Raw genomic sequence first — 53,496 nt, forward strand, 5'->3', positions numbered from 1 at the left:
CGCGCAGCAGGGCGTCGCGCTCACGGGTGAGCGACGCGAGCGCCGCCGCTATCTCGCCTTGCGCGGCGAGATAGCGGTCGAAATAGGCGGCGGGGTCGGGTTTGGCGGCAAACAGACCGAAGCGCTTGCCGCCCCCCGCAAGATTGCCGTCCCGCAGCGGTTCGAGCGCATCGGCAATGCCGCGCAGCGCTGCGGTGGCCTGCGCGATGGCCCCGGTGGGCGGCGGGGCGACATGGGCAAGGCTCCCGGCATGGCGCGCCGAGACCTGTGCGATGGTGTCGCGCCCCAGCGCCTCGATGCTTTCGAGCTTGTGGTCGAAGGCCGGGCTCAGCGGCTCGATCAGCAGCAGCTCGGCGACGAATTTCATCGCCTGTCCGGCGAGTTCGGCGTGGCGGCGTTTGGTGATCGCGGTCATGCGCCGAAGCGTCAGGCGACCCGCGTCGGCGCCTGCGGGCGGCGCGGGGCGGCAGGTCGCGGCGCATGGACCCGCGCACGGTCGAGCACGCCCTGCGCCCAGCGCGCATGGGTGGTGGGCTCGAGCATCGAGCCGCCATGCCCGAACACCGCCCGCGCCTCGGCGGCGAGGATCGCGCGGGCTTCCTCGACCTCGGCGGGGCCGGGGCGCAGGACGTCGTGGATGATCGGCACCTGCGAGGGGTGGATCGCGGTCTTGGTAAGGAGGCCATGCTCGATATCGCGCGCGACTTCCTCGCGCAGCACATCGGTCAGGGCATAGTGCTCGAACACCGGAGCCGAAAGCGCGAGGCCCTCGGGCAGGAAGACGCTCGCCATAGTGCTGATCGCAAGGCCCAGGGGGGTGTCATAGGCGGTCCGCTCGCGCGAGCGGCGCACGCCGAGCGTATTGAGGATGTCGTTCCCCCCGATCCGCACCGCGTGGACCCGCTCGCCCAAGGGCGCGAGGGCGCGCGCCATCTGCACCATCGCCGCACGGTCGAAAGCCTCGGTGCTCTCGATCGTGGGCATGATGCCGTGCGCGGGACTATCGAGCCGCGCGAGCCAGTCGGCGAGGTTCGCGGTGGTGATCTTAGGGAGCACGAAGCCTGCCAGCCGCTCGATCCCCGGCTGCGCGAGCATCCATTCGAGCATCTGCGGCCCGCGCGGGCGGGCATAGGCGATCAGCTTCGGCGGCGCGGCTTCGAGGGCGCGCAGCGTGGCGCAGAACACCTCCTGCGCGAGGCCGACCTCGGTCTCGTGCAGCGAATCCTCGAGGCAGATCACCACCGAGCGCAGATCGGGATTGGCTCCGGCCAGCACCTCGGCCAGCCGGGGGTGCTGCACGGGAATGTAGAGCGTTGCGCCAAGCTCCACCGCTTTCGTCATTCAGCGTCTCCTGCCTTCGCAATCAGTGTTACGGCGCGGTAGTTGCCAAGTTCCCGCTGCTCGACGGGAACGCGCGATTGTGCGGCGAGATGCAGCAAATGGGCCACTTCCGCGTCGCCCCGGTCGCGCACGAAGACCGCCTCAGGCAGGCGGCGCAGCACGGCGCGGGTCGCCTCGGCGATGCCGGGCTTGATGCGGTTGACGTTGTTGACGGCGCGTTCGGCCATCAGGCTTTCGACCAGCGTGCGGCTCGCGGCGCGGCTGGCGGCGGCGGCTTGCGGGCTCCAGCCGGGGTGGCCTGTTTGCGGCGCGGCGGCCTCGATCGCGGCGATGAAGGCGCGGGTCCGGTCGTGGGGGGCGTGTTCGGTGAGATGGCGGCAGGCGTGGAAATCGCCCTCTCCCACCAGCGCCTCGCTCAGCACCGAGCGGCTGATGAGCCCCGAGGCGATCGCGCCGAGGATGCCGGAGGGGATGAGGTAGTCCTCGGACGTCGCGGCAAGGCTGGCGCAGCCCGCGGGGTCGGCGACCACGGCGAGGAAGGGGGCAAAGCCGGTGCTGCCGTCGGCAAGGCTCGCCTCGAGCTCCTGCGTGATCGCACCCTTGCCGGTCCAGCCGTCGACGAAGACCGCGTCCTGCGTCCCGCGCGCGGCGGCGATATGGGCGAGCGCGATCCGGTCGATCCCCCGGCCCCGGATGATGCTGACCGAGTAGTGCGCGACGTCCACGCCCCTTGTCGCCAGCGCCCGCCGGAGCAGCACCCCGATGGGCGTGCCCGCGCGGGCGAGCGAGACGATGGTGCAGCTTTTTGCCGTTTCGGGACGGGCGGAGATCGCCTCGGCCAGCGCCGCGATATCGACCTTGAGCCGCCCCGCATTGCGCCCCAGCGCCGCCTCGTAGAGCGCGAGGTAGCGCGCGTCGGGCAGGCGTTCTTCGGAGAGCATCTCCGAATAGTGCCGCGCGCCCGACTGGATCAGCGCCTCCTTCTCCGCCACGTCGGTCAGCGCGACTTGGGCGGGCTTGAGGAGGAAGGTCACATCCTCGGGGGCGTAGGAGCCGTGGAACGTCATGCGTCGATCCACTCGTGCCCGTGCGCAATGTGTTGCCACAGCTGCGCTTGCGTCGGGATCATCGCCATGTCGCAAAGGTCGAGGAAGCCCGCGTCCGACCATGAGTCGCCGATGCCGAGAACCAGCCGCCCGGGGGTCTCGGCGCGCACCTGTTCCAGCATATAACGCACCGCCGCGCGCTTGCTCAGCCAGGGCGGCAGGAAGGCGAGGTTGTTGCCGTTGGCGTGGATGCGCCAGCCTTGGGGGAGCCTATCGCGCAGGGCCTCGGCGAGAGCGGTCAGCGCGGGGACATCGCCAGTGTTGCTCTTGATGACGAGGTAGAGGTCGAGCCCGTCCTCGCTCACCATCCAGTGGCGATATTCCGGGCCGAGGCCGTGGGTCAGTGCGGGATAGAGCGCAGCGGGCGCCTCGGACGCTTGCGCCTCGGCGGCGAGGCGGGCGTGCCAGACCGGATCGGGGGTGCCGTCCGCCAGCAGGATGCAGCCCCCATTGGCGCAGATCGCCGGGGCCTGCGCGATGTCGACCCGGGCGAGGACGTCGCGCGCGCGGGCGGTCACCGGCACCAGTTCGCCATGCGCCAGCCAGCCGAGCAGCGCCTGCTGCGGCGGGGTGGCGTAGCCGCTGGGGGTGCCATCGGCGAGGCGGCTCATGAGGCGCAGGTCGGCTTCGGGCCAGTCGCCGCATTTGGGGGCGGTCTGGAACAGGCTGTCGTCGAGGTCGGCGAGAATGAGTGGGCGGGTCATGCGCCCTCGCCATAGCGGCACAGCAGCGTCTCCACCATGACAGGCGCGCCCGCTTGGGCGAGCCGTTCGCGCAGTTCGTCGGCCTGCCGGCCTGCAATCTCGGCGGCGATCACGATGCGCTCGGGGCGGTGGGCGAGGAGGTTGTAGACATGACAGGTCGCGCCCGAACCATAGGCGTCCGCCAGCGTGGTGACGGACTGCATGGCATGGCCGAGCATCGCGGGGGTGCGGGTGATCGACTGGATGGCGGCGATGCCCCCTTGCGCGGCGATCTCCTCGGCGATGCGCAGGGCTTCGTAGGCGTGCTCGCCATCGCCGAGCACCAGCACCCGCTCGCCCGGCGCGGCGGTGACGGGGGCGCGGGTGGCGGCCTCGGGGGCGAGGAGGCCGGTGCGGCTGCGCATGCCTGTGGCGGGCGCGGTGCCGTGGCGGTTGGCGGTGGGGGCGAGGCTGGCGGCGGCCTGGCCTGCGCCGGGCGTCCAGTGGAGTGTCCCCGCGATCAGCGAATGGGCGCTGGCGGGGCGCGGCATGCGGGGGAGGAAGGCCCCCGCGCTCCAGTCGGTCAGGCTGGCGACCGCGATCCGCTCGATCTGTGGCAGGGCGGCGACCAGCGCCTCGGCGGCCTCCACAAAAGTGCTGCCGGTGCTGCATTCGTCGTCGATGATGACGAGGCTGCGCGCTTGCGGGAGCAGCGCCTCGACCTCGCCCGCCACCTGCACCATGTGGCTCGCGGCGTGGCTGTGGCCTTCCTCGAAGCGGCACAGCACCCACGCGTCCGCCACGGTCTGGCGGCTCGACTGGACATAGGCGCTCGCAGCCCCCGGATGCCGCGCGCGCCATGCTGCCCAGACGCTCTGGGCGAGGCCGGTGGCGGTCTCGGCCATGCCGCAGAACAGGACGGGCTCAGGAAAGGCGGGGATCTGGGCTGCGAGCGCATCGGCGGCATGGCGCAGCGCCTCGAACGGGGTGGGCAGGTGCCGCCCGAGCACCTTCGAGACGATCAGGAAGCCGCGCTTCGGGTTCGCCCGCGCGGCAAAATCGCACAGCGCGGCGACCCGCACGGGATCGACGCCTTCGAGCACCAGCGTGCCGGTCGGCAGTTCGACCGTGACCCTGTGCTGCTGCGTCCCCGCAGCGGCTTCGCGTTCAGGCATGGATGATGATGCTGACCACCGCGCTGCGCGCCCGCGCGACCACGTTGCGGCGCACATTGTCGGTCGAGATCGCCAGCGGCGGCAGCTCGGCCCCGGCGGCGGCGGCCATCTCGTAGACCAGCGCGGCGCGGATGCCGAAATTGACGTTCTCCGAGATCGAGCCGCGGTTGCGCATGTTGTCATGCGCGAGGCTGGCGGAGGTGATGCCCACCAGATTGCCGAACTCGTCGATGATCGCGCCGCCCGACGATCCCGAGCCGATAGGGGCGGAGAACTGGAAGCGCGCGATGTCGCCCCCGCCTCCGGTCAGCCCCGAGACATTGCCGGTCGTCACCTTGAGATCGGCCCCCAGCACGTCGATCAGCGGGAAGCCCGCGGCCATGATGTCTTCGCCCAGAAACAGCGGCGAGCCGATGCGCAAGGGCAGCGGCGCGCCGTGGGTGCGGCAGCGCAGCAGCGCGAGGTCGTGCCCGGCATCGACCGCGATGACGGTGCCCGCATCGCGTGCCGGGCCGACTTCGAACTTCTGCCCGTCCTCGACCACATGGGCGTTGGTGACGATCAGGTCGGGCGCGATCAGCACCCCGCTGCCCGTGCCGAGCATCTGCCCCGGCACCGGCACCGGACGGCTGTGCCCGCGCCCGTCGGGGTGGGGGATCGGACCATTGCCGGGCAGCGGCACGCCGGGAGAATTGCGATAGGGCACCTCGATCCCGCCCATGTTGCGCGCGCGCACATAGGCGTCGATCCCGAAGGTGAAGCCCTCGTTCGAAAGCTTCATCCGGCGCTCGCCGTTCTTGGTGTAGACCTCGGCGAGGATCACCGCGGCGAGCTGTTCGGTCGGCTGCGGCATCTGCCAGACGGTGCCGTCGACCTCGAATTCGAGCGGGTAGGCGTGGTTGGTGAAGCCGCCGTGGCGGTCGTCCATGACATAGGCGACGATCTCGAAGTCGCCCTCAAGCTCGGCCATGCCTTGCATGAACCACTGCGCCGGATCGATCCGGTCGAAGGCGAGCACGCGGCCGTGCTGGCTCGCGTCGCGGCCGATGGCGGCGACGGCAATCCGCGCCGCCTCTTGCCCACGCAAGAAGATGCGGCAATCGGCCTTGGGGCTGATCTTGACCCGCTGACCGGGCTGGGCGGGCTGCATCGCCGTCGCGCCTTAGATGTTGACGCCCATTGCGGACGCAAGGCCCGCAAGGCCGCTGCGCCAGCCTTCGCCGATCGCCTTGACCTTGATGTCGTCCGCCGGGCCGCGATAGAGTTCGACGAAGATCATCGCGACATTCATCGAGGCGTCTTCGGAGAGGTCATAGCGCGCCAGCTCCTTGCCGTCGGCCTGGTTGACCACGCGCGCGAAGGCGTTGGAGACCGAGCCGAAGTTCTGGCCGTTGATCTCGCCCTCGTGAATGGTGACCGCGATCACCACCTTCTTGGCCGCCGGGGTGAGCTTGCCGAAATCGATCAGGATCGTCTCGTCATCGCCCGCGCCCTCGCCGGTGCGGTTGTCGCCGCTGTAGACCACCGCACCATCGGGCGAGGTCTTGTTGTTGTAGAACACGAAATTGGCGTCCGAGAGGACCTTGTCGTTCTCCCCCAGCACGAAGGCCGAGGCGTCGAGATCGAAGGCCGCGCCGTCGGTCTTGCGCACGTCCCAGCCGAGCCCGACAATCACTGCATTGAGGCCCGGGGCCTCCTTCGAGAGCGACACATTGCCGCCCTTGCTGAGCGAAACCGCCATTATCCGTATTCCCTGCTAGCGGAAGTGCGCGACCGGCGGGCATGCCCCCCGGCCGCGCCCCCTCCCGATTAACCGACGTTGACGCCGAAGTGCCCGGCGAGCGGGCCGAGGCCGCCCTTGAAGCCCTGGCCGACCGCGCGGAACTTCCATTCCGCCCCGTGGCGATAGACTTCGCCGAGGATCATCGCGGTCTCGACCGAGGCGTCTTCCGACAGGTCGTAGCGCACGACCTCGGCGTTGGTGTTGGCATCGACAAGGCGGATGAAGGCGTTCGAGACCTGGCCGAAGGTCTGGCCCTTGCTGTCGCCTTCGTGGATGGTCACGACCACCGCGACCTTGTCGACATCGGCGGGCAGCTTCGAGAGGGTGATCTCGATCTGCTCGTCATCGCCGTCACCCTCGCCGGTGCGGTTGTCGCCCTGGTGGATGACCGCGCCGCCGGCGACGTTCTTGTTGTTGTAGAAGCAGAAGTCCATGTCGCTGCGGACCTTGCTGCCCGCACCGCACACGAAGGCCGACGCGTCGAGGTCGAAGTCCTGACCATCGGTCGCGCGCACGTCCCAGCCGAGGCCGACCATGATGCGGTCAAGCCCGGGGGCTTCCTTCGAGAGGCTGAGATTACCACCCTTCGACAGTGAAATAGCCATAATTCGTCTCCTTTACCCAAGTCTGGCGGCGCGGGGTGGCCGCCGGTGTTGCAAGCTTACGCCAGCGCATCCTCCGGCTCGCCGTCGGGGTTCGCCTTGTTCCAGCGGACCGACGACCAGAAGGCGAGCCCGATCAGCACCGCGCCGATCAGGCCGGTGATGACTTCGGAGATGTGCATGAAGGTGTTGAGGTACATGATCACCGCCAGCGCGAGGATGGCGTAAAACGCCCCGTGCTCGAGATAGCGGTACTCGCTCAGCGTGCCCGCGCGGACGAGGTAGATCGTCATCGAGCGCACGAACATCGCGCCGATGCCGAGGCCGATGGCGATGATGATGAGGTTGTTCGTCAGTGCGAAGGCGCCGATCACACCGTCGAAGCTGAAGCTCGCGTCGAGCACTTCGAGGTAGAGGAACGCACCGAAGCCCGCCTTGGCGACGTCACCGGTCGAGGGCGTCGGGGGTTCGAGCACGTGGTTGATCACTTCGACGCCGAGATAGGTCAGCAGCCCTGCGATCGCTGCGGTGATGAAGGTCAGCGCTTCCTCGCCCGGCAGCACGGTCGACACCGCCCAGGTGCCCGCGAGCACGAGGCCGATCGAGACCGCCTCGATATCCGCCACCTTGGCGAGCGGGCGCTCGATCGCGGCGATCCAGTCGACTTCCTTGTCGCTGTCGAAGAAGTAGTTGAGGCCGACCATCCCGAGGAAGGCGCCGCCGAAGCCCATCAGACCGACATGCGCGCCCTCGACGATTTCCTGATATTCGGCCGGCTTGGTCAGCGCGAGGTTGACCGCCTCGAAGGGGCCGATCTGCGCGGCGACCATCACGATCACCAGCGGGAACACGATGCGCATCCCGAACACCGCGATCGCGATACCCCAGGTCAAGAAGCGCTGCTGCCAGACCGGGTCCATGTCCTTGAGCACGCTCGCGTTGACCGCGGCGTTGTCGAACGACAGCGAGACTTCCAGCACCGCGAGCACGGCGCAGATCCACACCATCGACAGCACGCCGTCCATGGTGCCGGTCAGCGCCCAGCCGTAATAGCCGCCGAGCGCAAGGCCGACGACCGTGAACAGCAGCGAGCCGCCAAAATGTTTGAACATCGAATGTGATCCCCTTGAGCCGCGTGATACGGCGGTATGCTTGATTAGTCCTTACTGCCGCGCTGCCATTGCAGATAGACGCCAATGTCCTCGGCGAAGGGCTTCTGGCTCTGGTAGAAGCGCATCAGGCGGCTCATCTTGAGCTCGCCGCCGACATTGTCGATCACCGCGATCCCGCACAGGCGCTCGCGGCTGTTGACCTCGTCCATCCTGACCTCGATCTCGGGCTGGCCCGGGATGTTGAGGCGCACGACGCCATCGGTCGAAGCCCAGTCGGGCGCACCCTCATAGATCAGCGCGAAGACGCCGATGCGGCGGATGTAGTCGAAATACTGGCCGTTGACGCGGATCGTCTCTCCGGCCGCAACCGCGCCGGTGCGGTCGTCGCCCGACAGCTCGATGAAGGGCGGCTGGTGGTAGGAACCGAAGCTCCTACCCAGCGCCTGGATGCAGCCTGCACCCATGCCGTCGGCCATCTCGAAGATGACGCCCAAGTCGAGGTCGAGCTGCTGGGTGCCGCCGAAGAAGCCCTTCTTCTGGGTGCGCGCGGTCCAGTTGAGGTTGAGCACGATCTCGCCGAAGGAATTGCCCTGCTTCTTCAGGCTGACCGAGGAATTGCCCTTGTCGAGGCTGATCTTCTTGAGGCTGATCGGCGCAGCTGGCGGCGGGGGCGGAGGCGGAGGCGGCGGCGGGGGTGCCGGCGGCGGAGGCGGGGGCGGCGGTGCGGGCGCAGGGGCGGGTTCTTCCACCTCGCCGCCGAAATGCCCGATCAGCGCGGCGAGCCCGCCCGCAAAGCCTGCGGCAATCGTGCCGATCTTCCAGCCCGACGAATGGCGATAGATTTCCGCCAGCATCACCGCCTTTTCATTGGTGAGCGCGGCCGCGGCATCGAAGCTCGCCTTGCCGCCGTCGATCGTCACCATCAGCGGACGGCTCTCGCCGACGCTGCGGCTGTCATGCGTCGCGGTGAAGACGATGCGGTCGATATTCGCGGGCAGGCGGTCGAGCTCGAGCGTGAAGGTGGCGGTGTTGCCCGCGCTCGCCATGCGCACCTCGCCGGCCGGGGTCGCGGGGTTGGAGAACAGCACGACGTAGCGATCGTCGCCGATCTTCTGCCCCGGCTCGAGGCCGAAGGCGGCAATGTCGATGCCATCGAGGCCGAATTCGACCTTCACCTCGCAATTGCTGGCGACGCCGAGGTCGGACAGCGAGCGCTTTTCCCCACGTTGCAGCTGCATGCGAATATGCTCCAGGTCTTGAATGGCGGGCGCGTCTCTCGCGCGCGGGCCGGGACAGGTTGAGGTTACAGGATGGCGCGCGCGGGCGCGGTGAGATCGTGGACGGTGCGCCCCGAGGTGCGCTCGCCGATCGCCTTGAAGTCCCACTGGCCGCCCGCGCGCGAAAGCCGCGCGAGGATCAGCCCGGTGTGCGGGCCCGAATCCGAGATGTCGAAGCGCGCGAGCTCGCGCCCGCTCTTCTTGTCGACCACCCGGCCGAAGGCATTGGCGACCTTGTCGAAGGTCTGCCCGCGGAAGCTGTTCACGGTGAGGACGATGTGCTCGACCCGCGCATCGAGGCGGTCGAGTTCGATGGCGATACTCTCGTCATCGCCGTCACCTTCGCCGGTGAGGTTGTCGCCGCTGTGACGGATCGTGCCCGCCGCATTGGCGAGCTTGCCGAACCACACCTGTTCGAGCACGGCCTTGTCGCCATCGAAGGTGATGCACGAGGCATCGAGGTCGATATCCCCGCCGCCGCCGAACATGCCGCCGAACAGGCCTTTCTTGGCGACGTCCCAGCCCACCCCGAGGCTGATCTGGGACAGCCCGTGCGGGGCCTCCTTGGCGAGGCTGACCGACTGGCTCTTCTGGAGCGAAATTCCCACTGATCCCCCGTGACGCTGCGAACTGTCCCGAACCGGGACAGGGTATCCCCGAAGGCCCGAGGGGTGTCAACCCTGCGCCCGTGGGGATTGCTTGGGGGTTAGTGTTGTTATCCTTACGTTTTCATTAAGATGGCGAAGCGAAAATCGGGTTATCCGATAGACTTTACGCGGCGGCCCGCGTGGTTCTCGATCACCGCGATGGCATCGCGCATTGCGCGCACCTTGCCGATCTGGGTGTCGCTGCCCCAGACCGAGCCCTTGTAGACCCAGATCCAGCCGCTGCTTTCGGAGACATTGTAGAGGTTTTCACCCCCGCCCTCGACGATCACCTTCTTCTTCGCCATGCGCCCGCGCCCCCGGTTGGCCGATCAGATCCCGAAGCTGCCCTTCAGCCCGTCGATCACATATTGCGCCGCCAGCGCGGCCAGCAGCACGCCGAGGAGGCGGGTGATGACCGCCTCGACCTTGTCGCCCAGCAGCCGGATCAGCGGCCCGGCGGCGACCAGCGCGGCGGCGGTGATGACCAGAACGGCGGCGAGCGCGGCGAGGATCTGGCCCTGTTCGGGCAGGTTCCCGTCCGCCTCGTTCATCAGCAGCATCACCGCCGCGATCGCGCCGGGGCCCGCCAGCATCGGCATCGCCATCGGGAAGACCGAGACGTCCTCGATCTCGGGCGTGGCGGCGATCTTCTCGGCGCGTTCCTCGCGGCGCTGGGTGCGCTTTTCGAACACCATGTCGAAGGCGATGAAGAACAGCATCAACCCGCCCGCGATGCGGAAGGAATTGAGTTCGATGTGGAGCGCGCCCAGCAGTTCCTGCCCGAACAGCGCGAAGATCAGCAGGATGATGCTCGCGATCCCGGTCGCCCGCAGCGCCATGTTGCGCGCCTGCGCGGGGCTCGCGCCCTTGGTCAGCCCGGCATAGATCGGCGCGCAGCCGGGCGGGTCGATCACCACGAACAGGGTGACGAAGGCGGAAAGGAAGGTCTCGGTCAGCACGGGCTGGCCCCTCCCATCAATCGCCGGTCGGCACAAGGCTTTGTTCGATGCCCGTCAGCCAGCGGCCCTGATAGAAATATTCGGCGAGGATATAGCGCGTGCCGTCCGCACGGTGCTCCCAGCGCCAGCGCAGCGTGGTGTCGCGCGAGAGATGCGCCTCGGTCTTGCCGTCCTCGCCGAGCGAGATGGCGGGCGGCGGCGGGACCGGCGCGCCGGGGCGCGGGCAGGTGGCGACAAGGCCCTGGATCGCGTCGATCTCGGTCACGACGATGTCGCCCGGCTGCACGTCCACAGGGGGCTTCGGCGGCGGGGGCTGCGGCACATCCGGCCCCCCGACATCGAAGACATAGCGGTATTCGCCGTCGGGCTGCCGCTCCCACACGGTGACGAAATTGCCGACCGTGCCGTCAGGCTCGCGCAGGCGCCCCTGGCTGACCGCGACCTCGCCGTCGCAGCTAATGACGACGGTGCGGGCCTTCCACTGGACGGCCTGCGGGGGATTGCTCTGGGTCGCGAGCCACGGGGCGATCGGGAAGGGCCCCTTGCTGCCGTGGAGCATCGCGCCGGGCGCGGCATATTTGGCGAAGGCGGTCCACTGGCCCAGCTCCTGCGCGTCGCGCGCAAAGGCGATCTCGGCGGCGACGATGGTGCTCGGCTGCGCGGCCCCGGGAGCGCCGGTCAGCGCACGGTCGATGATCGCCAGCTGCCGCTTGGTCGGCTTGGGCGCGCCGCCGCCGGCACAGGCGGCAAGGCTGGCGCACAGGGCGGCGGCGAGCAGCAGGCGGGCGCGGGTCACAGCCCCTCCGGCGCGGGCAGCCCCGCGTGGGCGTGCGCGGCGACCAGCGTGTTCCTGAGCAGCACCGCAATCGTCATCGGCCCGACCCCGCCCGGCACCGGCGTGATCGCACCCGCGACCTCCGCCGCTTCGCCAAAGGCCACATCGCCCACCAGCCGACCCTTGGGCTTGTCGTCGGTGGGCGGCAGGCGGTTGATGCCGACGTCGATCACCGTCGCGCCCGGCTTGATCCAGTCCCCGCGCACCATCTCGGGCCGCCCCACAGCGGCGACCACGATATCGGCGCGGCGCACCACTTCGGGCAAGTTCTTCGTGCGGCTGTGTGCGATGGTGACCGTCGCGTTGGCATCGGTCAGCAGCTGCGCCATCGGCTTGCCGACGATGTTCGAGCGCCCGATCACCACCGCCTCCTGCCCCGAGAGGTCGCCCAAGTGATCCTTGAGCAGCATCAGGCACCCCAGCGGCGTGCAGGGGACGAAGCCCGTCTGCCCCACCGCGAGCCGCCCGGCGTTGATCACGTGGAACCCGTCGACGTCCTTGTCGGGGTCGATCGCGGCGATCACCGCCTGCTCGTCGAGCCCCTGCGGCAGGGGCAGCTGGACGAGGATGCCGTCGACCTCGGGATCGCGGTTCAGCCGCTCGACCAGCGTGAGCAATTCGGCCGAGGAGGTGGTGGCGGGCAGGCGGTGCTCGAAGCTGGCGATCCCCGCTTCCTCGCAGGCCTTGGCCTTGGCGCCGACATAGACCTGGCTCGCGGCATCGTCGCCCACCAGCACCACCGCCAGACCCGGACGGCGCGCGGTCTGCTGAAGAAACGCCGCCGCCGCCACGCCGATCCGGGCGCGCAGGCCATCGGCAAAGGCCTTGCCGTCGATCCGCACCGCTTGCGCCATCAGTAGGCCGCGTATTGCAGCATCCGCGAGACCGCGGCGAGCAGGATCATGAACACCATCGGCGAGAAGTCGATCGCGCCGGTATCGGGCATGATGCGCCGGATCGGGCGCAGCACCGGCTCGAACAGGCGCGACAGGGCGTCGTGCACCGCGAAGGCGAACTGGTTGCTCGGGCTCACCACGTTGAAGGCGAAGAGCAGCCCGATCACGAACCAGATGATCAGCAGCATGTTGGCGGTGCTGATCACCATGCCGAGAATATCCACGAGAGCTTGCGTCATTGCTTGTCGTTTCCGTTGCGAGGGTGCCGCGCCGCATCTGGCGAGCCGCAGCACCCGTTCAAGTCCCTTGGAAGGCGTATTAGCTTGTTAATACGCCTCGCGCCAGTCCCGGTTCCTTCCGGATCAGGCGCGCACCAGCGTGCCCGCGCCGCGGGCGGTGAAGAATTCGAGCAGCATCGCGTGGCCCACCCGGCCATCGAGCACCACCGCCGCCTCGCAGCCCGATTGCACCGCGGCGACGCAGGTCTCGAGCTTGGGCACCATCCCGCCGCGGATCACGCCGTCCTCGCGAAGCTGCGCGATGTCGGCGGGGGTGAGGTCGGTGAGCAGCTCGCCATCCGCGCCCAGCACACCCGGCACGTCGGTCAGCAGGAACAGCCGCGCTGCGCCCAGCGCCGCCGCGATCGCGCCCGCCATGGTGTCGGCGTTGATGTTGTAGGTGTGCCCGTCCTCGCCCGGGCCGATCGGGGCGATGACCGGGATCATGCCCGCGGCGACCATCGTATCGATCACCGTGGTATCGACCGCAGCGGGTTCTCCGACGAAGCCCAGGTCGACCACCTGCTCGATATTGCTGTCAGGATCGCGGGTGGTGCGGCTGACTTTGGTCGCGGTGACCAGCCCGCCGTCCTTGCCCGAGATGCCGATCGCCTTGCCGCCTGCCGCCGCGATCCAGCCGACCAGTTCCTTGTTGATCGCGCCCGAGAGCACCATCTCGGCAACCTTGGCGGTCGCCTCGTCGGTGACGCGCAACCCGTCGACGAAGGTGCTCTCCACCCCGAGCCGCTTCAGCATCTGCCCGATCTGCGGGCCGCCACCGTGAACCACCACGGGGTTGATGCCGACCGCCTTCAGCAGCACGATGTCCTCGGCAAAGTCGCGCGCGGCCTCGGGGTCGCCCATCGCGTGGCCGCCATACTTCACCACGAAGGTTCGGCCCGCATAGCGCTGGAAGTAGGGCAGCGCCTCGATCAGCACTTCGGCCTTGAACAGGTCGGGCGTTTCGGCCTGCGGATGGTTTGGCTTGTCAGTCACCGGCATCGTTCCCAGCGCGCGTCTCGCGCATTCCGGGCCGCGCCCTAGCGCCTTGCGGGCGCGGGGCCAAGCGGTTGGTGGGGGCGTGGTTGACTTGTCTGGGAATTTCCTGAAGTTGATGCTACATTAACGATAAGTCGCAAACCAGTCACAGCAACGCCGCTCCGCGCCCAGGCGGGACGGCGACGGGGGAGAGTGAGCATGAGCGACGATACCGACCAAGGCCCCGATCACGATCCCTCGGGCGGAGGCCGCCGTCAGGGGGACCGCCGCAAGGCGCAGCTCCCCTTCGAGGGCCCCGACCGCCGCAAGGGTGACCGCCGCTCGGGCACCGACCGCCGCAACAACCCGCGCGGCGACGCCGAGGGCTGAGGGGCGCCAAGCGGGTTGCAGGCGGGACATCGCCTCATGCCCCGCCTGCATAATCACTTCATTCTGCCGGCACCTCCTCCAGGATCGCCGCGATCTGGTCGAGCAGGCCCAGCCGCTCCTTCTTGAGCGCCTCGAGCCGCTCGTCGCCCGCCGCCTCGGCGCCGCATTCGATGCGGTGGATCTCCCGGTTCACAGTGTGGTGCCGCGCCGCGAGGCGGGCGAAGTGCGCGTCGCTCGCCTTGAGGCGGCGCAGCGCCTCGGCATCGCGCGGAAAGGCATCGGCAAGTTCGTGCGGCGTATGGGCGGACATCGGTTTCTCCCTCGTTGGACACCCCTCCCTAGCGCGGGGCAACCCTTACGCGTTTGACCGGTGTCAAAATCGCTGGAACCGCCTCCATTTCCGGCTATTCTCAGTGCCGGGATACTTGCATGACACTGTCGAAGCCTCTGGCGCGCCGCGTGGCGGCGTTTGCGCTCGTGCCGCTCGCCGCGGCGGCCGCCCTCGCCTTGTGGCCGCAGGCGGGCGAGGCGCAGGGCGTCCGCGAGGAGCAAGCCGAACAGCATCGGGCGCTCTTCCCCGTCTGCAAGGGCCCGGTGCGCGTCACCTGCGTGGTCGACGGCGACACCTTCTGGCTGCGCGGCACCAAGATCCGCATCGCCGACATCGACACCCCCGAGGTCAGCCAGCCCCGCTGCCCCGAGGAGCGCGCGCTCGGCCTCGCCGCGACCGAGCGGATGCGCGAGCTGCTCAACGCGGGCCGCTTCGGCCTCGCCGTGCCTTCCGACGGCCGCACCCGCGACCGGTATGGCCGCGAGCTCAGGATCGTCACCCGCGGCGGCCAGAGCCTCGGCGCAGTCCTCGTCCGCGAGGGCCTCGCCGCCCGCTGGGGCGACCGCCGCAAGGCCTGGTGCGCCGCCTGAGCGGGCGTTTGCGTTCAGCTTCGCGGCTGTTGGAGACACGGGAGACACTGTCCAGAGCCGGAAAACCCGCGCCCCGCGCGGGTGCCCGCGGCAGGCGCAAGGGTGCGCGGCTGGCGGGTTGGCGAGGGGGTTGCAGCGGGCATGACGAGGGGATGCTACGCCGCGCGGGGCGTGTAGGAAAGCGTTTGATTTGGCGAGAGTTTTGCGGGGACGATCCTACCCCCTCCCGTCTCCCCGGACTTGATCCGGGGCCCCGCTGCCTTCAGGCGCGGCGAGGGGAGAAGCGGGGTCCCGGGTCAACCGAAGATGCCAAAGTCAGTCGAGGTAGCTCATGCATTCGACATACTTTGTTGCACGCGAATAATAGTCGTCGACCTGCGTGGCATAGCGACGCAGGTCCTCGTAGTAGCTATCGACGTTGCGCTTGTAGCTGCTTATTTCCCATTCTGAGCAGTTCCGAAGCGAAAAGCAGAAGGGCTTGTTCGGCTTCGAGAGATAGGCACTCGGAGCGTGGGGCGCGTTGCAGAAGCCATAAGCGGCGAGCGCAACGGGCGCGTTGACGAGGCTCCCTGCGGCAAACCCCGCGACGAGCGCAGTGGCAATCTTCCAATTCTTCATGATGCCGTCCCCTTTGTTGCGCAAAAACAATAGCGTGCAACGAGGGGCGAGGCCAGCGTCCCCCTTTCCCGTCTCCCCGGACTTGATCCGGGGCCCCGCTGCCTTGGGGCACAGCGAGGAAAGTAGCGGGGTCCCGGGTCAAGCCCGGGAAGGCGAAGTTAGTCGCAGCGGGGTGGGCCTACGCCGACAGGTCCGGACTTGCCCACCCCTAACCACTCCCGCAGGCGGGAGTGCTCAAGTATCCGAAGCTTCAGTCGAAGAGCGGCCCCAAGCCAACGACCTTCCGCGCAGGGGGAGCGCCACGCCTCACTTCATCCCAAATTCGATGGGTCTCATGCACAGCGTCGACCATGTCATCCCAGCGGAGAATTTCGCCTTCTTCGAAGATCGGCACGAGCGTCCGGTCCTTGTTCGAACGATATCGCCAAATCTGCGCCTGCACCTCAATGAGATCGACATAGGCCTCACGGAAACGATGGTGCAGTGCGGAGAACACGAAGTTACGGCCGGCAGGCGTTAGCCCATTGGACTTACGCATATCAAGAAACACAATAGTTGCGTGCCCCCGATAGCGAATGAGGAGGTTCAAACCAAATGAGTAGTCGACCCCATCGATCCTCAAGGGCCTCACATCCAATGCGCTTGCGGCGACGCCAAGCTCTTCTGCATACTTGTGCGTCGCGGCAAGGATTTGCCGGTTCATCCGGAGAAGATCTTCTCGTCCGTTGCAGGCCTTCACGAGGCGGGTCTCAACTGCATCCCAACTTGAGCGAGTTAAGCCGTCACAGAAAAGCGGGAGCTGTTGGTTTACCGTGTCGGGAAAAACCTGGCGGAAAGGTTCATATGTTCCGGGAATAGCTTTTGGCCGGGCAAAAGCTTCAAGTGCTCGGCGCTTGTCAGCCGTCGGAAGGAACGCCCAGTTAGCCAGTTCGGTTTCGGGAAGGCGGTTGCTCATACAAATCATCCTCGTCCAAGCTAGTGTCTCGAATCGGCAGAACCCTCCCAGTACCCGTCCGACATGATACAATAAGTTCGTTTGTTATTCTCTCTCCGTACTCTCTTTGTCCCCCACTTCGTTTCGTGAGGTGATCCCAAGGAGAATTTCTAGCGTGCGACAAGCCCACCAAACTGGGGGCCGGAATTGGCAACCATTTAAGAGCCGCCGCCGTTATGTATCGCCGCAGTTCCGCTGAAGATATCTTTGGCAAATTCTTCGCAGCACCCGTCTTGATATCTAAGCCATACGCATGATGGCGGATCGGCCCACGACCCGAAGCTTTGAATGACGACCAAAGCTGCGGATGAACTGGGCCATGCTTCCAAGCTTCAAAGAAGCCCATGCAGAGTGGCTGCCCTGTCTCCAAGAGATATGCTTCATGTAGAAAGTATACGATCTTCTGTAACGATAAGTGGGTTACTTCAAATTCGAAGTCGCGAGCGATATCTATGATTTCGTTCGCGACTATTCGCGGATCAAGCGGAGGTCGCTCGTTCACAACTCACTCCGCAGCCTCAGCCCCAAACAGCCCAGCCTCGGCCTCGCCCTCAGCGCCCGGCTCGTTCGCCGCCTTGGCCTTCTGCCGCTTGTCGAAGCTCGACCACACGGTGTTCCAGTCGCCGCGCGTCGCGCCCTTCGAGTATTCGGTCGCGCGGGTTTCGAAGAAGTTGGCGTGTTCGACGCCGTTCAGCAGCGGCGTCAGCCACGGCAGGGGGTGTTCCTCGATCATGTAGATCTCCTGGAGGCCCAGCTGCTTCAGGCGCCAGTCGGCGATGTAGCGGATGTAGCGCTTGATCTCCTTGGCGCTCATGCCGTCGACCGGGCCCATTTCGAAGGCGAGGTCGATGAAGGCGTCCTCGAGGCGGACGGTCTTCTGGCAGATGTCGATGAGGTCCTCCTTCACCGCCTTGGTGAGGCACTGGCGTTCCTCGCAGAAGGTGTGGAAGAGCTTGATGATGCCCTCGCAGTGGAGGCTCTCGTCGCGGACCGACCAGCTGACGATCTGGCCCATGCCCTTCATCTTGTTGTGGCGCGGGAAGTTCATCAGCATCGCGAAGCTCGCGAACAGCTGGAGCCCCTCGGTGAAGCCGCCGAAGGCTGCGAGCGTGCGGGCGATGTCCTCGTCGGTGTCGACGCCGAACTGGCCGAGGAAGTCGTGCTTGTCCTTCATTTCCTCGTATTCGAGGAAGGCGGAGTATTCGGCCTCGGGCATGCCGATGGTGTCGAGCAGGTGCGAATAGGCGGCGATGTGCACCGTCTCCATGTTGGAGAAGGCGGCGAGCATCATCTTGACCTCGGTGGGCTTGAACACGCGGCCGTAGTTGTCGTGGTAGCAGTTCTGCACCTCGACATCGGCCTGAGTGAAGAAGCGGAAGATCTGGGTGAGGAGGTTGCGCTCGCTCTCCGAGATCTTCTGCGCCCAGTCGCGGCAGTCTTCGCCCAGCGGCACTTCCTCGGGCATCCAGTGGATCTGCTGCTGGCGCTTCCAGAAGTCGTAGGCCCAGGGGTACTGGAAGGGCTTGTAGGTGTTGCGGGCTTCGAGCAGCGACATGGGCGGATACTCCTAGGTGTGTTCAATATAGCAGATACGGACGGCGGGGCCGCGCGGATTCAACGGTTCCAGTAAACGACGAGGATGATCAGGCAGAAGGGCACGAACATCCCGACCATCGCGATGTGGATCATCGCGGCGTTGAACGAGTGGCCGGGCGTGTCGCGCTTCAACTCGCGCACCGCGTTGATGCCGAACCAGATGCTGACGGCAAGGCCGAGCAGCGCGGCGGCGACGGGTATGTTCATGGGCTTCTCTCCCCCCTGAGAGCGTGGCCGGCGCGCGCGGGGGACTGGCCCCGCGCGCGCCCTGCCGGGATTACTGGCAGCTCAGGCATTCCTCGTAATCGGTCTGCTCCCCGCTGGCGGAGAGTTCGATCTTGGGGGCTTCCGAGGTGTTGTCGGCCTCGACCCCGCCGGCGAACCCGGCGCGTTGCACGCTCTTGGAGCGCAGGTAATACAGGGACTTGATGCCCTTCTCCCACGCCTGGTAGTGCAGCATCATCAGGTCCCACTTGTCGACGTCGGCCGGGATGAACAGGTTCAGCGACTGGGCCTGGTCGATATAGGGCGTGCGGTCGGCGGCGAATTCGAGCAGCCAGCGCTGGTCGATCTCGAAGCTGGTCTTGTAGACCGCCTTTTCCTCAGGGCTGAGGAAGTCGAGGTGCTGGACCGACCCGCCGCGCTCGAGGATCGAGTTCCAGACATTGGTCGAGTTCTTCGACTTCTTGTCGAGCAGCTTTTCCAGATACGGGTTCTTGACGATGAAGCTGCCCGACAGGGTCTTGTGGGTGTAGATGTTGGCCGGGATCGGCTCGATGCAGGCGCTGGTCCCGCCGCAGATGATCGAGATCGACGCGGTCGGCGCGATCGCCATCTTGCAGCTGAAGCGCTCCATCGCGCCCATGTCGGCGGCGTCGGGGCACGGCCCGCGCTCCTGCGCCAGCAGCATCGAGGCTTCGGAGGCCTTGGCGTGGATGTGCTTGAACATCTGCAGGTTCAGCGCCTTGGCCATCGCGCTTTCGAAGGCGACGCCCTTCTGCTGCAGGTAGGAGTGGAAGCCCATCACCCCGAGGCCCACCGAGCGTTCGCGCGAGGCGGAGTACTTGGCGCGGGCCATTTCGTCGGGCGCGCGGTCGATATAGTCCTGCAGGACGTTGTCGAGGAAGCGCATCACGTCCTCGATGAACTGCTTGTCGCCCTTCCACTCTTCCCAGGTCTCGAGGTTGAGCGAGGACAGGCAGCACACCGCAGTGCGGTCATTGCCCAAGTGGTCGATGCCGGTCGGCAGAGTGATTTCCGAGCACAGGTTCGAGGTCGAAACCTTGAGGCCCAGATCGCGGTGATGCTTGGGCATCATGCGGTTCACGGTGTCGTTGAAGACGATGTAGGGCTCGCCCGTCGCCAGCCGGGTCTCGACCAGCTTCTGGAACAGCGAACGCGCATCGACCTTGCCGCGCTCGGAGCCGTCACGGGGCGAGCGCAGGGTGAACTCGGCACCTTCGCGCACCGCGTTCATGAACTCGTCGGTGACGAGCACGCCGTGGTGGAGGTTCAGCGCCTTGCGGTTGAAGTCGCCGCTGGGCTTGCGGATTTCGAGGAACTCCTCGATTTCCGGGTGCGAGATGTCGAGATAGCACGCCGCCGACCCGCGCCGCAGCGAGCCCTGCGAGATCGCCAGCGTGAGGCTGTCCATCACCCGCACGAAGGGGATGATCCCGCTGGTCTTGCCGTTGAGGCCGACCGGCTCGCCGATGCCGCGGACATTGCCCCAATAGGTGCCGATCCCGCCGCCCTTCGACGCGAGCCACACGTTCTCGTTCCAGGTGCCGACGATCCCTTCGAGGCTGTCTTCAACTGAATTTAGATAGCATGAAATTGGAAGTCCTCGGTTCGTTCCACCATTTGATAGAACTGGCGTTGCAGGCATGAACCAAAGGTTTGAAATGTAGTCATAAAGTCTCTGGGCGTGGGCCTCGTCGTCGGCATAGGCATCGGCGACGCGGGCGAAGAGGTCCTGATAAACCTCGCCGGGCAGCAGGTAGCGGTCGGTCAGGGTGTCCTTGCCGAAATCGGTGAGGCGCGCATCGCGCGAGGGATCGGTGACGATATTGAAGCGCCGGTCGTTGACCTTCTTGCTGTCACCCTTGGCGGCGCTCTTGGCCGCTTCGACCATGGCATTCCCCAGCGCCTCGCTCGCCTTGGCGGCGATCAGCGCGTCGGAGCCGGTATCGGTGGTTTTCATCGTCACAGCCTTCTCATCCCCCACGCTCGCGCCGGTTTCCATTTCAGTCGTCACATCGTCCGGCACGTTTTCGCTCGCCTTGAAATCCATTGTCAGCCCCACTTGTCCCCCGAATCGGGACAATGACACAAGAGGCCATGTTCCGATTCTGTTCTATACCGGCGGGTCCACAGACTTGCCAACAGTTTGCCCCCGTTCGGGCGTGCTGGCAGGTCGGTCGATCCCGTTCCGAGCACCCCGGAAACCCCGCCCGCCGCGGCGACTCCTCTCCCTATCACTCCGCTGGGGAGCGGCGGGGAAGTCACCATGGGTTGGGGGTCCGATTTGCGCCGAACCACTAGATGATGAATCACCCCGGGACTCCCGTCAACGGCAGATTAAGCACCTAGTTACCATGACGGAGGTGTTTCAGGCCTGCGTCAAACCCGCGACGCATGGACCAAGCTTGAGTCGCGGGCTCTGCAAGCCCCAAACTGAATCTGTGAAGAAAAATATGGTGATTGAATCATTCGAATCCAGCCGTGAATCTTTTGCACGGGCGGGGGTTGGAATGTTGCGCGGAGCGGGCCGGATGGTGCGCGGGCTCGGCAAGCTAGCGGACGGGCCGTGCGCTTGAGGTGGCCCCTCGCCGCATCAATCCTTGCCCGCCGCCGCACGCGCCCCAGCACTGGCTCAGGCAGGCGCCGGAGATCGATCCGCGAGCACGCGCCCCTGGGTCAGATAGGCGCTGCCAAACCCCGCGATCCGGCGCAGCTGCGCCAAATCGTGGATCTGCATCCGCTTCGATCGAAGGCTGATGATCCCGCTCTGCCGCAATTGCTGGAGCTTGCGGTTGACGTGAACGGGCGTCAGCCCGAGCACATCGGCAAAATCATCCTGGGTCAACGGGAAGTCGAATGCGTCATCCTGAATCGCCCCCTCGATCGCTCCGAGGCGGAAGTGCAGCTCGCAGATGAGATAGGCCATCCGCTCGAACGCATCGCGCCGACCGATGCTCACGACCATCGAGGAAAGAATCGAATTCTCCATGCGGCCATAGTTGCGCATGGCCTCGCCTATCGGTGACGACGCCTTGATTGCGCTTTCGATACCGGCATGCGCAATCAGGACAAATCTGCAGGCACTCAAGGTGACGACTTCTTCGCGCAAAGCGGAATCGGGCGGAGCATCGAAGTAGTAGGCATCGCCCGGCAACATCAGCCGCGTGATCTGCCGGCCGCCGTTGCGCAATATCTGGTGCCGGGCCGCCCAGCCGCTGATGATGACAGGAAACCACGCGCTGCCGCTGCTTTCGCGGAAGACATATTGCTTGGCCCCTATATCGCGCGGACTCTTGCAGAGTTCCTCCAATGTCTGAACATCGGCGTCCTGCAACCGCGACAGGGTTTCCAAACGCTGCACAAATGGATTGCTCATTTAGAATACCCCTTCATTTGAAGGGGCGCTTATTACATGGAATTTACACAGCTCTGTTGATTGAAGTTATACTGAGTATGTAAAATTATTCTCCTGTTTATTGTTAGTTTGACGTATAACAACAAGATAATCATTGTTCTGGATATGCGTCGAAACTCTTGGAGATCACGTGCAGCAAGTCCAGTGATTCTGTCATCCGGCGATTCGACTCTCCGGCGCGCTGCGCCACTTCGAACTTCACTTCACAGGCCGTCGCGATCACCGACAAGGCGGCGGCGCGAGTCAGGGCCTTGGCTTCGACCAGTCCGTGCAGAATGCTCTCGGCGAGCAGGAGAGCGGCTTGCCCGTGTGCGTCCGGCTCCGGTTCCGCCCGGAAATCGCCGTCGCCACCAATCATGTTACTCATGATAAAATACCACTCAAAATTCAGACCGTTCGGTCCGAAGCCGGTACCCACATCGGGAAATCCAGATGTGGTACGTCGGTAATGATGGCAGCGATTTTCATGCCCCACGTGATTTGGATCAATATGCGCTCACTTTTCACGTATAGGTCCTGCGGCGAGAAACCATGTCGAACGCATTTGTCAGGCACCTCAGTGGTTACGGCCACTTGGACGATACCGAAAAGGCTTTACTTGCTGGAGCCTGCAGAAACTTGCGTGAATTACCGGCCGGCGCTCACCTGATCCGCGAAGGGGATGAGCCCGATCCCGTATTCGTGATCCTCGAAGGCTGGGCGTGCGGTTACAAGATCCTGCCCGATGGCGGGCGGCAGATCATCTCGTTCATGCTGCCGGGCGATTTTTGCGACATCCACATCGCCATCCTTCAGGCCATCGACCACAGTATCATGACATTGACCAAGGCCACCGTCGCGTCGCTGCCGCGGGCCGAGATGGAGGCGCTGATCCAGGCACGCCCGATGCTGACGCAGGCCTTCTGGTGGTCGCAGCTGGTCGACCAGAGCATCTCGCGCTCCTGGATCGTCAGCATGGGCCGGCGCAAAAGCGTCGAACGCGTGGCGCACCTGATGTGCGAGCTCTACATCCGGATGCGAAACATCGGGCTGGCGTCCGATCACGAATGCCGGATGCCGCTTACGCAGCTGGTGCTCGCCGATGCGCTAGGCCTGACCCCTGTGCACGTGAATCGGGTTCTTCGCAGCCTCAAGGCCGCCAAGGTCATGGAACTCAGCCACGGCTCGCTGCAAATCCTCGAACCGGAAAAGCTCGCGCAGATTGCAGGGTTCGACGGGAATTATCTCCATGAACGCGTTCACGGATTTGTCTGACCGGCCGAATCCGCAAGCCCCTGCGCGGTCTTGTAGTCGGGCTTGCCGTTGTTGAGGCGGAGCGACTGATCCGTGAACACATAGAGTCGCGGGATCTTGTAGCCTGCCAGCCCTGCGCGGGCGTGGGTATCGAGGGCGGCTTCATCCACCGCGCCCTCCGGCTGCACCACGGCGACGATCTTGCGGCCGAACCTCGGATCGGGGAGGCTCACCACGCGCACGTCCTTGACCGTCGGGTGGCCGAGCAGCACCGCCTCGACCTCCTCGGGAAACACCTTCTCGCCGCCGGTGTTGATGCACATGTTGTCGCGGCCGATGAATTCGAGGGTGCCGTCGGGCGACCAGCGCGCGCGGTCTCCGGTCATCAGCCAGCGCTTGCCGCCGATCACGGGGAAGGTCTGGGCGTTCTTCGCGTCCTCGCCGAGATAGCCGAGCGGCAGCGGGCCGGTGCGCGCGACGATGCCGACGCCCTCGGTGCCGGGGGAGATTTCGTTGAACTGCTCGTCGAACAGCTTTGTCTCGCGCCCGGGCAGCGGTTGGAACTTGCCCCCGCCGCTGCTGCCCGCCGCGGTGGTGATGACGATGCCGGTTCCCGAGCTTTCGGACGAGCCCAGCGCGTCGACGATCATCAGCGTGGGGTGGTGCGCGATTAGCCTTTCCTTCAGCGCAGGCGAGAACACCGCGCCCGAGGAGGTGATGCTCCGCAACGACGCCAGCACTTGCGCCCCGTCGCCCCGCGCATCCAGCCGGTCGGCGAGCGGCAGGGCGAAGGCGTCGCCGACGATGAAGATGCCCCTCGCCCCGATCCGCGCGACCTCGTCGAGCGCCAGATCGGCGTCGAACTTGGGCGCGGGCAGCAGCGCCAACGTGCCGCCCTTCAAGAGGTGGATCACCGCGGTGAACTGCCCCGCGCCGTGCATCAGCGGCGACAGGAGCAGCAGCGGCGAGGTGCTGGCAGGATGCTCGGGGCCGATGCGGGCGGCCTCGGCGACCTGTTCCTCCAGCGAGCCGGCGATCTGCGGCGGCGTCCCCGGCGGGCGCTGCCACAGGCCGATATTGAATGCCTGCCACGCCTGATCCATCGGCCACATCACCGCCTTGGGCATGCCCGTGGTGCCGCCCGTGGCGGTGAGGAACAGGGCCTCGGGGTCCTCGTGGATCGCGAAGTCCGCGGGGAGCGCGGTGTCGCCCAGCGCCGCCCACTCGTCGCCCCCGACATCGACCGTCAGCGTGCCCTCGGGCATGGCCTCGCGCGCCACCTCGGCAAAATCGCTCTCGGTGAACAGCGCCTTCTGCCCGAAGCGCGTAAAGATGTCGGCGAGCTCGCGGGCCTTGTAATGGTAGTTCACATTGACCGGCACCACCCCTGCCTTCACGCAACCGAAATAGGCGAGCATGTAGTCGGGCGTGTTCCGCAGCATCTGCCCGGCGATGTCTCCGGGCGCGAGGCCGCAAGCGCGCAATCCGGCGGCGATCCGGTCGGTCAGCGCGTCGAGCTCGCCCCACGTCACCACCCGGCTCCCATGCACCAGCGCGGGCCGCTCCGCCGGAATCGCGCCTGCCAGCGCCTTCAAAACCACACCGAAATTCGCGCCCGCAAATGCCATCGGAACCGTCTCTCCCTGTCTCTTTCGCTAGCCCCGCGCAGCCCGGCGTTCCCCTACGTAAATGATGAGGACATCGCCGAATCTTGCGTTAGAAGGGATCGGCGGGAGAACAATGGAGAGGAGCGAGGCTGACAATGGCCCATAATGTTGTCGAGCTGCGGACGCCGCAAGGCCGCGAATCGCTTGAGCAATTGCTCGAGTCCGTCACCATCACCTGCCCCGAGGACATCCACGATGCCGCGGTAAACCTCGCGCGAATCGCGCAGGAGCGGGGGATGCAGATCGCGGTGTGCGACGACATTTCCTCCAAGGAACCGATGGTCGATGCCGACGGCACGATCCTCAACGCCGACATCTTCCGCTGGCTGGATGACGGCGCGCGCTGGTGGGAGGACCACCGCCTCGCGCTGCACTCGCCGCTGCCGCGCGCGTGCCGCTACGAAAGCGAGCCCTTCTGGGTCAACCAGCACGGCTTCAACACCCGCTGGCGCAACCACTACCTCGCCGAGATCGACCTCGCCGATTTCGAGAAGCGCGCGCTGTGCAAGGCGGCGATCGTGATCCCGGTGCACCTGCCCTTCGGCCAGATTTCCGCCTCGAGCTTCATCTCGATGGACCGCGAGAAGGAAGACCTCGCCGCCGAGTTCGCCGAATATGGCGCGCTGTTCGCGATGGTGACGCGGTGCTTCGTCGCCGGGTACGTCCAGGCCAACCGCACCAAGCGGCGCATCCCGTCCGACTGCGTTCTGTCGAAGCGCGAGGTCGAGTGCCTGCGCTGGGCGGCGATCGGCAAGACCGACAAGGAGATCAGCATGATCCTCAACCGGTCGCACGCCACGATCCGCTACCACATCCACCGCGCGGGCGAGAAGCTCGACTCGGTGAACCGCGCGCAGACGATCTTCAAGGCGGGGCAGCTGGGGTATCTGGGGGCTTCTGATTAGGGAACGCGCCTCCGCGAGAGTCTTGGTTTGCGACCCCGCCTCCGCGGGGTCGTCCTCGGTGCTGTTTCAAGCCCTTCGGGCTTGAGCACCTGCGGCTCGCGCCGTGCGCTCGCGGCCCTTTGGGCCGGATCAGCGCGTAAATCCCCCTCCCGCTTGCGGGAGGGGAGCGAGACTTGGCGGCTTGCCGCCTAGTCGCAGCGGGGTGGGCCTGCGCCAGCGGCCACGTGCGAGGCCTTTGGCCTCGCCCCACCCCCGTCCCCTCCCGCATGCGGGAGGGGTGATCCTAACCCAGCTTCCTCAGCGGCTCGCTCCCGTCCCAGCCCACGCCCGCCGCCTTGATCATCCCGAACAAATCCGGCCCGTCCTTGGCCTGCTGCAATATCTCCACCAGCGTCCCCGGCCCGCCGCCGGCATCGACATAGATCACCTGGCTGGTGCCGAAATTCCCCTCGATCACCACCTCGGCGCCTTCCGCCTCGCACACCGCGCGGGCGTGGGCGAGGTCGTCGACCAGAATGCACACGTGGTGGAGGCCATTGCCGGTAGCGCCATATTCGCCGCGGTAGATGGAAGGATGATCGTCGCGCGGGCGGATCAGTTCGATTTGCAGGTCGCCCCAATAGGCGAGCGCCAGGTCGAAAACAGCCTCGGTCGGCGCGCCGCGATATTTCATCCCCTCGAGGTGGATGCCCTCGATCAGGAAGAAGGGCCCCACCCCCATCGTGCCCGTCCAATAAGCCACCGCCGCGTCGAAATCCTCGGGCACATAGGCCAGCTGCATGATGTCGCCCAAGGCGGCGATCTTCCACGAAAGGCCCATCTTCCTCTCCAATCCGATAGGGTGTCCTTGCGCCCAAGCTGTGTGATATTCTGCCCCGGAGACACTGCACAAAGTGCGAGGACGAGAGGCGGGGGTGCGCCCCCGAGAGGACCGGAAACAGCCCAATGAACGAGATCAAGGACATTGCCCGCGGCGACCGTTGCCCGGGGATCAGCTACACCGACATGCTCAACGGCGACACCCGCCGCGCGCCCGATTACCTCTTCGAGGAATCGCATATCGAGATGCCGGACGATCCCCTGCCGGTGGCGCCCTATATCTCGGAGGAGTTCGCCCGTCTGGAACGGGAAAAGATGTGGCCCAACGTCTGGCTCTTCGCCGCGCGCGAGGACGAGATGCCCGAGCCCGGCGACACCGTCGTCTTCGACATCGCCGGCAAGAGCTTCCTGCTGATCCGCCAGAAGGACGGCAGCGTGAAGGCCTTCTACAACGCCTGCCTCCACCGCGGCCGCAAGCTGCGCACCGAGAGTGGGTCGTCGGTGCAACTGCGCTGCCCGTTCCACGGCTTCACGTGGAGGAACGACGGCTCCTTGAAGGAAATCCCCTGCTCTTGGGACTTCAAGCACCTCGAAGGCAAGGACATGGACCTGCCGCAGGCGCGCGTCGAGTTGTGGCAGGGCTTCGTCATGCTCACCGACAACCACGCCCTGCCCGATTTCAAGACGTGGCTCGGCCCGGCCGCCTCGCATTACGAGCGGTATGATTTCGAGAACCGCTACACCGGCATGTGGGTTCAGAAGAAGATCCCCGCCAACTGGAAGGCCACCGCCGAGGCCTTCATGGAGGCCTGGCACTCGATCACCACCCACCCGCAGCTGCTCGCCTTCCTCGGCGATGCCAACACGCGCTACGACCTGATCGGCGACCACTTCAATCGCGCGATCACCCCCTCGGGGGTGCTTTCCCCGCACGTGAAGGGCAAAAATTCGGACTACGTTCTGGAGAAGATGAACGAGTTCTCCGGCGGGCAGGACGCGCGCACCAACCGCCGCTTCTCGGCCAGCGAGGGCCCGGACGAGGGCTACGACGCCGACGATCCGCTGGGCGCGCGCAAGCTGCTCGCTGAGGCGGGGCGCAAGGGGTTCGCCGAGCAATATGGCTACGACTATTCGGACGCCGCCGACACCGAGATCCTCGACAACTTCACCTACAACATCTTCCCCAATTTCGCGCCGTGGATCGGCTTCCTGCCGACCCTCGTCTACCGCTGGCTGCCGGGCGACACGCCCGACTGGTGCATCATGGAAATCCGCCTGCTGTTCCCCACCAAGAAGGGCGAGCAGCGGCCGCGCGCGGTGCCGATGGTCTACATTCCAGACGACGAGCCCTTCGCATGGGCCAACGACATCATGGGCCCGCAGCTCGCCAACGTCTTCGATCAGGACATGGCCAACCTGCCCTATGTGCAGGAGGGCATGAAGGCGATGAAGGACGGGCTGATGGAGCTCGGCCACTATCAGGACAGCCGCGTGCGCCACTTCCAGACGACGCTGATGAAATATGTGAACGGGGAGCTGCCTGCGGTTAAGTGACCGGCATGGCAGGCTTCTCCTTCGATCTCTCGGCACGCACCGCGCTCGTCACCGGCGCATCCTCGGGCCTCGGCACGCGCTTCGGGCGCATTCTGGCGGCGAGCGGCGCGCGGGTGGCGCTGGGTGCGCGGCGCAAGGATCGGTTGGAGGCGCTCGCCGCCGAAATCGGCCCCAACGCCGCCGCCATTCAGATGGACGTCGCCCGCGAGGCCGACATCATCGCCGGGTTCGACGAGGCCGACGCGATCTTCGGCAAGGCGGTCGACACGGTGATCGCCAATGCCGGGGTCGACGGCGCGGGGATGGCGACCACCATCTCCGAGGAGGAGATCGAGCAGACCCTCGCCATCAACCTCAAGGGCGCGATCCTGACCGCCCGCGAAGGCGCGCGTAGGATGATCGCGAACGGCGTCACCAATGGCCGGATCGTGCTGATCGCCTCGATCACGGCGTTTGAACCCTCCCCCGGGCTTGTCGCCTATGCCGCGTCCAAGGCGGGGGTGGTGCAGGCGGGCCGCACGCTGGCGCGCGAGTGGGCGCGCACGGGCATCAACGTCAACACCGTCTCCCCCGGCTACATCCGCACCGCAATCAACGACGCTTGGTTCGACACCGAACCCGGCCAGAAGCAGATCGCGAGGTTCCCCAAGCGCCGCCTGATGGGCGAGGAGGGGCTGGACGCGATGATCCTGTTCCTGTGCTCTGACGCCAGCGAGTTCGTGACGGGCACCGACTTCGTGCTCGACGACGGCCAAACCTTGTGACCGCCCGCCGCCAAATCTCGCTCGCCGCCGGGATCATGCCCGAGGCCACCCCCGCCCAGCTGATCGAATGCGCCGCCGCGTCCGATTTCGACTTCGGCGGCATGTGGGTCGAGAAGGAGACGTGGACCCCCGCCACCACCCGCGCCATCCGGCGGCAGGCACAGGACGCGGGGGTGCAGCTGCTCGACTGCGAGGTCGCGTGGATCATGCCCGGCACCCCCGATCCGTGGCTGACCGAGCTCGTCCACATCGCCGCCGAGCTGGGCGCGCGCAATCTCCTGTGCGTCTCCAGCGACCCCGACATGGCCGCCACCACCGCCAAGTTCCAAGCCTTGGTGGACGCGGCCAAGGGCAGCGGGGTCAGGGTCAATCTCGAATTCGGCATCTTCACCGAGGTCAAGACGATCCACATGGCGCGCGCGGTGCTCGAAGCCGTCGAGGGCGAGGCCAAGGCGCTGCTGGTCGATACGCTCCACTGGGCGCGCTCGGGCGGGACGGCGGAGGACTTGGCCGCCATCCCGCGCGAGTGGCTGAGCTACTGCCAACCCTGCGACGCGCCCGCGCAAGGTCCGGACGTGGCCGACTTCGACGCCATCATCGACGATGCGATCAACCGCCGGATGCCCCTCGGCGCGGGCGGCCTCCCGCTCGCCGCGATGGTAGGCGCCCTGCCTGACCACCTCCCGATGGCGATCGAGGAACGCTCGGCGGCCCTGCGCGACGCGTACCCCGACCTCACCGAACGCGCCCGCGAATGCGCGCGCACTTCTCGGGCTTGGCTGGACGCGCGCGCTTGAGCATCCTGCCCGTCACCCTCGTCCAGATGGCGTTCCTCGTGCCGAAGCTGGAAGAGGGCTGCGCTGCCCTCAATCGCGCCTATGGCTGGGGCCCGTTCTGCGGCGGATCCGAAGGCGTGCTCGCCGACCACACCTATCGCGGCGAGCCCGCCGACCCGATCCGCATCCGCGGCGTCTTCGTCCAGACCGGCGAGATCAATGTCGAGGTGATCGAGGTCGTCTCGGACGCCCCCAGCGTCTTCCACGAGATGCTGCGGGCAGACGGCCAGCCGGTGCTCCACCACTGCGCGACCTTCGCCGCCGATTACGAGGCCACCCGCGATCACTTCGTCGCCCAAGGCTACCCGGTGGTGAGCGAGTTCGGCTTCGCGGGGCACCGCATCTGCTATGTCGACACGCGGCCGCTGCTCGGCTTCATGACCGAGATCTACCCCGAACTCCCGCTGATCCGCGCGCTCTACACCGAGGCGCGCGAGGCCGCCGCGAGCCGTCCGGGGGATGCGGCGATCATTCCGTGGCAGGCGATGGGGTAGCGACGGGCCCACCCCTAACCCCTCCCGCAGGCGGGAGGGGGACTAATGGCGCGGACCGCCCCTCCCGCTTGCGGGAGGGGAGCGAGACTTGCCAGCTTGCTGGCTAGTCGCAGCGGGGTGGGCCTGCGCGGCGCGGGCTATACCCCCCGTGCGTGGCTCACAATCTCGCCCGCGAGGCGCGGGATCAGTTTCAGCGGCAGGTCGTGACCCCAGCCGGGGATCGTCACCAGCCGCGCGCCGGGGATCGCTGCGGCGGTCGCCTCGCCGCCGGGGAGTTTGACCAGCGGGTCGGCCTCGCCGTGGAGCACCAGCGTCGGCGTCCTCACCGCGCCGAGGCGCGTGGTGCGGTCGCCGTCGTCGATGATCGCGGCGAGCTGGCGGGGGAGACCTGCGGGGTAGACCGAGCGGCGCATATTGGCGAGCACCCGCTCGCGCTGGTGGGCCTCGTCGAACGGGAATTCGGCGCTGTCGGGGGTGCCGATGTTGCGGATGATGTTGAGGCCGTGGGCGACCAGCGTCTCCTCGTCGGTGCCCTTGAGCGGTGCGGTCAGCGCGCCGATCGCGGCGGGCTCGGCCTGGGGGAGCCTGCCGCTGCCGGTGGTCGACATAATCGAGGTCATGCTCATCAGCCGCTCGGCGTGGTGGATCGCCATCAGCTGGACGATCATGCCCCCCATCGAGGCGCCGACCACATGGGCCTTCTCGATCCCGAGCGCGGAGAGCAGCCCGATCCCGTCATCGGCCATGTCCTTGAGGGTATAGGGCACCTTGGCGGGGAAGCCGATCTTCTTCCTCAAGACCTGAACGGGGAGCGAGGGCGCGCGGTGGCCCTCGAACTTCTGGCTGAGGCCGATGTCGCGGTTGTCGTAGCGGATGACGCGAAAGCCCTCGGCCGCGAGCGCCGCGACCAGCTCGTCCGGCCACAAGGTCATCTGCGCGCCGAGGCCCATCACCAGCAGCATCGCCGGCGCCTGCGGATCGCCGTGCTCCTCGTAGAAGAGTTCGATGCCGGTGTTGGGGGTGGTGACGGTGGGCATTGCGCGTCGGTTCCTCTCAGAGGCCCCGCGCGGTCATTTCCACGGGGGTCCGGCAATATCGAAGCCGCGCGCGTCCAATTGGTCAAGCACCCCGCCCTCTTCCGCCAACACCCTTAGCGGCACGACCGCAAGCGTGGTGCCCTTCGCGGCGCTGGCCTCGGCGATGCGATCGACCCAGATGGTCCTGAGTTCGCTGCCCAAAGTCTCGTCCGCCCAGGGCCAGCACTGGCCCAATGCGGCCTCCAGCGGGTTGTTCATCACCGCAGGGATTTTGAAGCGCCGCCAGTTGGTCGCGCGCTCCTCGACGATCTGCGGCCCGGCTTCCACCGCATCCATCGCCGCGACGAGGCAGGGGATGTGGGCAGTCGGCGGCGCTTCGAAGAGGTTGTCGATGACGTCCTCTCCGCGCAGCGTGGCGGCGCGGGTGATCGTGACATCGGCCTTCTCGGCCGCGTCCTTCACCACATCCGAAGCGTCGCGCGCGGTGTCCTTGTTGAAGCGAAGTTCCTTCCTCAGCATCTCGAAGGAGGTGAGGAGGAAGGACTGGCGCGAATAGTCCTCGTCATGCGCAGTGCCGAGCGCCGAGAGCCGCGCCCACTGATCGGGCGAGAGGTATTCGCTCGCCACGGTCTTGTCGGGCAGCTTGGTGAGCTTGCCGCCGGAGAACATCAGCCGGAAGATGTCGCCGGGCGAAATCTTCGGCCGCGCGCCGAGGATCACGCGGTCGGCCTGCCGGGTCGCCTCCTCGAGCCGCGCGGGCTCCCACGGGGTGGTTTTCGGAATGGCCCGGATCTCGCCGACGAGGATGACGGTGCCGGTCGGCGTCTCCACAATCCACATCGGCGCGCCCGAACGCTGGGCGGTGACGACGATGGCGTTGTCTGACGGCTCAGGTGCGTCCTGCGCGGCGAGGGGGGAGGAAAGCGCGGCAAGCCAAAAAAATGCGAGAAGCTTCTTCACGGCGCGCCACCCCTTTGAATTGAGCTGCGCATCTTCGCGCGTGGCAGATGAACCCGGGCCGAACATGGACGTTCCCGGCCCTCTCGCGGTCGTCCGAGAATGGCCGGGACGCCCGTCATGCTGAACTCGTTTCAGCATCCATCGGGCCACCGGCACGGTGTCTCGAGCCGGCGCGAAGCTTGTCAAGCTTGGCGGGAGATGTGCCGCACCGCATCCAGCAACTGCGCGAATTTGCAGGATGGATGCTGAAACAAGTTCAGCATGACGATGAAGTGCCTAAGGCACCAGCACCGTATCCTTCGCCTCATCCGCCAGCGCGGGATAATCGAGCGTGTAATGCAGCCCCCGGCTCTCTTTGCGGCGCAGGGCCGACTGCACGATCAGTTCGGCGGCCTGGAGCAGGTTGCGCAGCTCGATGAGGTCGGTCGTCACCCGGAAGGCGCCGTAATAATCCTCGACCTCGCGCTTCAGCAGTTCGATCCGACTTGCGGCGCGCTCCAGCCGTTTGGTGGTGCGCACGATGCCGACGTAGTTCCACATGAAGCGGCGGATTTCGGTCCAGTTCTGCTTGATGACGACCTCCTCGTCCGAGTCGGTCACGCGGCTTTCGTCCCACGGGAGGATCGCCGGGGGCGCTTCCAAAGTGTCCCAGCGCGCGAGGATGTCCTGCGCGGCGGCTTCGCCGAAGACGAAGCACTCCAAGAGCGAGTTCGACGCCAAGCGGTTCGCGCCGTGGAGGCCGCTTTCGGTGCATTCGCCCGCCGCCCACAGGCCGGGGATGTCGGTGCGCGCGGCGAGGTCCACCACCACCCCGCCGCAGGTATAGTGCTGCGCGGGGACGACCGGGATCGGCGCCTTGGTCATGTCGATGCCGAGGCCCATCAGCTTGTCATAGATGGTCGGGAAGTGGCCCTTCACGAAGTCCGGATCTTCATGGCTGATGTCGAGATGGACGTAATCGAGGCCGAAGCGCTTGATCTCGGCGTCGATCGCCCTCGCCACCACATCGCGCGGCGCAAGCTCCATCCGCTCGGGGTCGTAAAAGGTCATGAACCGCTTGCCGGTGCGCGGGTTGATCAGCCGTCCGCCCTCGCCGCGCACCGCCTCGGTGATGAGGAAGTTCTTGACGTCGAGGTGGTAGAGGCAGGTCGGGTGGAACTGCATCATCTCCATGTTGGAGACGCGCGCGCCCGCGCGCCACGCCATCGCGATCCCGTCGCCCGTCGCGCCGCGCGGGGCGGTGGAGAACTGGTAGACGCGCCCCGCCCCTCCGCTGGCAAGGATGGTGGCGCGGGCGACATGGCGCTCGACCCGTCCGGTGGCCTCGTCGAGCGCATAGACCCCCCACACGCGGCCCGCAGCCGAGAAGTGCTCGCGGTGACGGTCGGTGATGAAGTCGATGCAGGTGCGGCCCGGCAGCAGCGTGATGTTGGGATTGGCCTCGGCGGCCTTGAGCAGCGCCGATTGCACCGCCCAGCCGGTCGCATCGTCGACATGGACGATCCGCCGGTGCGAATGGCCGCCCTCGCGGGTGAGGTGGAGCGCGTCGGCGTCGCGGTTGAACGGCACGCCCAATTCGCACAGCCGGTCGATCGAGGCGGGCGCGCGTTCGATGACGAATTCCACCGTCTCGCGATCATTGAGCCCCGCGCCGGCGACCATCGTGTCGCGGATGTGATCCTCGAAGGTATCGCCCGCATCGAGCACGGCGGCGATCCCGCCCTGCGCCCAGGCGGTCGATCCGCCGGTGAGCGAGCCCTTGGCCAGCACCAGCACCCGCCTTGTCTCGGCCAGCGCCAGCGCCGCGGTCAGCCCCGCCGCGCCCGATCCGATCACCAGCACATCATGCGGCTGCGCCAAGGCGTTCTCCGTGACCATTGCAGGCCATTGCCGCGCAATTGGGGCAGCGGCAAGAGCCAAGTATCGTCCTCACCCTGGTTAGGAAGCTCCGCATTTCCCCTAGGTTGCACTGCAGCATAATGCTACACCGTGCCCGGAGCGACGCCCGACGCAGAATCGGAGCGCGCCACGCGGGATGCAACTTACTGTCGGGTCGCCCAAACCTCTCACCGGGGCTTGTCAGTCCATGTCCGTTTTCCAAGCCTTTGCCTGCATGTTGAACCAGCATCAGCCCCTGCGACGCGACGTCACGTGGAACGGGCGGAACTATATCGGGGTCTGCCGCCATTGCGACGCGCGGATCGAGCGCATCGGCCGGCGGCGCTGGCGCAGGCGCAAGAGCGAGGATGCCGGCGAGGGCCAGCCGACCCCGCGCTGACCGTGCGTCTCGCGGCGATCAGGCCGCGGCGGTCAGCTGCACGAAGACATCCTCCAGATCGGCCTCGCGAGTGGTGACATCGGCGATCACCAGCCCCTGCGCCTGAAGGATGGCGAGCACCTGCCCGGCATTGAGGCGGTCCTTGTCATAGGTCACCATGACATCGCGCGCGCCGTCCCATTCGACCTTGGCGAAGGCCTCGTGCGCGGGCGCGGCGGCCAGATCCTCCGCGGCGGTCACCGCCACCACCTTCTCGCGCGCCATGCCGACCAGCTCGCGGGTGGTGGTGTCGGCGATCACCCGCCCGTGGTTGATGATCGCGATGCGGTCGCACAGCTCCTCGGCCTCTTCGAGGTAGTGGGTGGTGAGCACCACGGTCACACCCTCGCGGTTGAGCTCGGCGACCAGTTCCCACAGCTGGCGCCTGAGGTCGACATCGACGCCCGCCGTGGGCTCGTCGAGCACGAGGATGGGCGGGCTGTGCACCATCGCCTTGGCCACCAGCAGCCGCCGCTTCATGCCGCCCGACAGCGTGCGGGCATAAGCATTGCGCTTGTCGGCGAGCCGCACGGCTTCCAGCAGGGCCTCGGAGCGGCGCAGGGCGGCAGGGATGCCGTAGAAACCGGCCTGGTTCTCGAGCACCTCGAAGGGGGTGAAGAAGGGATCGAAGACGATCTCCTGCGGCACGATCCCGATCGAACGCGAGGCGTTGCGGCGGTGTTCGTCGATGTCGAAGCCCCAGATGTCGACGCTGCCCGAGGTCTTGTTGACCAGCCCTGCCAGGATGTTGATCAGCGTCGACTTGCCCGCGCCATTGGGGCCGAGCAGCCCGAAGATCGAACCCTGCGGCACGTCGAAGCTCACGCCGCCCAGCGCCAACTTGCCTTCGGTCATGGTGCCCTTGGCCCCCTTGGCGGGGGCATAGCGTTTGACGAGGTTGTCGATGCGGATCGCGGGCTCGGTGGACATGGCGCAGGCCTAGGCAAGCCCGCCTGCAAAGGCAATTGAACTCGTGTCCCTGCCCCTGTATCGGGCGGGATCATGAGCATTCCTCCTCCCGAAACCCTGCTGGTCGAGACCCGCCGCGTCAGCTGCGACGGCGCGACCGGCATCCGCGGCGGCAAGGGCTATCGCCCGGCGGCGCTGGGCCATCCGCGCGTGTTCCTCGAGATCGACGAGCACGGCTATGTCGATTGCGGCTATTGCGACCGGCGCTTCGTGCTGAAGGGCGGCCCGGCCGACGGGGCGGCGCAGGCGGGGCTGGGCGACATCGCCTCCGGGGCCGACGCTGGCCACCCGTAGCCTCGCGCGCCTCGCGGCGGCAGCGCTGGCGCTCGCCGCGCCGGGGATCGCCGAGGCCAAGGCGGGGTGCGAGCTGATCGAGGTGCTGCGGTCAGCGGACGACGCGCGGCTCAAGGGCGTGGGGCTGGTGGTCAACGCCAAAGGGCTGCTCGACATGACGCTCGACGGCAAGCCTTCCGTGCTCCGCGATGCGACCGATTGCGACATCGACAGCCCGCAGGACGGGTTCGATCTCCAATGCAACTGGCGCTATGCCGCCGGCGCGGAGGAAGCGGCCGGGGACGACCTTGCCCGGATGGTCGCGCGGCTCAATGCGTGCCTGCCAAGCCCGCTCGAACCGGTCGCGCCGGTGGTCTATACCGAAGCGAAGATCAAGGAGATGGGGGCGGAATATGGCCCCTCTTTCGAGGAATATCTGCGCAACAACAAGGATCTGGCGCAATACAAGGCCAGCTATCCCGTCGATGAGGACGGCGATGTTTCGCTCGATATCGACCTGTCACTGGATCGCGATGACCGCGACGGCAAGCTGTGGCTATCGGCCAGCTTCGCCCGCTATTAGGTTTGGCCCGCTCAGCCCGCGTTAAGGCCGGGTATGGAATGGCTGGCGCCACAGACTTGAAGGAGATGTCCGCATGATTCGTATCTCCCCCCGCTCGCGCATGGTGACCGGCTGCCTTGCCGCCGCGCTCGCCACCGCCGCCTCGCTCGCCCTGCCCGCGCAGGCCGCCATCGCCCGCGGTGATCTCGAGGCCGACGTGACCGCCGCTGCACCTGACGAGGAATCCCCGGCCCCGACCAAGGGCGAACAGCGTCTCGCCAAGCTGCTCGAAGGCCGCGTCGCGGGCGAGCCGGTGCGCTGCATCAATGCCTTCCGCTACATCCGGATCCAGACGATCGACCGCACCGCCTATGTCTATGGCCGGGGCGATACGATCTGGGTGCAGCGCACGCGCCATCCGGAGCAGATCGACAGCCGCGACTACCTGCGGACCATCCGCGGCGATGCCTCGCGGCTGTGCCGGGACGACCAGACCGTGCAGGTCGAGCCCGTCTCCGGCATCCTGAGCGGCGCGGTGTTCTTCGACGACTTCGTGCCCTACACCCTCGTCAAGCCCGAAGCGGAGGGCTGACACAGGCGCTCGGTCCGCGCGGGGCCCGGCGGCAGCGGGTCCGCGTTGCTGCACCGCGTGCCGAGCGTGCAGGCGCCGCGCACCGGCCCGGCCAGCCCGCAGGTCGGTTCGCCCATGAGGCCGAGATAGCGGCACTCGCTGCGGACATCGGCAAGCTGCGCGTGCCGCCCCAGCCGGTCCGCATCGGGCCCGGCAAGCACCTGCTGGGCGCGGCGATAGGCGCTGATCTCGGCGTGGAGTTCGCCCAGCGAATCGGCGACCGCCAGCGCCGTGCGGCGCTCGGCCCGCGCATCGTCCTGACACGGGGCGGCGGCCACCGTGCGCAGCGGGGCGCGCGGCATGGGGGCCTCCCCCGCCTCGCCGCCGACCGCCGGAGCCCCCGGGGCTGGCGCGTCGGACACCCGCGCCCCGCTCTGCCACCGGCCGAGCGACCACGAGCCGATCGCCACGCTCAACATGATTGCGCCCAGCGCCGCCGGGCCATCCGCCAAAAGTTCCATCGTCACCTCCCCGTCCAAATCCCCCGGGGAGCATCCCGTTGCCACCCGGAGACACACAGCCTCGCGTGCGGGGGCCGACCCCCTCCAGAATCGGCCTGTCGCACTTTTACAAGGTGACGCAGAGCGGCCCCCGCGAGAATGCGGGCGACTACCTAGTCGGCGCCGGTGGGCGCTGGCAGTGAACGGGTCGGCGCGGGAATCAGGCGCGGGCCATCGCCTGCATCCGGGCGATGATCTCCTCGGCCTGGAGCATGATGCGGTCGATCAGCTCCTTGCAGGTCGGGATGTCGTGGATGAGCCCTGCGACCATCCCGCAGCTCCACGCGCCCTTGTCCATCTCGCCTTCCATCATGATCGAGGGATAGACCCCCGCCACTTCCGCGACGATGTCCTGGAAGGTGATCGCATCGCCGAGTGCCTTCTCCTTCTCGATCAGGCGTTCGACCGCGGCGTTGTTGAGCACGCGTTCGGTGTTGCGCAGGGGGCGCATCACGAGCCGGGTGTCGAGTTCGCTCGCGGCGAGGATCGCCTGCTTCACGTTCTCGTGCACCGGGGCTTCCTTGGTGGCGATGAAGCGGGTGCCCATGTTCATCCCCTGCGCGCCCATTGCGAGGCTGGCGACCAGCGAGCGCCCGTCGGCCATCCCGCCGGAGGAGACAAAGGGAATTTCCAGCTCGTCTGCCGCACGGGGCAGGAGGATGAAGTTGGGCACGTCGTCCTCGCCCGGGTGGCCGCCGCATTCGAACCCGTCGACGCTCACCGCATCGCAGCCGATGTCCTGCGCCTTCAGCGAGTGGCGCACCGAGGTGCACTTGTGGATCACCTTGATCCCGGCGTCCTTCAGGGGCGGGAGCAGATCGACCGGGTTGCGCCCCGCGGTCTCGACCACCTTCACGCCGCCTTCGATGATCGCCTTGACGAGGCCCGGATAGTCGGGCGGGGTCAGGGTCGGGAGGATCGTCAGGTTCACGCCGAAGGGCTTGTCGGTCATGTCCTTGCAGCGCGCGATCTCGTTCGCGAGCTTCTCGGGCGTGCCCTGCGTGAGGCCGGTGATGATCCCGAGGCCCCCGGCGTTCGACACCGCGGCGGCCATCTCGGCGAACCCGACATAGTGCATGCCGCCCTGGATGATGGGGTGCTCGATGCCGAACATTTCGGTGATCGCGGTCTTCATGGCGTGTCTCTCCCGTCTGGGGCCCTTCCGGGGGCCGTGTTGCAGGCGAGACAAGCCGACTTGGCGGGCGCTTTCAAGCCCGCTTTTGCGAGGGCCCGGCGCGCGCGCCGCGCGCCGTAGCGTCACGTTGCCACGAATTTTCGGGAGGAACCGGGCGGCGGGGATGCGGTGGGATCTGTGCGCCTCGCCCTCCGCCCGGCATTGGCATCGATGCAGCAGGCCGGGCGCGGGCGCCTTGATCCAGCGCAAAGCCTTCGAAACGGAGCGAAAACGCCTCAGCCGCGGGTGAAGGCGAGGGTGAAGGTGACCGGCACCGCGGGCGTGATCGAGGGCAGCTGCGCCAGCGCGCGCAATTCGCCAAGCTCGTCGGTCAGGCCGAACATGTCGGTCGAGACGATCACCGGCGCGGTCGGCACTACGGTGATGCGGTCCTCGGCGACACGGGTGACCAGCACCTCGGTCTCGACCTCGGCCGAGACGCCCTTGACCGTGACCTCGGCCTTCAGCGGCCGGAACACCGACTGACCGACCGCAAGGCCCGCAAAGCGCGCCGGATCGAGCTTGGCGGTAACCGTCGCGGCCGGATTGTCGGCGACCGCGAAGAACACCTCGCGCATCCGCTCGTCACGGATTTCGACCCCGGTGTTGACCGAGGCGAGGTCGATGGTGAGGCTGGCGGTGCCGTCCGCCGCGACGCTGCCCGAGAGCGTGTCGAAACGGTTGTTTTCGGCCACCTCGCCCGCCTTGATCGAGACATAGGCGAGGCGCGAGGCGGCCGGATCGAGGGTCCACGCGCTCTCGGTGACCGGCGCGGGCGAGGCGGTGGCATCGGCGCCGGGCGCCTCCGCCTCGGGCCCGGCACAGGCGGCGAGGGCGAGGGTCACGAAAGCTGCGAGGGGGAGGAAACGATGCGACCGCATAGGCGAGGCGATATGCGATTTGGATGCGGCGCGGAAGGGGGCGTTGGAGCAATCACCCGATCAAGGCTGAACGGCTGCGATTCCGGATCAGCCATCCCGCCACGGCCAAGGCGAAACAGGGAAGCCAGACCAGAACCGCTTCCGACGCCATCGTCGCCGCGCCGCGTGCCGAGAAGAAGCCTGCCCCGATGGGCGACACGCGGATGGGCGTAACCGGGGCGAAGACCCGCGCATCGCTGAACGGCCAGAACAGCGCCGGGCCGAGGCCGCCGTTGGTCAGCGCATCCAGCAAGCCGTGGCTCGCCATCGCGACTGCCAGAAACGCATAGGCACCGATCGAGCGCGCTTCGCGCCAGATGGCGGCAATCACACCGGCGACCAGCAAGGAAAAGGCGAGCGCATGGGTCGCGCCGCGGTGGCCCCAGGTATCCGCATAGTCGATGCCGAGGCGGAAGCCGATCACATCCGCATCGGGGAGCATGGCCAGAACCGCTCCCGCAGCTGCCAGTTTCGGGCTGATCGTGCCCCGACCGGCCGCAGCCGCGAAGGCGAGCGGCACGACAGCATGGGTCATTATCGTGGGCATCGGCGCTCCGGCGCAATGCGCGGGATCACTCCCACTCGATCGTCCCCGGTGGCTTCGACGTATAGTCGTAGACCACCCGGTTGATGCCCTTCACCTCGTTGACGATGCGGGTCGCGACGCGGGTCAGGAAGCCGGCGTCGAAGGGGAAGACGTCGGCGGTCATCCCGTCGGTCGAGGTCACCGCGCGCAAGGCACAGACCGAATCGTAAGTGCGCCCGTCGCCCATCACGCCCACGGTCTTGACCGGCAGCAGCACCGCGAAGGCCTGCCAGATCGCGTCGTAGAGCCCGGCGTTGCGGATTTCCTCGAGGTAGACCGCGTCGGCCTTCCTCAGGATGTCGCAGCGCTCCTTGGTGACCTCGCCGGGGATGCGGATCGCGAGGCCCGGGCCGGGGAAGGGGTGGCGGCCGACGAAGGCGTCGGGCAGGCCGAGCTCGCGCCCGAGATCGCGGACCTCGTCCTTGAACAATTCGCGCAAGGGCTCGACCAGCGCCATGTTCATCCGCTCGGGCAGGCCGCCGACATTGTGGTGGCTCTTGATCGTGACGCTCGGCCCGCCGGTGAAGCTGACGCTTTCGATGACGTCCGGATAGAGCGTGCCCTGCGCAAGGAAATCCGCCCCGCCGACCTTCTTCGCCTCGGCCTCGAACACGTCGATGAAGGTCTTGCCGATGAACTTGCGCTTGGCCTCGGGGTCGGTGAGGCCGGCGAGCCCGCCGAGGAACAGCGCCTCGGCCTCCACGTGCACCAGCGGGATGTTGTAGTGGTCGCGGAACAGGGTCACGACCTGCTCGGCCTCGTTCATGCGCATGAGGCCGTGGTCGACGAAGACGCAGGTGAGTTGGTCGCCGATCGCCTCGTGGATCAGCACCGCGGCAACGGCGGAGTCCACCCCGCCCGAAAGCCCGCAGATGACCCGCTTGTCGCCCACCTGCGCGCGGATTTCGGCGATCTTGGTCTGGCGGAACTCGGCCATCGTCCAGTCGCCCTTGAGGCCGCAGACGTGGCGGACGAAGTTGGCGATCAGGCGCGCGCCGTCGGGGGTGTGGACCACCTCGGGGTGGAACTGGGTGCCGTAGAAGCGGCGCGCCTCGTCCGCGATCACCGCGAAGGGCGCGCCGTCGGAGGTGGCGACGATCTCGAAGCCGGGGGCAAAGGCGGTGACCTTGTCGCCGTGGCTCATCCACACCTGGTGCCGCTCGCCCACTTCCCACAGGCCGTTGAACAGCGCGCATTCGGCAGTGACGGTGAGGAAGGCGCGGCCGAACTCGCCGCCCTCGCCCGTTTCGTGCCCCGGCTTGACCTCGCCGCCCAACTGGTGGGTCATCACCTGCTGGCCATAGCAGATGCCGAGGATCGGCACGCCCGCCTCGAACAGCGCCTGCGGGGCGCGGGGGGAGCCATCCTCGGGGACGCTGGCGGGCGAGCCCGAGAGGATGATGCCCTTGGGCTTCATCCGCCGGAACGCGGCCTCGGCCTGGGTGAAGGGGGCGATCTCGGAATAGACCCCCGCCTCGCGCACCCGGCGGGCGATCAGCTGGGTCACCTGCGAGCCGAAATCGACGATCAGGATGGAATCGGAGACGGCGGACTCGCCGCCAAGGGTGTGCGCGCTCATGGCGGCGGATTAAGGAGCGCGGCCCGCGCTGTCCAGCGCCCCGCGCGCTGGCTCAGTGATTTTGCGGTGCAGCACGAAAACTGCCGCGCGAATTCAGACGGTTCCCGGAAATCCGTCCGAATCCGGTTGCAATCTTTGGAACCAATTTCGCGCATTTCGCATTTGCACATCACTCTTGTGCACTGCACCAGAGTTTCGAATAGCAACCGAATGCCGGACAGCGGCATCGCAAGTCCCGAAACCCTCTCTCATTTTTTCGGAAGGTCATCCCATGCGTTTCACTCTTCCCCTGCTCGCCCTCGTCGCGCTCGCCGCTCCTGCCGCGGCCGAAAAGGTCGTGACCGTCAAGATCGGCTACGGCGATGTCGACGTGACCACCGCCGAAGGCCGCGCCGCGCTTGAAGCGCGGATCGACGCGCGCCTGAAGAAGGCCTGCGCTGCCCCGGCCGCGGCGCGCTACACCCACACCCGCAGCGCGGTCGACAGCAAGTGCATCGCCGATGCGCGCATCGCCGCGCTCGCCGAAGTCGAGCGCGTTGCCGCGCTGCAGCAGCGCAGCGGGCGTGAAGTCGCCGCCAACTGAGCGGGCGCAAGCCTCTGAAATCACAGGCGGCCGTCGGAGCGATCCGGCGGCCGTTTGCGTGACATGCACCTTAATATGTTGCATTTGGCGCAACTGGCCTTGGGGTTTTCTCATTTGAAATAGAGCGGGGCCAACCCCACTTGGCCCTTCGAGCGATGCGGCGCGTGGCCTCCTCTCCATCCAAGCGCTGATCCGATCCGGACGCATCGCCCGGCGACGAGGGGGCCGAAAACGGTTCCCCCCGCCCGCCTGCCGACCGGAAGGGACTGGCCAGCTCTCCCCCTGCTGAGCCCTCCCCGCCGGTCACTGCCCGGCCCAGCGCCGGGCACGCAGCGAAAGAGACGCGGCCACCGCACTCCCCCCCCCTGAACTGGTGGCCGCGTCTCGAGCTGCCCTCCCCGCGGCCCCGCCCCGCGCCCGGGATGATTGCCTTTTTCGATTGCGGTGATGAATTATTTTCAGTCACTCTTAAGATTGAAAGTTGCGCGCCGTTGTCTATATCGTGCTCGGCCCGGACGCTCCCTCTCCCCCCCCTGATCGTCCGGGCCACCCCCAACCACAACAAAACAGGGAAACCAGAACCATGACCATGATCAGCGAAAAGGCCGTCGCCCTGCTGCTCGCCGTTGCTCTCAGCGGCACCGCGTTCAACACGTTTATCGTGTAAGCGCCCCAGCAGACGCAAGCCTATCAACCGGCCCGGCCCCTCACCCCGAGGAGCCGGGCCGAGCTGTTTCTAGTCGATGCCGCCGAGGCGTGCGGCCTCCTCGCGCAGCTCGGTCTTCAAGAGCTTGCCGATATGGCTCCGGGGCATTTCGGCGATGGCGTGAAGGGCCGCGAGCCGCTGGGTCTTGCCGAGCCGCGCATTGACCGCCGCCATGATCGCCGCCGTGTCGCCCGCGCCATCCTTCAGCACCACGAAGCCCACTGGCGTCTCGCCCCAGGCGCGCGAGGGGACGCCGACCACCGCGGCCTCGACCACACCCGGCTCCTTCGCCAGCTCGGCCTCGAGATCGGAGGGGTAGATGTTGAACCCGCCCGAAATGATCATGTCCTTGGCGCGGCCGACCAGCTCGACGAAGCCTTCGGCATCGACGCGGCCGATATCGCCCATGCGCTGCCACACATCGCCGTTCTCGGGATCGATCCAGTAGCCCTCGCGGGTCTTCTCGGGCTGGTTCTGGTAGCCGCTCATCATGGTGAGGCTGCGGCCGACGAGATTGCCGGGGGTGCCCGGCGGGACTTCGCGGTCCTCGTCATCGAGCACCTTCAGCTCGCTCCCGGGGGCCGGGCGGCCCACCGTGTGGAGCTTGTCGGGGAATTCGTGGCAGGGGAGCAGGCAAACGACGCCGCCTTCGGTCATCGAGTAGATCTCGATCAGCCCGCCCGGCATCCGCCGCAGCACCTCGCGCTTCAACTCGGCAGAGAAGGGCGCCGAGGTGCAGTATTTGAGCCTGAGGCTCGACAGGTCGAAGCCGTCGAAGCCCGCGAAATCCATCAGCCGCTGGTATTGCACCGGCACCAGCATGGTGAGGGTCGTGCGGTCGGCCTGCACGTGCGCCAGCCACTTGCCGCAATCGAACTTCGCCATCACCCGCGCGGTCCCGCCCGCCAGCAGCACCGGCAGGAAGGCGACCATCGTGGTGTTCGAATAGAGCGGGGTTGAGGCGAGCGAACGCACGTCGATCCCCGCGCCGAGCACCGAGAGCGCGGTGGGGGCAAACTGCCGCCAGCGCATCCGGTGCGAATGGACGATGCCCTTGGGGATGCCGGTCGTGCCGCTGGAGTAGATGATGTTGAACGGGTCCTTGGGCTCGGGCACGAATTCCGGCGCGCGGGCTCCGGGAGGGGCCATCCACTGGTCGATGCTCTCGAGCGGAACGCGCTGGAGGTGGGCCATGAAGTCCGGCCCCAGCTCGGCGGCCTTGCCCGCATCGATGAACAGGTGGATCGCACCCGAATCTGTCGCCATCCCCTCAAGCTGCTCGCGGCTCGCACTGGTGGTGAGCGGCGCGGCAACGCCCCCGGCGCGCACCGCCGCCAGAAACACCAGCGCATATTCGACGCTCGACGTGCCGAGGATCGCCACCGCCTGCCCGCGCTGGAGCCCCGTCTCCACCAGCCGCGCCGCCAGCCGCTCGACCAGCCCGACCAGCTCGGCCCAATAGACCTCGCGCCGCTCGTCCACCAGCGCGAGGTCGTCGCCCTTGAGGCGGCTCCATTCCATCAGGATCTCGGGGAAGCTGCCGTAGGGCTCGGCAAGGCGGTTCATCATCGTCTCTTGGCTCATGGCGCCATGCATAATCGGCGGGCGGGCGGGCGCAAGGAATTGCAAAGCGCCTTGCACAAGTGGCAGGAAGCGGGCCGAGGGAGAGAGACATGATCCGCACCACCGCCGCCGTCGCCGCCGCCGCGCTCGCCGCACTGGCCGCGAGCCCCGCTGCCGCCAAACCCGAGCCCGAGCGGCCGGACGTGCTGGTGGTGGTCGCGCATCCCGATGACGAGCTGTTCATGGCCCCCGCCATCGCCGCATTGGCGCGCGAGGGGCGTGCCGTTACGATCCTGTTCGCCACCATCGGCGATCAGGGCCCCGGGGTCACGTCGCTCGCCAAGGGGGCAGAGCTGGGCGCGGTGCGGCGGCGCGAGGCGGTCTGCTCGGCCGAGGCGCTGGGGGCCAAAGCGCGCTTTGCCGAAGGGGTGGGCGACGGGACGCTTGCCGCCACCCCGCAGGAGCCGGAATCGCCCGCAAACCGCTTCCTCGAACGCCTGACGGACGAATACCTCGCGCTGATGCCCGGGCTGGTGCTGACTTGGGGGCCCGACGGGGGCTATGGCCACGCCGACCACCGCATGGTGAGCGCGCTGACGGTGCAGGCGGTGCAGGCGCTGGAGCCGGACATCCGCGCGCGGCTGCTCCATGTCGGCATCCCCACCGGCACCCTCCCGCCGCTGCCGCAATTTTCGAACTGGGCGACCACCGATCCGGCGCTGCTCAACCAGACGATCGCCTACACGCCCGCCGATCTCGCCGCCGCGACCAAGGCCGCGCAGTGCCACGAAACCCAGTTCGATGCCTATAGCCGCGACGGCATGATGGCCATGTTCGACGGCACAATGTGGCAAGGCAAGGTGCATTTCCGCCCCGCCTTCTGAGCTGCCAGTCGACCCCTCTCCGACTCCCGTGGAAAAGCGCTGCCACGGGGCCTCCCGCAGTTGGGTTTCCGCGTCCCAGCCCCTATATGGTGGGCCATGGACGACAACACCAATACGCCCCCCGCAAAGCTGCCCAACGCCAACGAATATGGCGCGGATTCCATCAAGGTTCTGAAGGGCCTGGACGCGGTCCGCAAGCGCCCCGGCATGTATATCGGCGATACCGATGATGGCAGCGGCCTGCACCACATGGTGTTCGAGGTCTCGGACAACGCCATCGACGAGGCGCTGGCGGGCCATTGCGACCTCGTGCTGATCGAACTGAACCCCGATGGCAGCGTTTCGGTCGAGGACAACGGCCGCGGCATCCCGACCGGAATGCACCCGGAAGAGGGCGTCTCGGCAGCCGAGGTCATCATGACCCAGCTCCACGCGGGCGGAAAGTTCGAGAACACCTCGGACGACAACGCCTACAAGGTTTCCGGCGGCCTCCACGGCGTGGGCGTGTCGGTGGTCAACGCGCTGTCGGAATGGCTCGAACTCACCATCTGGCGCGAGGGCAAGGAGCACTGGATGCGCTTCGAGCATGGCGATGCTGTCGCCCCGCTCGAAGTGAAGGGCGATGCGCCCAAGGTCGACGGCAATGCCGACCCCAGCGGTTTCAAGAAGGGCACCCGCGTGACCTTCAAGGCCAGCCACGAGACCTTCAAGAACGTCACCGAATTCGATTTCGAGAAGCTCGAGCACCGCTACCGCGAGCTTGCCTTCCTCAACTCCGGCGTGCGCATCAAGCTGCGCGATCTGCGCCACGAGGAGAAGCTCGAGCACGATCTCTATTACGAGGGCGGGATCGCGGCCTTCGTGAAGTATCTCGACCGCAACAAGCAGCCGCTGATCGCCGCGCCGATTGCGGTCTCGGCCGAGAAGGACGGGATCGGGATCGACGTCGCGCTCGAATGGAACGATTCCTATTACGAGAACGTCCTCGCCTTCACCAACAACATCCCCCAGCGCGACGGCGGCACGCACCTCTCGGCCTTCCGTACCGCGCTGACCCGCACGCTCAACAATTATGCCGAGCGGTCGGGGATGCTCAAGAAGGAGAAGGTCAGCCTTTCGGGCGAGGATATGCGCGAGGGCCTGACCGCCATCGTCAGCGTCAAACTGCCCGACCCCAAATTCTCCAGCCAGACCAAGGACAAGCTGGTCTCTTCCGAAGTCCGCTCGCCGCTCGAGGCGCTGATGGGCGAGAAGATGAGCGAGTGGCTCGAGGAAAACCCCGCCGACGCGCGCGCCATCATCCAGAAGATCATCGACGCCGCTGCTGCCCGCGAAGCCGCCCGCCGCGCGCGCGAGATGAGCCGCAAGGGCGCGATGAGCGTCGCCTCGTTGCCGGGAAAGCTCGCGGACTGTCAGGAGCGTGACCCCGCCAAGTCCGAGCTTTTCCTCGTGGAAGGGGACTCCGCAGGCGGCTCCGCCAAGCAGGGGCGTGACCGCAAGACGCAGGCGATCCTGCCGCTCAAGGGCAAGATCCTCAATGTCGAGCGCGCGCGGTTCGACCGGATCATTTCTTCGAAGGAAGTCGGGACCCTCATTCAGGCGATGGGCACCGGCATCCGCGACGAGTTCAACCTCGAAAAGCTGCGCTACCACAAGATCGTCATCATGACCGACGCGGACGTGGACGGGGCGCATATCCGCACACTGCTGCTCACCTTCTTCCACCGGCAGATGCCCGAGATCATCAAGGCCGGGCACCTGTTCATCGCCCAGCCGCCGCTGTTCAAGGTGTCGAAGGGCCGCTCGGAGGTCTATCTCAAGGATCAAGCGGCGCTCGACCGCTATCTGGTCGATGCCGGGCTGCACGGGCGGGTGCTCGAGACCTCCATCGGCACGCGCGGCGCGGAAGACCTGCGCACGCTGGTCGACGGGGCGCTGCGGCTGAAGAACCTCCTCGCCTTCGTGCCCCGCCGCTATGACAGCGGGATCGTCGAGCAGATGGCGCTGGTGGGCGCGCTAGAGCCGGGGCTGGCGGGCGATGCGCTCGCCGCCGCGCTGGCGCGGGCTGCCGGGCGCCTCGGCGCGGGCGACCGCGAGGCGCGCTGGTCGGCGAGCCAGCGCGAGGACGGCACCGTGGTCTTCGAGCGCCTGTGGCGCGGCGTCACCGACATGCACGAGATCGACGCGCGGTTCCTCTCCTCGACCGAAGCGCACAAGCTGCACGGCCTCGCCGCCGCGCAGGCCGAAGCCTATGCCGATCCGGTCAAGCTGGTGCGCGCCGGAGTCGAGGCCGAAGAGCCCGAGCCCGAAGCCGCTCCCGCCGCCGACGATCCGCTCGCCGGCGAGGCCGAGGAAGCCGCTCCCGCTCCCGCCGCCACCTTCGACGGCACGATCAGCCGCCCGACCCAGCTGCTCGAAGCGATCTTCGCCGCGGGCCGCAAGGGGCTTGCGATCGCCCGCTACAAGGGTCTGGGCGAAATGAACGCGGAGCAATTGTGGGAGACCACGCTCGATCCCGACGCCCGCGTGCTGTTGCAGGTCAAGGTCGAGGATGCCGACGTGACCGACGAGATCTTCACCCGCCTGATGGGCGACATCGTCGAGCCGCGCCGCGAGTTCATCCAGGATAATGCTCTCAACGTGGCGAACCTCGACGTCTAGAGCCTGAAGGACCCCATGGCCGCCCACCCGAACCGCACCGAGGACCTGCAGCAAGCCAGCTTCCTGACCATCCTCGTGGTGGTCAGCCTGCTGATGGCGGTGGTCGTCTATCCCTTCGCCCAGCCGCTGCTGTGGGCGGCACTGGCCGCTATCATGTTCCAGCCGCTCTACCGCTATGTGCTGCGGCGCCTGCGCGGGCGGCGCAATCCGGCGGCGGGGCTGAGCCTCCTCATCATCTTCATCGTCGTCCTGATCCCGGCCGCGTGGATCGCCTCGATGGTGATCGGGCAGGCGATCGTGCTGGTGACGAGCCTCCAGCAGAACCCCATCGATCTCGCCGCGCTGTTCGACTCGGTCTACACCAGCCTCCCGAAGGTGGCGCGCGAGGCGGTGGACCGCAGCGGCTGGGCCGACATCGAGATGGTGCAGTCGCGCCTTCAGGAACTGCTCACCCAGAGCGCCGGGATGATCGCCTCGCAGGCCGTCTCGATCGGAAGCGGGGCGCTCGGGTTCTTCCTGTCCTTCGGCGTGGGCCTCTACGTCATGTTCTTCCTGCTGCGCGACGGCGAGCGGATCGGGCGCACGGTGCTGTGCGCCGTCCCGGTCGAGCGCGCCATCGCCGACCGGCTGGCGGAGCGCTTCCTCGGCATCGTACGCGCGACCATCAAGGGCACCGGCGTGGTCGCGCTGGTGCAGGGCGCGCTGAGCTGGATCACGCTGGTGATCGCGGGCGTCCCTTCCGCGCTGCTGTTCGGCGTGGTGACGGTGTTCTTCGCGCTGGTGCCGGTGATCGGCGCGGGCGCAGTGTGGCTGCCGGCGGGGCTGTACCTGCTGGTCACCGGAGCGACCTGGCAGGGGATCTTCGTGCTGGCGGTGGGCTTCTTCGTCATCTCCTCGGCCGACAACGTGCTGCGCCCCATTCTGGTGGGCCGCGATACCGGCATCCCCGACTGGATCATCCTCATCACCACGCTGGGCGGCATCAGCCTCGTCGGCTTCTCCGGCATCGTGCTCGGGCCGCTGGTGGCGGGGCTGTTCCTCGCCAGCTGGTCGATCCTGCGCGAACAGCGTGAGCAGGACGAGGAAGCCGCATTGAGCGACAGCGGCGGCATCCGCGTCGATGCGGCGGGCCACGCGCCCGACGCGGCGGGCTGATGTCCTCGCTCGTCACCCCCGGCTCCAAGGGCGAGGCGATCGGCCGGCTGGTGCTGGCGGGCTTCGTCGTCTCGCTGCTGCCGTTGCTGCCCTTCGGTGCCTATCTCGCCTATCCCTTCTTCATCCTGACGACGTGGTTCCACGAGATGGGCCACGGCCTCACCGCCGCCCTGCTCGGCCAGTCGTTCGAGCGGCTGGTGCTGCTGCCCAACGGCTCGGGCTATGCCGAGTACCTCGTCCGCGGCGAGGCATCGCGGCTGGTGCAGGCGGCGATCGCGATCGGCGGACCGCTGGCGCCGAGCGTCGTCGGCTCCGCGCTGATCGTCGCCAGCGCCCACCCGCGCAGCTGGCGCTGGACGCTGTGGGCGATGGTCGCCGCGATCCTCGCCAGCACCATCATCTGGGTCCGCTCGGCGACCGGCTGGTGGGCGCTGCCCATCGCCGCCGCCGTGCTCGGCCTCGTCGCATGGCGCGCCTCGGCAGGCTTCCAGCGCTTCACCCTCCAGTTCCTCGGCCTCACCGCGGCGTGGAGTGTGTTCGGGGCGTGGCGCTACTTCCTCACCGAGCAGGTGGTGATCGACGGGCAGGCCCAGCTCTCGGACACCGGCGCGATCGCTGCGGTGCTGCTGCTGCCCTACTGGGTCTGGGCGGGGGTGATCCTCATAACCTCGGCCGCGATGTTCGTCTTCTCCCTGCGCTATGCCCTTGCCGACAGTCGCCGCGGCCCGCCGCCGCGCAAGCTCCCCGCCAACGTCCTCCAGTTCAAGCGCCGCTGACGCTTTCGGCAGTCCCGCCGCCGCCTGAGCGGGAGTAGCTTGCCAGCCATGGACACCACCGAACTCGCCGACCGGCTCGCCATTGCCGAGACCCTCGCGCTCTACTGCCGCGGGATCGACCGTTGCGATGGCGAGCAGCTCGCCGCCGCCTTCACCTCCGACGCCCTGATCGACTATGGCGACGGCGCAAGGCCCATCGCCGAGGTCATCCCCGGCCTCATGGCGGGGCTCGGCACCATGCGCCTCACCCAGCACAACATCTCCAACACCGTCATCCGCATCGCCGGCGACACCGCCCGGGCCGAGACCAACTGCGTCGCGCTCCACATCATCCCCTCTCCGCAAGGCGAGATCGAGCTGACGGTCGGCGGCCGCTACCTCGACACGCTCGTCCGGCGCGAGGGGCACTGGCTGATCGCCGAGCGGCTCTACGTGATGGACTGGAACCGCACCGTGCCCGCCACGATGGCGACCGAGGGCGGGCTGATGGACGGCCTCCAGCGCCGCAGCGCGCGGGGACCCGCCGATCCCGCGGCCGCATGGTGGGCCGCTGTTGGAGACACATGAGACACTGTCCAGGGGCGAAAAACTCTCCCTCCCCGCGCGCCCTGCCGGAGGGGCCAGAAAGGGGAGGGATCGCTGAGGTCATGGGGCGATCCTGTCACCCCCACCGCAAGTAGGAAAGCGCCGACTTTCCCGCCGTGAAACGGCTCAGGAAGCTACCTTGAGCGTGTTCAGCCCCGCCGCATCGGCCCCGGCCTCGCCCGACAAGCCGATGAACATCGTATCCACGATCCGCGCCAGCTTCTGCTCCGACAGCCTGTCGCCGAGATAGATCAGCGCGTCGGGCAAGGTGTAATTCGAGATCATCTGGTTGATCAGCGACAGCGCCTCGTCGATCTCCAGTCCGGCGAAGAAACCCTCGGCCTGCGCCTCGGCGATCAGCTCGCACAGATAGTGGTCGGCAAGGTCGACATAGGAGCGCACCCGCTCGAAATTGGCCGCGCCCATCTCGCACAGGATGGTGAAGAAGTGCGGGTCCTCGCGGAAACGCCCCTGCGAGATCACGAAGCGGCGGCGGAAGAATTCGTACATCTTGCGCTGCGGGGGGAGATTGCTGGCGAGCACCTCCTCCATCACCGCCATGTGCGGGGCGAGCCAGGTCTGCGCGACCGCATCGAACAGGTCGTCGTAATCGGCAAACAGCGCTTCGAAGCGCGCGCGGGTCAGCCCGCTTTCGGCCATGGCGACGGTCCAGGGCACCTCGGACCCGCGCTCCTTCACAAGGTCGAGCACATGGCGCGCGATCCGCTCGCGCTCCGCTTCCCGGGCGGTTTCGGTCAGTGCCATGTCGTCTGCGCCTCCTCGCGCGGAAGCCAACATAGGCCAGCTTTGCACGGGCTTAAAGGGCCGCTCGTCGAATTTTGTGCGGCGCAGCACTACCCAGCGGCGGCTCGTCGCAGAGGTCAGGGCTTGGGCGGCAGGGGAAAGAAGGCGGACGTGCGGCGCTTGTAGTCCGCGTATTTGTCGCCCTTGGACTTGTCTAAGCCCTTTTCGAGCAGGGTGACGCCCGACCACTTCGTCAGCGTGAAGCTGAGGAACAGCGGGCCGATCACGGTCGCGGCGGCATATTGCCACCCGGCCGCGGCGCAGGCGAGCCAGATGCCCCACCACGCGGCGAAGTCGCCGAAATAGTTGGGGTGGCGGGTGTAGCGCCACAGCCCGGTGTCGAGCACCTTGCCGTGGTTCGCCGGGTCCGCCTTGAAGCGGGTGAGCTGCCAGTCGCCGACCCATTCGAAGAACACGCCGATGCACCACAGGCCGAACCCCGCCCATGCCAGCGGCGGGATGGGTGAGGGTTCGGGGCTCGCCAGAATGCCGACCTGCGCGGGGCTCGAGACCATGAACAGCAGCACCGCCTGCATCAGCCACACGCGGGTGAGCGCCGCCTGCGCGAAGCGGCCTGCCTCGCGGTCCTTCTTGAGGATCATCCTGTAGCGCTTGTCCTCGCCCTCCTTGCGCCAGCGCAGGAAGAGATAGATGCCGAGGCGGAAGCCCCATAGCGCGGTCATCACGAAGATCAGCGTGGCGAGATCGCCCGGCCCGCCGCGCACATGCAGCCAGCTCGCCAGCGCCAGCAGCCCCATGCCCGCCCCCCAGAAGGCGTCGATGAAGCTGACGTCATTGATGCGGACCGAAATCGCCCACTGGATCAGCACCAGCACGATCAGGATCGCGGCGTTGACGGCGAGGAGTTCAAACATCGTTCTTGCCCGCAATGATGTCGCGCGCCTGCTGTTCCAGCACCTTGAAGCGCTCGTAATCGGGCAGCTTGGAGCGGAACCATTCGGCGATCTTGAGCAGGTCTTCGCCGTAGTTGCCGGTGGGGATCATCGGCGGGCCGAAGCTGATGCGCTTTTTCGCGTTGTCGGCAAAGGCGGGGACGATCGGCACATTCGCCGCGCGGGCGATGTGGTAGAAGCCCGACTTCCACTTGCCATCGGTCTTGCGCGTGCCCTCGCAGGCGATCACCAGCGCCAGCTCGTCACGCGCGGCGAATTCGGCGGCGACCTGCTCGGTGGCGTTGAGGCGGCTGCGGCGGTCGACGGGGATGCCCCCCATGTCGAGCATGAAGCGGCGCATCACCCCCTGGAACAGCGTGTGCTTGCCCATGAAGTTGGGGCGGATGCCCTCTTCATGGGTGGCGCCGGTGAAGAACACGAAGTCCCAGTTGGAGGTATGCGGCGCGCCGGCGAGCACGAATTTCTTCAGGTGCTTGGGCAGCGGGTTCTCGACCTTCCACCCGCGGATGTACCAGATCGCAAGGATGATCCGGCGCACGATGCGCGAAAGGATCGAGGGCGCACGGGCGTGCGCGGCGGCGGTCGGCATATGCGGCAATGTCCCTGCCCTCTCCCAAAAGGCTTGAGAGCCTTGTGGCCTAACTTGGGTTAGCTACGCAAGAGGGCGGGGGAGGGTTTCAGTCCGCTTCGCTTAGTCCTCGATAGCAGGCGATCCCCAGAATGGCCTTGCCGTCTTCGCGCAAGACCAGTGTCTCGACGATATCGCGGCCCAGCTCGTCGGCGTAGTTGATCGATACCGCGCCATCCCCGGCAAAGGCCTGCTTCAGCGTGAATCGAAGATCCGGTCGCAGCGCGAAGGCGGGGGCCCAATAGGCCCGCAGCGCCTCGAGTCCGTGCACCACCCCTTCGCCGGTGCGCTGCTTCGCGATGGGCGACCGGAACTCTGCGCCCTCGGCGTAGTGCGCAAGCACGCGTTCGATATCGTGACTGTTCCAGTCGTCGATCCATGCCCGGGCGAAGGCGGCGGCATCCATCGCCTACATCCGGAACACGCCAAACGCGGGCCGCTCGGCGATGGGGGCTTCGAGACAGGCCGCAAACGCCAGCCCCAGCACGTCGCGGGTCTGCACCGGGTCGACCACGCCGTCGTCCCACAGGCGGGCGGTGGCGTAGTAGGGGTTGCCTTCGTCCTCGTATTTCTGGCGGATGGGCTGCTTGAAGGCCTCGGCCTGCTCG

The 53,496-nt window shown here is 67.0% G+C and carries 62 protein-coding genes (2 of these 62 running past the window's edge); 19 read left to right on the forward strand and 43 right to left on the reverse strand.

Annotated elements, in window-relative coordinates; genetic code table 11:
• From PFX90_RS09060 to argB, 17 genes are all read right to left on the reverse strand, one after another.
• A protein-coding gene (locus tag PFX90_RS09060; protein WP_285712108.1) for a toxic anion resistance protein crosses the window boundary here: on the reverse strand, positions 1-415 show its 5' end (the start). 533 nt of this gene lie to the left of the window's left edge; 415 of the gene's 948 nt are visible here — the first part of the coding sequence; it begins with the start codon at positions 413-415; the stop codon falls past the left edge of the window.
• An 11-nt stretch (positions 416-426) separates the two neighbouring features.
• On the reverse strand, positions 427-1,341 hold the full coding sequence (locus PFX90_RS09065; RefSeq protein ID WP_285712109.1) for an HpcH/HpaI aldolase/citrate lyase family protein: 915 nt from the start codon (positions 1,339-1,341) through the stop codon (positions 427-429).
• A complete protein-coding gene (locus PFX90_RS09070) occupies positions 1,338-2,408 on the reverse strand; it encodes a cysteine protease StiP domain-containing protein (protein ID WP_285712110.1) in 1,071 nt (356 codons plus the stop codon). Before PFX90_RS09070 ends, PFX90_RS09065 begins: the two co-directional genes overlap by 4 nt.
• Positions 2,405-3,151, reverse strand: coding sequence for an HAD family hydrolase (locus PFX90_RS09075; RefSeq protein ID WP_285712111.1), 747 nt, complete (start codon positions 3,149-3,151; stop codon positions 2,405-2,407). The genes PFX90_RS09070 and PFX90_RS09075 overlap by 4 nt, the downstream gene beginning before the upstream one ends.
• Positions 3,148-4,305, reverse strand: a complete 1,158-nt coding sequence (locus tag PFX90_RS09080; protein WP_285712112.1) for a phosphoribosyltransferase domain-containing protein — start codon at positions 4,303-4,305, stop codon at positions 3,148-3,150. Before PFX90_RS09080 ends, PFX90_RS09075 begins: the two co-directional genes overlap by 4 nt.
• Positions 4,298-5,455: a S1C family serine protease gene (locus PFX90_RS09085; RefSeq protein ID WP_285712113.1), complete on the reverse strand. Its 1,158-nt coding sequence runs from the start codon at positions 5,453-5,455 to the stop codon at positions 4,298-4,300. Before PFX90_RS09085 ends, PFX90_RS09080 begins: the two co-directional genes overlap by 8 nt.
• A 12-nt stretch (positions 5,456-5,467) precedes the next feature.
• Positions 5,468-6,046 carry a TerD family protein gene (locus tag PFX90_RS09090; protein WP_285712114.1) on the reverse strand — a complete coding sequence of 193 codons (579 nt, stop codon included), beginning with the start codon at positions 6,044-6,046 and terminating at the stop codon, positions 5,468-5,470.
• 68 nt (positions 6,047-6,114) lie between these two features.
• The gene (locus PFX90_RS09095) at positions 6,115-6,693 is read right to left on the reverse strand and encodes a TerD family protein (RefSeq protein WP_285712115.1); all 579 of its coding nucleotides are present in this window, start codon (positions 6,691-6,693) and stop codon (positions 6,115-6,117) included.
• Positions 6,694-6,749: 56 nt separating this feature from the next.
• Complete coding sequence (locus tag PFX90_RS09100; RefSeq protein WP_285712116.1) at positions 6,750-7,802, reverse strand: DUF475 domain-containing protein; 1,053 nt, start codon at positions 7,800-7,802, stop codon at positions 6,750-6,752.
• Between the two features lie 44 nt (positions 7,803-7,846).
• A complete protein-coding gene (locus tag PFX90_RS09105; RefSeq protein WP_285712117.1) occupies positions 7,847-9,040 on the reverse strand; it encodes a TerD family protein in 1,194 nt (397 codons plus the stop codon).
• Between the two features lie 65 nt (positions 9,041-9,105).
• Positions 9,106-9,687 (reverse strand): TerD family protein, encoded by a 582-nt coding sequence (locus PFX90_RS09110; RefSeq protein WP_285712118.1) that lies wholly within the window; start codon positions 9,685-9,687, stop codon positions 9,106-9,108.
• A 149-nt stretch (positions 9,688-9,836) separates the two neighbouring features.
• Positions 9,837-10,031, reverse strand: a complete 195-nt coding sequence (locus tag PFX90_RS09115; RefSeq protein WP_285712119.1) for a hypothetical protein — start codon at positions 10,029-10,031, stop codon at positions 9,837-9,839.
• Between the two features lie 24 nt (positions 10,032-10,055).
• On the reverse strand, positions 10,056-10,682 hold the full coding sequence (locus PFX90_RS09120; protein ID WP_285712838.1) for a MarC family protein: 627 nt from the start codon (positions 10,680-10,682) through the stop codon (positions 10,056-10,058).
• Between the two features lie 19 nt (positions 10,683-10,701).
• Positions 10,702-11,481: a Cif family virulence factor gene (locus tag PFX90_RS09125; protein ID WP_285712120.1), complete on the reverse strand. Its 780-nt coding sequence runs from the start codon at positions 11,479-11,481 to the stop codon at positions 10,702-10,704.
• A complete protein-coding gene (gene folD / locus PFX90_RS09130) occupies positions 11,478-12,374 on the reverse strand; it encodes a bifunctional methylenetetrahydrofolate dehydrogenase/methenyltetrahydrofolate cyclohydrolase FolD (RefSeq protein ID WP_285712121.1) in 897 nt (298 codons plus the stop codon). The genes PFX90_RS09125 and folD overlap by 4 nt, the downstream gene beginning before the upstream one ends.
• Positions 12,374-12,655 (reverse strand): YggT family protein, encoded by a 282-nt coding sequence (locus tag PFX90_RS09135; protein ID WP_285712122.1) that lies wholly within the window; start codon positions 12,653-12,655, stop codon positions 12,374-12,376. Before PFX90_RS09135 ends, folD begins: the two co-directional genes overlap by 1 nt.
• A gap of 123 nt (positions 12,656-12,778) precedes the next feature.
• Complete coding sequence (argB, locus tag PFX90_RS09140; RefSeq protein WP_285712123.1) at positions 12,779-13,696, reverse strand: acetylglutamate kinase; 918 nt, start codon at positions 13,694-13,696, stop codon at positions 12,779-12,781.
• A 195-nt stretch (positions 13,697-13,891) separates the two neighbouring features.
• On the opposite strand from argB, the gene PFX90_RS09145 reads away from it, so the two are divergent.
• A complete protein-coding gene (locus tag PFX90_RS09145) occupies positions 13,892-14,062 on the forward strand; it encodes a hypothetical protein (RefSeq protein WP_285712124.1) in 171 nt (56 codons plus the stop codon).
• A gap of 58 nt (positions 14,063-14,120) precedes the next feature.
• On the opposite strand, the gene PFX90_RS09150 is transcribed toward PFX90_RS09145, so the two are convergent.
• Complete coding sequence (locus tag PFX90_RS09150) at positions 14,121-14,372, reverse strand: HP1242/YdcH family protein (protein WP_285712125.1); 252 nt, start codon at positions 14,370-14,372, stop codon at positions 14,121-14,123.
• Between the two features lie 119 nt (positions 14,373-14,491).
• Between PFX90_RS09150 and PFX90_RS09155 the strand changes: the two genes are divergently transcribed.
• Positions 14,492-14,983 carry a thermonuclease family protein gene (locus tag PFX90_RS09155; RefSeq protein WP_285712126.1) on the forward strand — a complete coding sequence of 164 codons (492 nt, stop codon included), beginning with the start codon at positions 14,492-14,494 and terminating at the stop codon, positions 14,981-14,983.
• 315 nt (positions 14,984-15,298) lie between these two features.
• Here PFX90_RS09155 and PFX90_RS09160 read toward each other — a convergent pair whose 3' ends face one another.
• From PFX90_RS09160 to PFX90_RS09190, 8 genes are all read right to left on the reverse strand, one after another.
• Positions 15,299-15,601 (reverse strand): hypothetical protein, encoded by a 303-nt coding sequence (locus PFX90_RS09160; protein ID WP_285712127.1) that lies wholly within the window; start codon positions 15,599-15,601, stop codon positions 15,299-15,301.
• Between the two features lie 250 nt (positions 15,602-15,851).
• Positions 15,852-16,556 carry a type VI toxin-antitoxin system SocB family DNA replication inhibitor toxin gene (socB, locus tag PFX90_RS09165; RefSeq protein WP_285712128.1) on the reverse strand — a complete coding sequence of 235 codons (705 nt, stop codon included), beginning with the start codon at positions 16,554-16,556 and terminating at the stop codon, positions 15,852-15,854.
• Positions 16,522-17,097: a type VI toxin-antitoxin system SocA family antitoxin gene (socA, locus tag PFX90_RS17135; protein WP_419180095.1), complete on the reverse strand. Its 576-nt coding sequence runs from the start codon at positions 17,095-17,097 to the stop codon at positions 16,522-16,524. The genes socB and socA overlap by 35 nt, the downstream gene beginning before the upstream one ends.
• 3 nt (positions 17,098-17,100) lie before the next feature.
• Positions 17,101-18,150, reverse strand: a complete 1,050-nt coding sequence (locus tag PFX90_RS09170) for a ribonucleotide-diphosphate reductase subunit beta (protein ID WP_066530371.1) — start codon at positions 18,148-18,150, stop codon at positions 17,101-17,103.
• Between the two features lie 59 nt (positions 18,151-18,209).
• Positions 18,210-18,398: a hypothetical protein gene (locus PFX90_RS09175; RefSeq protein WP_285712129.1), complete on the reverse strand. Its 189-nt coding sequence runs from the start codon at positions 18,396-18,398 to the stop codon at positions 18,210-18,212.
• Positions 18,399-18,468: 70 nt separating this feature from the next.
• Positions 18,469-20,484 carry a ribonucleoside-diphosphate reductase subunit alpha gene (locus PFX90_RS09180; protein WP_285712130.1) on the reverse strand — a complete coding sequence of 672 codons (2,016 nt, stop codon included), beginning with the start codon at positions 20,482-20,484 and terminating at the stop codon, positions 18,469-18,471.
• A 582-nt stretch (positions 20,485-21,066) separates the two neighbouring features.
• A complete protein-coding gene (locus PFX90_RS09185; protein ID WP_285712131.1) occupies positions 21,067-21,810 on the reverse strand; it encodes a Crp/Fnr family transcriptional regulator in 744 nt (247 codons plus the stop codon).
• Positions 21,811-21,940: 130 nt separating this feature from the next.
• Positions 21,941-22,267: a hypothetical protein gene (locus PFX90_RS09190; protein ID WP_285712132.1), complete on the reverse strand. Its 327-nt coding sequence runs from the start codon at positions 22,265-22,267 to the stop codon at positions 21,941-21,943.
• A 155-nt stretch (positions 22,268-22,422) separates the two neighbouring features.
• Here PFX90_RS09190 and PFX90_RS09195 point away from each other — a divergent pair, with 155 nt between their 5' ends.
• Positions 22,423-23,103 (forward strand): Crp/Fnr family transcriptional regulator, encoded by a 681-nt coding sequence (locus PFX90_RS09195; RefSeq protein ID WP_285712133.1) that lies wholly within the window; start codon positions 22,423-22,425, stop codon positions 23,101-23,103.
• On the opposite strand, the gene PFX90_RS09200 is transcribed toward PFX90_RS09195, so the two are convergent.
• A complete protein-coding gene (locus PFX90_RS09200; protein ID WP_285712134.1) occupies positions 23,088-24,710 on the reverse strand; it encodes an AMP-binding protein in 1,623 nt (540 codons plus the stop codon). The two genes, PFX90_RS09195 and PFX90_RS09200, sit on opposite strands and share 16 nt — an antisense overlap.
• 134 nt (positions 24,711-24,844) lie before the next feature.
• On the opposite strand from PFX90_RS09200, the gene PFX90_RS09205 reads away from it, so the two are divergent.
• Positions 24,845-25,654: a helix-turn-helix transcriptional regulator gene (locus PFX90_RS09205; protein WP_285712135.1), complete on the forward strand. Its 810-nt coding sequence runs from the start codon at positions 24,845-24,847 to the stop codon at positions 25,652-25,654.
• A 283-nt stretch (positions 25,655-25,937) separates the two neighbouring features.
• Here the strand turns inward: PFX90_RS09205 and PFX90_RS09210 are convergent, their stop codons facing one another.
• A complete protein-coding gene (locus tag PFX90_RS09210) occupies positions 25,938-26,474 on the reverse strand; it encodes a VOC family protein (protein ID WP_285712136.1) in 537 nt (178 codons plus the stop codon).
• Between the two features lie 125 nt (positions 26,475-26,599).
• On the opposite strand from PFX90_RS09210, the gene PFX90_RS09215 reads away from it, so the two are divergent.
• The 4 genes from PFX90_RS09215 to PFX90_RS09230 are packed head-to-tail and all read left to right on the forward strand — an operon-like array spanning position 26,600 to position 30,121.
• On the forward strand, positions 26,600-28,027 hold the full coding sequence (locus PFX90_RS09215) for an aromatic ring-hydroxylating oxygenase subunit alpha (protein ID WP_285712137.1): 1,428 nt from the start codon (positions 26,600-26,602) through the stop codon (positions 28,025-28,027).
• Between the two features lie 5 nt (positions 28,028-28,032).
• Positions 28,033-28,791, forward strand: a complete 759-nt coding sequence (locus PFX90_RS09220) for an SDR family NAD(P)-dependent oxidoreductase (RefSeq protein ID WP_285712138.1) — start codon at positions 28,033-28,035, stop codon at positions 28,789-28,791.
• Complete coding sequence (locus PFX90_RS09225) at positions 28,788-29,588, forward strand: sugar phosphate isomerase/epimerase family protein (protein ID WP_285712139.1); 801 nt, start codon at positions 28,788-28,790, stop codon at positions 29,586-29,588. The genes PFX90_RS09220 and PFX90_RS09225 overlap by 4 nt, the downstream gene beginning before the upstream one ends.
• Entirely contained in the window at positions 29,585-30,121 is a 537-nt protein-coding gene (locus PFX90_RS09230) for a VOC family protein (RefSeq protein WP_285712140.1), read from the forward strand. The genes PFX90_RS09225 and PFX90_RS09230 overlap by 4 nt, the downstream gene beginning before the upstream one ends.
• A gap of 137 nt (positions 30,122-30,258) precedes the next feature.
• On the opposite strand, the gene PFX90_RS09235 is transcribed toward PFX90_RS09230, so the two are convergent.
• From PFX90_RS09235 to nadB, 3 genes are all read right to left on the reverse strand, one after another.
• Positions 30,259-31,158, reverse strand: a complete 900-nt coding sequence (locus PFX90_RS09235; protein ID WP_285712141.1) for an alpha/beta fold hydrolase — start codon at positions 31,156-31,158, stop codon at positions 30,259-30,261.
• Between the two features lie 33 nt (positions 31,159-31,191).
• Positions 31,192-32,118 carry a TraB/GumN family protein gene (locus tag PFX90_RS09240; protein WP_285712142.1) on the reverse strand — a complete coding sequence of 309 codons (927 nt, stop codon included), beginning with the start codon at positions 32,116-32,118 and terminating at the stop codon, positions 31,192-31,194.
• 276 nt (positions 32,119-32,394) lie between these two features.
• The gene (gene nadB, locus PFX90_RS09245) at positions 32,395-33,996 is read right to left on the reverse strand and encodes an L-aspartate oxidase (protein ID WP_285712143.1); all 1,602 of its coding nucleotides are present in this window, start codon (positions 33,994-33,996) and stop codon (positions 32,395-32,397) included.
• A gap of 208 nt (positions 33,997-34,204) precedes the next feature.
• Between nadB and PFX90_RS09250 the strand changes: the two genes are divergently transcribed.
• Complete coding sequence (locus PFX90_RS09250) at positions 34,205-34,396, forward strand: hypothetical protein (protein ID WP_285712144.1); 192 nt, start codon at positions 34,205-34,207, stop codon at positions 34,394-34,396.
• Positions 34,397-34,414: 18 nt separating this feature from the next.
• Here the strand turns inward: PFX90_RS09250 and PFX90_RS09255 are convergent, their stop codons facing one another.
• Complete coding sequence (locus PFX90_RS09255; RefSeq protein ID WP_285712145.1) at positions 34,415-35,365, reverse strand: ABC transporter ATP-binding protein; 951 nt, start codon at positions 35,363-35,365, stop codon at positions 34,415-34,417.
• Positions 35,366-35,437: 72 nt separating this feature from the next.
• Here PFX90_RS09255 and PFX90_RS09260 point away from each other — a divergent pair, with 72 nt between their 5' ends.
• The 3 genes from PFX90_RS09260 (at position 35,438) to PFX90_RS09270 (ending at position 36,831) form a co-directional block, all read left to right on the forward strand.
• Positions 35,438-35,698, forward strand: coding sequence for a zinc-finger domain-containing protein (locus PFX90_RS09260; protein ID WP_285712146.1), 261 nt, complete (start codon positions 35,438-35,440; stop codon positions 35,696-35,698).
• A gap of 82 nt (positions 35,699-35,780) precedes the next feature.
• The gene (locus tag PFX90_RS09265) at positions 35,781-36,260 is read left to right on the forward strand and encodes a hypothetical protein (protein WP_285712147.1); all 480 of its coding nucleotides are present in this window, start codon (positions 35,781-35,783) and stop codon (positions 36,258-36,260) included.
• 73 nt (positions 36,261-36,333) lie between these two features.
• Positions 36,334-36,831, forward strand: coding sequence for a hypothetical protein (locus PFX90_RS09270; RefSeq protein ID WP_285712148.1), 498 nt, complete (start codon positions 36,334-36,336; stop codon positions 36,829-36,831).
• Here PFX90_RS09270 and PFX90_RS09275 read toward each other — a convergent pair.
• From PFX90_RS09275 to guaA, 5 genes are all read right to left on the reverse strand, one after another.
• Positions 36,798-37,331, reverse strand: coding sequence for a hypothetical protein (locus PFX90_RS09275; protein WP_285712149.1), 534 nt, complete (start codon positions 37,329-37,331; stop codon positions 36,798-36,800). The genes PFX90_RS09270 and PFX90_RS09275 overlap by 34 nt on opposite strands.
• A gap of 199 nt (positions 37,332-37,530) precedes the next feature.
• Positions 37,531-38,505, reverse strand: coding sequence for an NAD(P)H-dependent flavin oxidoreductase (locus PFX90_RS09280; protein ID WP_285712150.1), 975 nt, complete (start codon positions 38,503-38,505; stop codon positions 37,531-37,533).
• Positions 38,506-38,780: 275 nt separating this feature from the next.
• On the reverse strand, positions 38,781-39,425 hold the full coding sequence (locus PFX90_RS09285) for a YceI family protein (protein WP_285712151.1): 645 nt from the start codon (positions 39,423-39,425) through the stop codon (positions 38,781-38,783).
• A 52-nt stretch (positions 39,426-39,477) separates the two neighbouring features.
• A complete protein-coding gene (locus tag PFX90_RS09290) occupies positions 39,478-39,999 on the reverse strand; it encodes a metal-dependent hydrolase (RefSeq protein WP_285712152.1) in 522 nt (173 codons plus the stop codon).
• Between the two features lie 37 nt (positions 40,000-40,036).
• Positions 40,037-41,629 carry a glutamine-hydrolyzing GMP synthase gene (gene guaA, locus PFX90_RS09295; protein WP_285712153.1) on the reverse strand — a complete coding sequence of 531 codons (1,593 nt, stop codon included), beginning with the start codon at positions 41,627-41,629 and terminating at the stop codon, positions 40,037-40,039.
• 271 nt (positions 41,630-41,900) lie between these two features.
• Between guaA and PFX90_RS09300 the strand changes: the two genes are divergently transcribed.
• A complete protein-coding gene (locus PFX90_RS09300; protein ID WP_285712154.1) occupies positions 41,901-42,212 on the forward strand; it encodes a UrcA family protein in 312 nt (103 codons plus the stop codon).
• Positions 42,213-42,693: 481 nt separating this feature from the next.
• Entirely contained in the window at positions 42,694-42,879 is a 186-nt protein-coding gene (locus PFX90_RS09305) for a hypothetical protein (RefSeq protein WP_285712155.1), read from the forward strand.
• Positions 42,880-42,948: 69 nt separating this feature from the next.
• On the opposite strand, the gene PFX90_RS09310 is transcribed toward PFX90_RS09305, so the two are convergent.
• Positions 42,949-44,502 carry a class I adenylate-forming enzyme family protein gene (locus PFX90_RS09310; RefSeq protein WP_285712156.1) on the reverse strand — a complete coding sequence of 518 codons (1,554 nt, stop codon included), beginning with the start codon at positions 44,500-44,502 and terminating at the stop codon, positions 42,949-42,951.
• Positions 44,503-44,591: 89 nt separating this feature from the next.
• Here PFX90_RS09310 and PFX90_RS09315 point away from each other — a divergent pair, with 89 nt between their 5' ends.
• The 5 genes from PFX90_RS09315 (at position 44,592) to PFX90_RS09335 (ending at position 50,524) form a co-directional block, all read left to right on the forward strand.
• The gene (locus PFX90_RS09315; protein ID WP_285712157.1) at positions 44,592-45,365 is read left to right on the forward strand and encodes a PIG-L family deacetylase; all 774 of its coding nucleotides are present in this window, start codon (positions 44,592-44,594) and stop codon (positions 45,363-45,365) included.
• Positions 45,366-45,461: 96 nt separating this feature from the next.
• Positions 45,462-48,026, forward strand: coding sequence for a DNA topoisomerase (ATP-hydrolyzing) subunit B (gene gyrB / locus PFX90_RS09320; protein ID WP_285712158.1), 2,565 nt, complete (start codon positions 45,462-45,464; stop codon positions 48,024-48,026).
• A 15-nt stretch (positions 48,027-48,041) separates the two neighbouring features.
• The gene (locus tag PFX90_RS09325) at positions 48,042-49,181 is read left to right on the forward strand and encodes an AI-2E family transporter (RefSeq protein ID WP_285712159.1); all 1,140 of its coding nucleotides are present in this window, start codon (positions 48,042-48,044) and stop codon (positions 49,179-49,181) included.
• On the forward strand, positions 49,181-49,957 hold the full coding sequence (locus tag PFX90_RS09330) for a M50 family metallopeptidase (RefSeq protein ID WP_285712160.1): 777 nt from the start codon (positions 49,181-49,183) through the stop codon (positions 49,955-49,957). Before PFX90_RS09325 ends, PFX90_RS09330 begins: the two co-directional genes overlap by 1 nt.
• Positions 49,958-50,005: 48 nt before the next feature.
• Positions 50,006-50,524 (forward strand): nuclear transport factor 2 family protein, encoded by a 519-nt coding sequence (locus tag PFX90_RS09335; RefSeq protein ID WP_285712161.1) that lies wholly within the window; start codon positions 50,006-50,008, stop codon positions 50,522-50,524.
• 144 nt (positions 50,525-50,668) lie between these two features.
• Here PFX90_RS09335 and PFX90_RS09340 read toward each other — a convergent pair whose 3' ends face one another.
• From PFX90_RS09340 to PFX90_RS09360, 5 genes are all read right to left on the reverse strand, one after another.
• Positions 50,669-51,307 (reverse strand): hypothetical protein, encoded by a 639-nt coding sequence (locus PFX90_RS09340; RefSeq protein ID WP_285712162.1) that lies wholly within the window; start codon positions 51,305-51,307, stop codon positions 50,669-50,671.
• Positions 51,308-51,423: 116 nt separating this feature from the next.
• The gene (locus tag PFX90_RS09345; RefSeq protein ID WP_285712163.1) at positions 51,424-52,221 is read right to left on the reverse strand and encodes a DUF1295 domain-containing protein; all 798 of its coding nucleotides are present in this window, start codon (positions 52,219-52,221) and stop codon (positions 51,424-51,426) included.
• Entirely contained in the window at positions 52,214-52,849 is a 636-nt protein-coding gene (locus tag PFX90_RS09350; protein ID WP_285712164.1) for a 1-acyl-sn-glycerol-3-phosphate acyltransferase, read from the reverse strand. Before PFX90_RS09350 ends, PFX90_RS09345 begins: the two co-directional genes overlap by 8 nt.
• Before the next feature lie 88 nt (positions 52,850-52,937).
• Positions 52,938-53,294, reverse strand: coding sequence for a nuclear transport factor 2 family protein (locus PFX90_RS09355; RefSeq protein WP_285712165.1), 357 nt, complete (start codon positions 53,292-53,294; stop codon positions 52,938-52,940).
• Positions 53,295-53,297: 3 nt separating this feature from the next.
• A protein-coding gene (locus PFX90_RS09360; protein WP_285712166.1) for a carboxyl transferase domain-containing protein crosses the window boundary here: on the reverse strand, positions 53,298-53,496 show its 3' portion. The gene runs 1,409 nt beyond the window's last position; the window shows 199 of its 1,608 coding nt (coding positions 1,410-1,608); the start codon falls outside the window, past its right edge — the gene reads right to left on this strand; it ends in the stop codon at positions 53,298-53,300.

Source organism: Erythrobacter oryzae (genome assembly GCF_030271515.1).
Taxonomy (GTDB): Bacteria; Pseudomonadota; Alphaproteobacteria; order Sphingomonadales; family Sphingomonadaceae; genus Erythrobacter; species Erythrobacter oryzae.

What these genes read in the sequence shown, in the direction of transcription:
- PFX90_RS09065 (WP_285712109.1), bottom strand. Translation starts at nt 1,341, where the DNA reads ATGACGAAAGCGGTGGAGCTTGGCGCAACGCTCTACATTCCCGTGCAG.
- PFX90_RS09070 (WP_285712110.1), bottom strand. Translation starts at nt 2,408, where the DNA reads ATGACGTTCCACGGCTCCTACGCCCCCGAGGATGTGACCTTCCTCCTC.
- PFX90_RS09075 (WP_285712111.1), bottom strand. Translation starts at nt 3,151, where the DNA reads ATGACCCGCCCACTCATTCTCGCCGACCTCGACGACAGCCTGTTCCAG.
- PFX90_RS09080 (WP_285712112.1), bottom strand. Translation starts at nt 4,305, where the DNA reads ATGCCTGAACGCGAAGCCGCTGCGGGGACGCAGCAGCACAGGGTCACG.
- PFX90_RS09085 (WP_285712113.1), bottom strand. Translation starts at nt 5,455, where the DNA reads ATGCAGCCCGCCCAGCCCGGTCAGCGGGTCAAGATCAGCCCCAAGGCC.
- PFX90_RS09090 (WP_285712114.1), bottom strand. Translation starts at nt 6,046, where the DNA reads ATGGCGGTTTCGCTCAGCAAGGGCGGCAATGTGTCGCTCTCGAAGGAG.
- PFX90_RS09095 (WP_285712115.1), bottom strand. Translation starts at nt 6,693, where the DNA reads ATGGCTATTTCACTGTCGAAGGGTGGTAATCTCAGCCTCTCGAAGGAA.
- PFX90_RS09100 (WP_285712116.1), bottom strand. Translation starts at nt 7,802, where the DNA reads ATGTTCAAACATTTTGGCGGCTCGCTGCTGTTCACGGTCGTCGGCCTT.
- PFX90_RS09105 (WP_285712117.1), bottom strand. Translation starts at nt 9,040, where the DNA reads ATGCAGCTGCAACGTGGGGAAAAGCGCTCGCTGTCCGACCTCGGCGTC.
- PFX90_RS09115 (WP_285712119.1), bottom strand. Translation starts at nt 10,031, where the DNA reads ATGGCGAAGAAGAAGGTGATCGTCGAGGGCGGGGGTGAAAACCTCTAC.
- folD (WP_285712121.1), bottom strand. Translation starts at nt 12,374, where the DNA reads ATGGCGCAAGCGGTGCGGATCGACGGCAAGGCCTTTGCCGATGGCCTG.
- PFX90_RS09135 (WP_285712122.1), bottom strand. Translation starts at nt 12,655, where the DNA reads ATGACGCAAGCTCTCGTGGATATTCTCGGCATGGTGATCAGCACCGCC.
- argB (WP_285712123.1), bottom strand. Translation starts at nt 13,696, where the DNA reads ATGCCGGTGACTGACAAGCCAAACCATCCGCAGGCCGAAACGCCCGAC.
- PFX90_RS09145 (WP_285712124.1), top strand. Translation starts at nt 13,892, where the DNA reads ATGAGCGACGATACCGACCAAGGCCCCGATCACGATCCCTCGGGCGGA.
- PFX90_RS09150 (WP_285712125.1), bottom strand. Translation starts at nt 14,372, where the DNA reads ATGTCCGCCCATACGCCGCACGAACTTGCCGATGCCTTTCCGCGCGAT.
- PFX90_RS09155 (WP_285712126.1), top strand. Translation starts at nt 14,492, where the DNA reads ATGACACTGTCGAAGCCTCTGGCGCGCCGCGTGGCGGCGTTTGCGCTC.
- PFX90_RS09160 (WP_285712127.1), bottom strand. Translation starts at nt 15,601, where the DNA reads ATGAAGAATTGGAAGATTGCCACTGCGCTCGTCGCGGGGTTTGCCGCA.
- socB (WP_285712128.1), bottom strand. Translation starts at nt 16,556, where the DNA reads ATGAGCAACCGCCTTCCCGAAACCGAACTGGCTAACTGGGCGTTCCTT.
- PFX90_RS09170 (WP_066530371.1), bottom strand. Translation starts at nt 18,150, where the DNA reads ATGTCGCTGCTCGAAGCCCGCAACACCTACAAGCCCTTCCAGTACCCC.
- PFX90_RS09175 (WP_285712129.1), bottom strand. Translation starts at nt 18,398, where the DNA reads ATGAACATACCCGTCGCCGCCGCGCTGCTCGGCCTTGCCGTCAGCATC.
- PFX90_RS09180 (WP_285712130.1), bottom strand. Translation starts at nt 20,484, where the DNA reads ATGGATTTCAAGGCGAGCGAAAACGTGCCGGACGATGTGACGACTGAA.
- PFX90_RS09185 (WP_285712131.1), bottom strand. Translation starts at nt 21,810, where the DNA reads ATGAGCAATCCATTTGTGCAGCGTTTGGAAACCCTGTCGCGGTTGCAG.
- PFX90_RS09200 (WP_285712134.1), bottom strand. Translation starts at nt 24,710, where the DNA reads ATGGCATTTGCGGGCGCGAATTTCGGTGTGGTTTTGAAGGCGCTGGCA.
- PFX90_RS09205 (WP_285712135.1), top strand. Translation starts at nt 24,845, where the DNA reads ATGGCCCATAATGTTGTCGAGCTGCGGACGCCGCAAGGCCGCGAATCG.
- PFX90_RS09210 (WP_285712136.1), bottom strand. Translation starts at nt 26,474, where the DNA reads ATGGGCCTTTCGTGGAAGATCGCCGCCTTGGGCGACATCATGCAGCTG.
- PFX90_RS09215 (WP_285712137.1), top strand. Translation starts at nt 26,600, where the DNA reads ATGAACGAGATCAAGGACATTGCCCGCGGCGACCGTTGCCCGGGGATC.
- PFX90_RS09220 (WP_285712138.1), top strand. Translation starts at nt 28,033, where the DNA reads ATGGCAGGCTTCTCCTTCGATCTCTCGGCACGCACCGCGCTCGTCACC.
- PFX90_RS09235 (WP_285712141.1), bottom strand. Translation starts at nt 31,158, where the DNA reads ATGCCCACCGTCACCACCCCCAACACCGGCATCGAACTCTTCTACGAG.
- nadB (WP_285712143.1), bottom strand. Translation starts at nt 33,996, where the DNA reads ATGGTCACGGAGAACGCCTTGGCGCAGCCGCATGATGTGCTGGTGATC.
- PFX90_RS09250 (WP_285712144.1), top strand. Translation starts at nt 34,205, where the DNA reads ATGTCCGTTTTCCAAGCCTTTGCCTGCATGTTGAACCAGCATCAGCCC.
- PFX90_RS09255 (WP_285712145.1), bottom strand. Translation starts at nt 35,365, where the DNA reads ATGTCCACCGAGCCCGCGATCCGCATCGACAACCTCGTCAAACGCTAT.
- PFX90_RS09260 (WP_285712146.1), top strand. Translation starts at nt 35,438, where the DNA reads ATGAGCATTCCTCCTCCCGAAACCCTGCTGGTCGAGACCCGCCGCGTC.
- PFX90_RS09270 (WP_285712148.1), top strand. Translation starts at nt 36,334, where the DNA reads ATGATTCGTATCTCCCCCCGCTCGCGCATGGTGACCGGCTGCCTTGCC.
- PFX90_RS09275 (WP_285712149.1), bottom strand. Translation starts at nt 37,331, where the DNA reads ATGGAACTTTTGGCGGATGGCCCGGCGGCGCTGGGCGCAATCATGTTG.
- PFX90_RS09280 (WP_285712150.1), bottom strand. Translation starts at nt 38,505, where the DNA reads ATGAAGACCGCGATCACCGAAATGTTCGGCATCGAGCACCCCATCATC.
- PFX90_RS09285 (WP_285712151.1), bottom strand. Translation starts at nt 39,425, where the DNA reads ATGCGGTCGCATCGTTTCCTCCCCCTCGCAGCTTTCGTGACCCTCGCC.
- PFX90_RS09290 (WP_285712152.1), bottom strand. Translation starts at nt 39,999, where the DNA reads ATGACCCATGCTGTCGTGCCGCTCGCCTTCGCGGCTGCGGCCGGTCGG.
- guaA (WP_285712153.1), bottom strand. Translation starts at nt 41,629, where the DNA reads ATGAGCGCGCACACCCTTGGCGGCGAGTCCGCCGTCTCCGATTCCATC.
- PFX90_RS09300 (WP_285712154.1), top strand. Translation starts at nt 41,901, where the DNA reads ATGCGTTTCACTCTTCCCCTGCTCGCCCTCGTCGCGCTCGCCGCTCCT.
- PFX90_RS09310 (WP_285712156.1), bottom strand. Translation starts at nt 44,502, where the DNA reads ATGAGCCAAGAGACGATGATGAACCGCCTTGCCGAGCCCTACGGCAGC.
- PFX90_RS09315 (WP_285712157.1), top strand. Translation starts at nt 44,592, where the DNA reads ATGATCCGCACCACCGCCGCCGTCGCCGCCGCCGCGCTCGCCGCACTG.
- gyrB (WP_285712158.1), top strand. Translation starts at nt 45,462, where the DNA reads ATGGACGACAACACCAATACGCCCCCCGCAAAGCTGCCCAACGCCAAC.
- PFX90_RS09325 (WP_285712159.1), top strand. Translation starts at nt 48,042, where the DNA reads ATGGCCGCCCACCCGAACCGCACCGAGGACCTGCAGCAAGCCAGCTTC.
- PFX90_RS09330 (WP_285712160.1), top strand. Translation starts at nt 49,181, where the DNA reads ATGTCCTCGCTCGTCACCCCCGGCTCCAAGGGCGAGGCGATCGGCCGG.
- PFX90_RS09335 (WP_285712161.1), top strand. Translation starts at nt 50,006, where the DNA reads ATGGACACCACCGAACTCGCCGACCGGCTCGCCATTGCCGAGACCCTC.
- PFX90_RS09340 (WP_285712162.1), bottom strand. Translation starts at nt 51,307, where the DNA reads ATGGCACTGACCGAAACCGCCCGGGAAGCGGAGCGCGAGCGGATCGCG.
- PFX90_RS09345 (WP_285712163.1), bottom strand. Translation starts at nt 52,221, where the DNA reads ATGTTTGAACTCCTCGCCGTCAACGCCGCGATCCTGATCGTGCTGGTG.
- PFX90_RS09350 (WP_285712164.1), bottom strand. Translation starts at nt 52,849, where the DNA reads ATGCCGACCGCCGCCGCGCACGCCCGTGCGCCCTCGATCCTTTCGCGC.
- PFX90_RS09355 (WP_285712165.1), bottom strand. Translation starts at nt 53,294, where the DNA reads ATGGATGCCGCCGCCTTCGCCCGGGCATGGATCGACGACTGGAACAGT.